The sequence below is a fragment of the Paenibacillus sp. NPDC058174 genome (genome assembly GCF_042883865.1).
Lineage (GTDB): Bacteria > Bacillota > Bacilli > Paenibacillales > Paenibacillaceae > Pristimantibacillus.
This window is the reverse complement of sequence record NZ_JBHVUY010000001.1, coordinates 28591-86261: the sequence shown is the minus strand read 5'-3', so window position 1 is coordinate 86261 and position 57671 is coordinate 28591. Positions and strand designations below refer to the sequence as shown.

36 protein-coding genes and 1 riboswitch (1 of these 37 running past the window's edge) are annotated in these 57671 nt (G+C 50.2%); of the genes, 5 read left to right on the top strand and 31 right to left on the bottom strand.

From position 1 onward, the window contains the following. On the bottom strand, positions 1-652 hold the 5' end (the start) of the coding sequence (locus ACFVVF_RS00300; RefSeq protein WP_387804343.1) for a DUF4214 domain-containing protein. The gene continues 1262 nt to the left of window position 1, outside the view; only the first 652 of its 1914 coding nucleotides appear in the window; its start codon is at positions 650-652; its stop codon lies beyond the left edge, outside the window. A gap of 210 nt (positions 653-862) precedes the next feature. On the opposite strand from ACFVVF_RS00300, the gene ACFVVF_RS00295 reads away from it, so the two are divergent. Continuing rightward, a complete protein-coding gene (locus tag ACFVVF_RS00295) occupies positions 863-1543 on the top strand; it encodes an acetyltransferase (protein ID WP_387804342.1) in 681 nt (226 codons plus the stop codon). A gap of 3 nt (positions 1544-1546) precedes the next feature. Next, positions 1547-2665, top strand: a complete 1119-nt coding sequence (locus tag ACFVVF_RS00290; RefSeq protein ID WP_387804341.1) for a DegT/DnrJ/EryC1/StrS family aminotransferase — start codon at positions 1547-1549, stop codon at positions 2663-2665. A 2216-nt stretch (positions 2666-4881) separates the two neighbouring features. Here ACFVVF_RS00290 and uvrA read toward each other — a convergent pair. The 10 genes from uvrA to ACFVVF_RS00240 form a co-directional block, all read right to left on the bottom strand. Further along, on the bottom strand, positions 4882-7326 hold the full coding sequence (uvrA, locus tag ACFVVF_RS00285) for an excinuclease ABC subunit UvrA (RefSeq protein WP_387804340.1): 2445 nt from the start codon (positions 7324-7326) through the stop codon (positions 4882-4884). Positions 7327-7598: 272 nt separating this feature from the next. After that, positions 7599-8708: a GDP-mannose 4,6-dehydratase gene (gene gmd / locus ACFVVF_RS00280; RefSeq protein ID WP_387804338.1), complete on the bottom strand. Its 1110-nt coding sequence runs from the start codon at positions 8706-8708 to the stop codon at positions 7599-7601. Positions 8709-9092: 384 nt separating this feature from the next. Next, positions 9093-11441 carry a glycoside hydrolase family 31 protein gene (locus tag ACFVVF_RS00275; protein WP_387804336.1) on the bottom strand — a complete coding sequence of 783 codons (2349 nt, stop codon included), beginning with the start codon at positions 11439-11441 and terminating at the stop codon, positions 9093-9095. Positions 11442-11450: 9 nt separating this feature from the next. Then, positions 11451-12293 carry a carbohydrate ABC transporter permease gene (locus ACFVVF_RS00270; protein WP_387804334.1) on the bottom strand — a complete coding sequence of 281 codons (843 nt, stop codon included), beginning with the start codon at positions 12291-12293 and terminating at the stop codon, positions 11451-11453. After that, on the bottom strand, positions 12290-13174 hold the full coding sequence (locus ACFVVF_RS00265) for a carbohydrate ABC transporter permease (protein WP_387804333.1): 885 nt from the start codon (positions 13172-13174) through the stop codon (positions 12290-12292). The genes ACFVVF_RS00270 and ACFVVF_RS00265 overlap by 4 nt, the downstream gene beginning before the upstream one ends. 85 nt (positions 13175-13259) lie before the next feature. After that, positions 13260-14540, bottom strand: a complete 1281-nt coding sequence (locus ACFVVF_RS00260) for a sugar ABC transporter substrate-binding protein (protein WP_387804332.1) — start codon at positions 14538-14540, stop codon at positions 13260-13262. Positions 14541-14652: 112 nt separating this feature from the next. Next, a complete protein-coding gene (locus ACFVVF_RS00255) occupies positions 14653-16203 on the bottom strand; it encodes a response regulator (RefSeq protein ID WP_387804330.1) in 1551 nt (516 codons plus the stop codon). Further along, complete coding sequence (locus ACFVVF_RS00250; protein WP_387804328.1) at positions 16200-17978, bottom strand: sensor histidine kinase; 1779 nt, start codon at positions 17976-17978, stop codon at positions 16200-16202. Before ACFVVF_RS00250 ends, ACFVVF_RS00255 begins: the two co-directional genes overlap by 4 nt. A 239-nt stretch (positions 17979-18217) precedes the next feature. Further along, complete coding sequence (locus ACFVVF_RS00245; RefSeq protein WP_387804326.1) at positions 18218-19174, bottom strand: DMT family transporter; 957 nt, start codon at positions 19172-19174, stop codon at positions 18218-18220. A gap of 163 nt (positions 19175-19337) precedes the next feature. Continuing rightward, positions 19338-19487, bottom strand: a riboswitch (FMN riboswitch). 788 nt (positions 19488-20275) lie between these two features. Further along, on the bottom strand, positions 20276-24211 hold the full coding sequence (locus ACFVVF_RS00240) for a discoidin domain-containing protein (RefSeq protein WP_387804324.1): 3936 nt from the start codon (positions 24209-24211) through the stop codon (positions 20276-20278). 907 nt (positions 24212-25118) lie between these two features. Here ACFVVF_RS00240 and ACFVVF_RS00235 point away from each other — a divergent pair. Beyond that, positions 25119-26462, top strand: a complete 1344-nt coding sequence (locus tag ACFVVF_RS00235) for a lytic polysaccharide monooxygenase (protein ID WP_387804322.1) — start codon at positions 25119-25121, stop codon at positions 26460-26462. 106 nt (positions 26463-26568) lie between these two features. Here ACFVVF_RS00235 and ACFVVF_RS00230 read toward each other — a convergent pair whose 3' ends face one another. From ACFVVF_RS00230 to ACFVVF_RS00190, 9 genes are all read right to left on the bottom strand, one after another. Next, positions 26569-27273: an HD domain-containing protein gene (locus ACFVVF_RS00230; RefSeq protein ID WP_387804320.1), complete on the bottom strand. Its 705-nt coding sequence runs from the start codon at positions 27271-27273 to the stop codon at positions 26569-26571. 43 nt (positions 27274-27316) lie between these two features. Beyond that, the gene (locus ACFVVF_RS00225; protein WP_387804318.1) at positions 27317-28072 is read right to left on the bottom strand and encodes an MBL fold metallo-hydrolase; all 756 of its coding nucleotides are present in this window, start codon (positions 28070-28072) and stop codon (positions 27317-27319) included. Then, positions 28069-29817, bottom strand: coding sequence for an ABC transporter ATP-binding protein (locus tag ACFVVF_RS00220; RefSeq protein WP_387804317.1), 1749 nt, complete (start codon positions 29815-29817; stop codon positions 28069-28071). Before ACFVVF_RS00220 ends, ACFVVF_RS00225 begins: the two co-directional genes overlap by 4 nt. A 16-nt stretch (positions 29818-29833) precedes the next feature. Further along, a complete protein-coding gene (locus ACFVVF_RS00215; protein WP_387804316.1) occupies positions 29834-30613 on the bottom strand; it encodes an energy-coupling factor transporter transmembrane component T family protein in 780 nt (259 codons plus the stop codon). Between the two features lie 16 nt (positions 30614-30629). Next, a complete protein-coding gene (locus ACFVVF_RS00210) occupies positions 30630-31223 on the bottom strand; it encodes a hypothetical protein (RefSeq protein WP_387804314.1) in 594 nt (197 codons plus the stop codon). 16 nt (positions 31224-31239) lie between these two features. Further along, on the bottom strand, positions 31240-31947 hold the full coding sequence (locus ACFVVF_RS00205) for a Crp/Fnr family transcriptional regulator (RefSeq protein ID WP_387804312.1): 708 nt from the start codon (positions 31945-31947) through the stop codon (positions 31240-31242). Positions 31948-32016: 69 nt separating this feature from the next. After that, the gene (locus tag ACFVVF_RS00200) at positions 32017-32493 is read right to left on the bottom strand and encodes an NUDIX hydrolase (protein WP_387804310.1); all 477 of its coding nucleotides are present in this window, start codon (positions 32491-32493) and stop codon (positions 32017-32019) included. 213 nt (positions 32494-32706) lie between these two features. Continuing rightward, the gene (locus ACFVVF_RS00195; RefSeq protein WP_387804308.1) at positions 32707-34206 is read right to left on the bottom strand and encodes an IMP dehydrogenase; all 1500 of its coding nucleotides are present in this window, start codon (positions 34204-34206) and stop codon (positions 32707-32709) included. A gap of 211 nt (positions 34207-34417) precedes the next feature. After that, positions 34418-37168: a glycoside hydrolase family 2 protein gene (locus tag ACFVVF_RS00190; RefSeq protein WP_387804306.1), complete on the bottom strand. Its 2751-nt coding sequence runs from the start codon at positions 37166-37168 to the stop codon at positions 34418-34420. 142 nt (positions 37169-37310) lie between these two features. Between ACFVVF_RS00190 and ACFVVF_RS00185 the strand changes: the two genes are divergently transcribed. Next, complete coding sequence (locus tag ACFVVF_RS00185) at positions 37311-38249, top strand: ArsR/SmtB family transcription factor (RefSeq protein ID WP_387804304.1); 939 nt, start codon at positions 37311-37313, stop codon at positions 38247-38249. A 77-nt stretch (positions 38250-38326) separates the two neighbouring features. On the opposite strand, the gene ACFVVF_RS00180 is transcribed toward ACFVVF_RS00185, so the two are convergent. The 5 genes from ACFVVF_RS00180 to ACFVVF_RS00160 all read right to left on the bottom strand — a co-directional run bounded on the left by ACFVVF_RS00180 (position 38327) and on the right by ACFVVF_RS00160 (position 44455). Then, entirely contained in the window at positions 38327-38959 is a 633-nt protein-coding gene (locus tag ACFVVF_RS00180; protein WP_387804302.1) for an SGNH/GDSL hydrolase family protein, read from the bottom strand. Positions 38960-39189: 230 nt separating this feature from the next. Continuing rightward, positions 39190-40014 (bottom strand): carbohydrate ABC transporter permease, encoded by an 825-nt coding sequence (locus ACFVVF_RS00175; protein ID WP_387808693.1) that lies wholly within the window; start codon positions 40012-40014, stop codon positions 39190-39192. Positions 40015-40032: 18 nt separating this feature from the next. Continuing rightward, positions 40033-40932, bottom strand: a complete 900-nt coding sequence (locus ACFVVF_RS00170; protein ID WP_188891857.1) for a carbohydrate ABC transporter permease — start codon at positions 40930-40932, stop codon at positions 40033-40035. A 75-nt stretch (positions 40933-41007) separates the two neighbouring features. Next, a complete protein-coding gene (locus ACFVVF_RS00165; protein WP_387804300.1) occupies positions 41008-42303 on the bottom strand; it encodes an ABC transporter substrate-binding protein in 1296 nt (431 codons plus the stop codon). Between the two features lie 58 nt (positions 42304-42361). Next, positions 42362-44455, bottom strand: a complete 2094-nt coding sequence (locus ACFVVF_RS00160; RefSeq protein ID WP_387804299.1) for an amylo-alpha-1,6-glucosidase — start codon at positions 44453-44455, stop codon at positions 42362-42364. Between the two features lie 218 nt (positions 44456-44673). Here ACFVVF_RS00160 and ACFVVF_RS00155 point away from each other — a divergent pair, with 218 nt between their 5' ends. Next, the gene (locus ACFVVF_RS00155) at positions 44674-45690 is read left to right on the top strand and encodes a LacI family DNA-binding transcriptional regulator (protein ID WP_387804297.1); all 1017 of its coding nucleotides are present in this window, start codon (positions 44674-44676) and stop codon (positions 45688-45690) included. A gap of 71 nt (positions 45691-45761) precedes the next feature. Here the strand turns inward: ACFVVF_RS00155 and ACFVVF_RS00150 are convergent, their stop codons facing one another. From ACFVVF_RS00150 to ACFVVF_RS00125, 6 genes are all read right to left on the bottom strand, one after another. Further along, positions 45762-48311, bottom strand: a complete 2550-nt coding sequence (locus ACFVVF_RS00150) for a carbohydrate-binding protein (RefSeq protein ID WP_387808691.1) — start codon at positions 48309-48311, stop codon at positions 45762-45764. Between the two features lie 185 nt (positions 48312-48496). Then, entirely contained in the window at positions 48497-49585 is a 1089-nt protein-coding gene (gene rsgA, locus ACFVVF_RS00145; protein WP_387804295.1) for a ribosome small subunit-dependent GTPase A, read from the bottom strand. Between the two features lie 323 nt (positions 49586-49908). Next, complete coding sequence (locus ACFVVF_RS00140) at positions 49909-53031, bottom strand: carbohydrate-binding protein (protein ID WP_387804293.1); 3123 nt, start codon at positions 53029-53031, stop codon at positions 49909-49911. Positions 53032-53730: 699 nt separating this feature from the next. Continuing rightward, positions 53731-54549 carry an SDR family oxidoreductase gene (locus tag ACFVVF_RS00135; protein WP_387804291.1) on the bottom strand — a complete coding sequence of 273 codons (819 nt, stop codon included), beginning with the start codon at positions 54547-54549 and terminating at the stop codon, positions 53731-53733. Positions 54550-54723: 174 nt separating this feature from the next. Further along, complete coding sequence (locus ACFVVF_RS00130; protein ID WP_387804290.1) at positions 54724-55302, bottom strand: TetR/AcrR family transcriptional regulator; 579 nt, start codon at positions 55300-55302, stop codon at positions 54724-54726. Between the two features lie 190 nt (positions 55303-55492). Beyond that, the gene (locus ACFVVF_RS00125) at positions 55493-56578 is read right to left on the bottom strand and encodes an AI-2E family transporter (protein WP_387804288.1); all 1086 of its coding nucleotides are present in this window, start codon (positions 56576-56578) and stop codon (positions 55493-55495) included. Positions 56579-57671 lie beyond the last annotated feature (1093 nt).

The window sequence follows — 57671 nt, the reverse complement described above, 5'->3', positions numbered from 1 at the left end:
GCGTAATCCATATCCTCCGCTGCAGCCCTTGACGCAAGGTGGCAGCATAGCTGGCAACCCGTTCAGCTTCTGGTTCACGCTGCATGATATGAGCATGAGCGGCATGGATAAAATCCAGGTCTGCAGCCGGAAATAAGTGCTGGAAAACATGAGCGGCTGTGTTCGCCTCGCCGGAAGGTCCTCTGCCAAACACGTCTTCCGCTTCCTGGCTCTGAATGATCGATGCCGCGATCCACACTTTTGCCGTTCCGTTCTCCAGCCGCTGTTTATGATCCTGAAAGCCTGCAGCATCGGGTTCTCTCTGAAGAATCTGACGGTAGAGCTCCCATAGAAATTCATCGTGATCCAGCTTGAACATCTCGCGGAACCAATCTATAATGCGACCGCCCACAGGGAGCTGCTTTTTGAAGCTCTCATTACTGGCTCTCAGCCGAACAGCGTCAAAGCCGGTATTCACCGCTCTTTTTCTCGTTCTTGTTCTTGCCAGACGGCGACGGTATCCTTTACGGCCCTTTCGGCCGCGGCGCCCTTTTCGCCTTCCTTTGCCTGATTTTCGCAGCAATCTTCCCGGCCTTGCATGCTTGCGGCGTTTTTTTCGGCTTTGCGAACCGCGCTTGATTGAACCTCTTTTGCGATTACCTTTGCGTTTCATACTCAGCCTCCAATCCGTCTTCTTCTAGTTAGAGTATTGTCACGGCCGGAAAGAGCAACGGCATTCGCCCGAGCGGGCCGGGGTTTGCAACCATATTTGTGAAAATAGACGGCTGTCTATCCCTTTTTGAGACCATTTCAACGGAAATGAATAAATTAGAGTAACTGCTCTTCTCTTGCCATCCTATTAGATGAGAAGGAGTCGAATGCGATGCGCAATCACGCTCTGCCGAACAAGACCGTCATCGTCGGCGCCGGAGGGCACGCCAAGGTCATTATCGATATATTGCGGGCCGATACTCATGTGGAGCTAATCGGCTGTCTGGGACAGCATGCGGACAACAAGCTTCTAGGTCTTGCCGTACTCGGAGGCGACGAGCAGCTCCCCTTGCTTTACGCTCAAGGCGTCCGTCATGCCTTTATAGCCATTGGAAACAATGAGCGCAGGCAGCATCTGGCCCGCTATGCCGAATCGCTTGGCTACGAACTAATCAATGCGATCAGTCCGCGCGCTTATCTTGCTTCAAATGTCACCCTTGGCAGCGGCGTGGCGGTTATGCCCGGCAGTATTATTCAGCCGGATACGATCGTCGGCTCTTATTCCATTATTAATACCGGGGCTACCATAGACCATGACGGGGCAATTGGTGAAGCCTGCCACATCGCTCCCGGCTGTACCCTATCCGGCAACGTTTCCGTGGGCGATTTAAGCTTCCTCGGGACCGGCGCCAAGGTCATTGACGGGATGCGGATCGGGGCAGGGTGCATGATTGGAGCGGGGGCCGTCGTTATCCGGCACATCCCTGATCATGCGCTTGCTGTCGGTGTGCCCGCTGTCGTCAAGCGCATTCAAGCTTCTATAGAACCGAACGTATCACGGAGGGAGACTTAATGAATGGAAGGCAAATTTTATCCGGTTGCCGTTCCCGTTTTAAACGGAAATGAAAAAAAATATGTGATGGACTGTATTGATTCCTCGTGGATTTCATCGACGGGAAAATATATTACGGCTTTCGAGGAAGCCTTCGCCGCTTATTGCGGCGCCCGCTACGCCATTTCCTGCAGCAACGGAACGACTGCACTTCATCTGGCCCTGCTCGCGCATGGGGTGGGTCCTGGCGATGAGGTAATTGTGCCGACTTTGACCTTTATCGCCACCGCCAATGCTGTCGTCTATTGCGGCGCGAAGCCGGTGTTCGCCGATTGCGAGCCGGATACATGGAACCTTAGCATCGAGCATGCGGAATCGCTTATTACACCTAAGACGAAGGGGATTATTCCCGTCCACTTATACGGCCACCCGGTCGATATGGATGCCGTTCACGCGCTGGCCCAGAAGCATGGCCTGTTCGTGATCGAAGACGCCGCCGAAGCGCTTGGAGCGGAATTTAACGGCCGCCGGACCGGCTCATTAAGCGGCTGTGCCACGTTCAGCCTGTTCGGCAACAAGATCATTACGACCGGCGAAGGCGGCATGATTACGACCGACGACGAAAAGCTTGCCAGTACGATGCGGACGCTGAGAGGTCAAGGCATCGACCCGGTGCGCAAATACTGGTTTCCCGTCATGGGCTATAACTACCGGATGACGAATATGCAAGCTGCCGTCGGCTGCGCGCAGCTGGAAAATATCGATTGGCATGTCGGCGAGCGCATTCGCGTCGCTTCGCTGTATGATGCTCACCTCCAAGGCACAAACGGCATTACGCTGCCGGTCCAGAAGCCTTGGGCCAAAAACGTGTACTGGATGTACAGCATCGTGCTGGACGGCGCCGACGAAGAGCGGCGGAACCAGTTCATGGCGCTGCTGAAAGAGGACGGCATCGAGACACGGCCGTTCTTCTATCCGATGCATGTGCTCCCGCCGTACAAAGATCTTCAGCCGCTTGACCAGTTTCCGGTTGCTAACCGGATCGCTGCCCAGGGGCTGAATGTTCCGACCTACGGCGGGCTTAGCGAGTCGGATATACAGTATATAACCGACCGGATTAAGTATCGACTGCTGCATGGGTAGCAGCTGTTGATAGGAGAAAGGCTGCCTTCCTTTTTGGGAGGCAGCCTTATTTTGTGCAGCGGGATTAGGCTAGGGGCCGGGGTCGCTGCGCGTTACGGTTCATTCAGCCTTTCTTGATTCCATTTCTCCCATCGCTGACTCGATGGTAAATGGATTGAATCGACAAAAAGTCTGACTGAACTCGTTACGCTCCCGCTCTCCCTATTACCGCCGTAAACCCTAAAGTACACTGCACGGGATCGCTGCGCGTTACGGTTCATTCAGCCGTTCTTGATTCCATTTCTCCCATCACTGACTCGATGGTAAATGGATTGAATCGGCGAAAAGTCTGACTGAACTCGTTACGCTCCGCTCTCCCTATTACCGTCGTAAACCCTAAAGTACACTGCACGGGGTCGCTGCGCGTTACGGTTCATTCAGCCGTTCTTGATTCCATTTCTCCCATCGCTGGCCCGATGGTAAAATGGATTGAATCGGCGAAAAGTCTGACTGAACTCGTATCGCTCCGCTCTCCCTATTACTGCCGTAAACCGCTAGTAAACTATGCCCTGGTATCACCGGGCGCTACGGTTCTTACTAATATTATTGGTTCCTTTTCCCCAAAAAAATCTGCTAGAAATAACTAGTAACGAAGCCGTTTCGCTATTTTGCGAAGGGAGGTTCGCTAATTTTGCTCCGGATAGGCAGAATTCTGCTGTCTTTCTGCTTTAGCGAAGAGAACTTCGCTTTTGAAGAAGCTAAGTTCCCCAGTAGCGAAATTCTCTTCGCTGTAGCGTTGGCCAGCATCTTTTCGGCACTCGTTCAGCGAATTATGCTTCGTTCTTTTGCGAAGTAGGTTCGTTATAGGTAGACATTAACGAATAACGAAGCGGATTCGCTATTTTGCGAAGGGAGGTTCGCTAATTCTGCACCAGATAGGCGGAATTCTGCTGTCTTTCTGCTTTAGCGAAGAGAACTTCGCTTTTGCAGAAGCTAAGTTCCCCATTAGCGAAATTTGGTTCGCTGTAGCGTTGGCCTGCATCTTTTGACGCTCGTACAGCGAACTTTGCTTCGTTCTTTTGCGAAGCCGGTTCGTTATAGGTGCATGTTAACGAATAGCGAAGCGGGTTCGCTATTTTGCGAAGGGAGGTTCGCTAATTCTGCACCAGATAGGCGGAATTCTGCTGTCTCTCAGCTTTAGCGAAGAGAACTTCGCTTTCGAAGAAGCTAGGTTCTCCAGTAGCGAATTTCTCTTCGCTGTAGCGTGGTAGCCATCTTTTAGCGCTCGTACAGGGAACTTTGCTTCGTTCTTTTGCGAAGCAGGTTCGTTATAGGTGAATGTTAACGAATAGCGAAGCGAATTCGCTATTTTGCGAAGGAAGGTTCGTAAATTTTGCTCCAAATAGGCGGAATGCAGCCGCACTCCAGCATTAGCGAAGAGAACTTCGCTTTTGAAGAAGCTAGGGTCTCCAGTAGCGAAATTCTCTTCGCTGTAGCGTTGGCAAGCAACTTTTCGGCACTCGTACAGCGAACTTTACTTCGTTGTTTTGCGAAGCAGGTTCGTTATAGGTAGACGTTATCGAATAGCGAAGTGAGTTCGCTATTTGGCGAAGAGAGGTTCGCTAATTTCGCCCCAGATAGGCGGAATTCTGCTGTCTTTCTGCTTTAGCGAAGAGAACTTCGCTTTTGAAGAAGCTAGGTTCTCTAGTAGCGAAATTCTCTTCGCTGTAGCGTTGGCAAGCAACTTTTGGCACTCGTACAGCGAACTTTGCTTCGTTCTTTTGCGAAGCGGGTTCGTTATATTCGGACGTTATCGAATAGCGAATCGGGTTCGCTATTTTGCGAAGGGAGGTTCGCTAATTTTACCCCAAATAGGCGAAAATTCGGCTGTCTTTCAGCTTTAGCGAAGAGAACTTCGCTTTTGAAGAAGCTAGGTTCTCCAGTAGCGAAATTCTCTTCGCTGTAGCGTTGGCCAGCAACTTTTGGCGCTCGTACAGCGAACTTTACTTCGTTCTTTTGCGAAACAGGTTCGTTATAGGTAGACGATAACGAATTGCGAAGCCGGTTCGTTATAGGTAGATGATAACGAATAGCCAAGCGGGTTCGCTATTTTGCGAAGCAGGTTCGTTATATTCGGACATTAACGAATAACGAAGTGGATTCGCTATTTACTCCTCAGCCTATGAAATTCTATCAACCAACCAATCCAGCCGTACCCTCCCAATCGAACGAAGCAGCTACACCTTTAAAAACTGGCCGGTGAATGATCCAGGCGCTTGAGCGACTGCCTCTGGTGGTCCGCTGGCAATCAGCTCCCCGCCTGCTGTTCCGCCGCCGGGTCCCATGTCGAGCACCCAGTCCGAAGACGAAATCAGATCGGTATTATGCTCCACCATAATAACCGTATTGCCTGCGTCCACCAATTTATTGAGCAGCACATGCAGCTTTTGGACATCAACTGGATGCAGGCCGGTGGACGGTTCATCCAGCAAATAGAGCGTATGTCCAGAAGCCGGCTTGCTCAGTTCCCGTGCCAGCTTCAACCGCTGGCCTTCTCCGCCGGACAAGGTGGTCACAGACTGACCCCACTGCAGGTAACCCAAGCCAACCTCGCATAGCAGCTCCAGCAATGCCGCCATCTTTTTTTGCTTGGCGAACAGCGGTACGCTTTCTTCTACGCTAAGCCCCAATATATCTGAAATCGAATAGCCTTCATATTGAACCTCCAGCACCTCCGGCTTGAACCGCTTGCCGCGGCAATCCGGGCACTCGATCTGCAAATGGGAGAGGAAATGCATATCCACTACGACCTGACCCAAACCTTCGCAGCGGTCGCACCGGCCGCCAGGTGTATTAAAGGAAAAGCTGTTTTCCTTCAAGCCCCTCTCCTTCGCTTGTGGCAGAGAGGCGTAAATTTTTCGCAGCAGTGTATATAGATCGATATAGGTAGAAACGCTGGAGCGCTGCATGCGGGACAGCGGCGACTGGTCGACGCGAATGATGTTGTCGATACCGTCCAGACCGGTTATTTTGCGGCAGCCCGGTACCGCAGTCTTGCTTTTGTCCGCGTTCGCAAGCAGTTCAAAAACTAAGGTCGATTTTCCCGAACCGGATACACCTGATACCGCGATCAAGCACCCAAGCGGAAAAGATGCCGTAACCTTTTGCAAATTGTGCAGCTCTGCATCATAGATCGTAATGTGCTCACCGCTGCCGCGGCGCTTTTTGGAGATGAGCTTCATATTCTCATTCAAGTAACGACCAGTTACAGAGTCCGGCTGATTCATCAGCTCTGCGACCTTCCCTTGGCCGACGATTTTGCCGCCGAAGCGGCCCGCGCCAGGTCCAACGTCAATGACATGATCAGCCTGTTCGATGACAAGATCATCATGCTCAATCACGAGTACAGTATTGCCGAGATCACGCAGCTGCTTCATTACATGCACCAGTCCGTCCGTATCTTTCGGATGCAGGCCCGACGTCGGCTCATCCAGCAAATACAATACTCCGGTCAAACCAGATCCAAGTATAGATGCAAGTCTCAACCGCTGCGCTTCGCCTCCAGACAACGTAATTGCGTTGCGATCCAGCGACAAATAACCAAGACCGACATCTACAACTCTTCTCACTTTAATGAGCAAGTCATGCAAAACCGTTTCCAGCAGGCTGTCTCCCTCCTGCTCATATTTGGACTGAACACGGCCAAGCCACTCGCAGAGCTCATCAAGCGACATTTTGGAGAGCTGAGGCAGACTGCTGCCTTCCACTGTCGTAAGGCGGCTTTCTTCCTTCAATCGTTCTCCGCCGCAAGCTTCACAGCATTGAGCTGTAAAATAATCGGCTTCCCCCGACTGACCTTCCTTTTCCTTATAGCGCCGCCACATCCCGTTCAGCACGCCTTCGAATTTGCCCTTCGTTACCGTCTTAGGGGGAGCGATGTCCGGGAACCGGCTTGCGAATGCTTCGCTCTCTGCTCCGTACAGCAGCAAGTCCCATTGTGCTTCGCTGTATGAATGCAATGGCTGATCACCGTTCATCGCAATGCCATAATGTTTTCCGGCCGCCTCAAGAATTGCCGTCTGGTACTCGCTTAGCATGCCGTTCCAGAACCTGACACCACCATCCTTGATACCTTTCTCCTTATCAAATACTGTGTCGACGTCAATCTCCACGACTGTCCCCAAACCGCTGCAGGTCGGGCAAGCACCATTGGGGGTATTAAAGGAAAAATCCGACTTCGTCAGCCGCTTGTTCTCGTGACCGCAAGCCGGACAATCTACCGTCTCTGATTCTTCGATCGATGCAGGCAGAATAGCCTCGTTGCATTCTACGCATCTGCGCTCTCCTTTTTTATGAAACACGAGCCTCAAATACGTATACATGTCGGTCACTGTCCCTACCGTCGACCGCGGATTGCGGTTCGTCACATGCTGGCCGACAGCAATCGAAGGAGACAGCCCGATAATCGAATCGACTTTGGGCTTCGCAATGGATTCGGAGGACAAGCCGCTAGACTCCATATACTGCCGCTGGCATTCCCGTTGTAAAATGTCCATCGCAAGCGTTGACTTGCCCGATCCAGAGGGTCCAGTCACAACTACCAGCTGATGCTTCGGAATATCCAGCGAAATATTTTTCAGATTGTTTTCCCTTGCTCCTTTAATACGAATAAAATCGTTCATGCAACACTCTCCTTGATTGCTAATTTTATAGAAGCAACGCATAAACTCTACACACTAACCTTAGTGTACAACATTCATGCAATTGATAAGGTTACGTCTATAAGCACCTTTAATGATAGTAATATCACGTCATAAATCTGTCATGGAGCAAGAAGGTTTTTCTTTAGCCCCACTCCACCCGTCGCTATGTATCTCCCAACGTATATGCACATCTCATGCAACAAAACCCTGACAGCAGAACTGTCAGGGTTTTAATGGGTAGTTACTACAACTTATTCAATATCCAGACTGACGCTGTAGCCCAGCTTGCGAAGCTCGACGACCCGACGCGCTTCCTCTAAATCATTTGCGACCATTTCCTGCACAAGGCCCTTCAAATCCGTCTGCGGCGCCCAGCCCAGCTTCTCAGCCGCTTTGGATGGATCGCCCAGCAGCAAATCCACCTCGGAAGGCCGGTAAAACCGGGGATCGACCTGTACTACTTTTTGTCCGGCTGCCACCTCTGGACGATTGCTTGTCACAACATAGCCGTATTCCTCCGCACCTTCGCCCTCAAATGCGATTTCAATGCCTGCTTCCGCAAAAGCAAGCTGGACAAAGTGCCGCACTTCCGTCGTTTGGCCGGTTGCTATGACATAATCCTCAGGTACGTCCTGCTGCAAAATGCGCCACATCGCGTCAACATAATCACGCGCATGGCCCCAATCCCGCTTGGCCGACAGGTTGCCGAGGCCAAGCGTCTGCTGCAAGCCAGTCGCGATGCGCGCGACAGCTCGCGTAATTTTGCGAGTTACGAACGTTTCGCCGCGTACCGGGCTTTCATGGTTGAACAATATGCCGTTGCATGCATAGATGCCATATGCCTCGCGGTAATTGACCGTAATCCAATAGCCATAAAGCTTCGCTACTGCATACGGGCTGCGCGGATAGAATGGCGTTGACTCACTCTGCGGTACAGCTTGCACAAGTCCGTAAAGCTCAGAGGTCGAAGCCTGATAAATCCGTGTTTTGCCCGACAGACCGAGTATCCGTACGGCTTCCAGCAGACGAAGCGTGCCGATCCCGTCAGCATTAGCCGTATACTCAGGCGTATCAAAGCTGACATGAACATGGCTCATCGCCGCGAGATTGTAAATTTCATCGGGCTGAATCGCTTGAATCAATCGAACGAGATTCGTTGAATCGGTCAAATCGCCGTGATGCAGCGTCAAACGCCGCTCCGTACGGTTCGCTTCCTCTACAATGCGATCGATGCGCCCGGTGTTGGAAAGCGAGCTGCGGCGCCGCAGTCCGTGCACGATATACCCTTTCTTAAGCAGCAGTTCGGCCAAATACATGCCATCCTGCCCTGTAATTCCAGTAATGAAGGCGACCTTGCTCATGGTTCCCTCCGTCGTTGTTCATAGTTGGTTTTGGCCGTTAATGCCTGCCACTCCAATATGGTATGAATCTAGTACGGCTCGGGCATCGGTTAAACAACTATTTCCGGCAGACGAAGGTCAGGTTCACCCGTAAATCAGATCAAACAAATTCGTTCATGTTCACTAGCAGACTGCGTAAGCGAAATTAGGATCGCTGTTGTATACAGATTCTTCAATTAATTTCCTAAAGGTTAGAATCCGTATACAAAGGCGAACGCTAACGCTTCTCCAGAATCATTCGCTTACTCCGTCCGTAGTAAACTTAATTCAGCCAGCCCTTCACCTATCGAACAAAAACCAACCCCAGCGGCCATACGGCTGCCAGGGCTGGCTCTCCCAAATCTATTAAACGGTTAAAACCGTCCATCCCGGTTTTGTATTATCGGCCTCTCTCGTATCACTACTCTTCACCGTTACAGCGCTTCCTTTCACTTCAACAGCATACAGCTTCTGCCCGGAAGGCTCGAACAGCGAGCAGCAGAGCGGCCCCTGATCGGACACATCTGATCCTTCAAAAGCGTGAAACGCAATATTCTCCCAATCCAGAAAAGTCGTCGACAACGCCGGCTTCAACTGCGGAATGACCGAGCCTGCTTTGACCAGCAAAATGATTGGAATGTCGCCAGCCTCTATACGCTGCCAGCTGCAGCCAGTCCAACGCGCGCCAGTCTGAAAATCGATCCATTCACCTGGCGGCAAATAGACGTTGCGCCCGGTCTTCTCCTCAAAGATCGGAGCGATGAGCAAATCCGTACCGAACATATACTGATCTTCCACCAGCCAAGATCCCGGATCATTCGGAAATTCGAAGAACAGGGCGCGAAGCAGCGGATGCCCTTTGTCAGCGCTAAGTTTGGCCTGAGTATAAATATACGGCAGCAACGAATATTTCAGCTCGGTCACACGCCGGAAGTAGGCGGTGAAATCCTCGCCGTATGCCCACGGCTCTGTTGGAGGCGCGCCATGGCAGCGGCTATGGGAGGTCAGCATGCCGAACGGAAGCCACCGGCGGTACAGCGCCTCGAGGCTGCTTTCCACGAAGCCGCCAATGTCATGGCTCCAGAAGGTGAAGCCGCTCAGCCCGAGCGATAAGCCGCCTCTTAACGACGCAGCCATCGCACTGTCGGTATTCTCAGCGTCGCCGCCCCAGTGAATCGGATAGCGCTGGCTTCCCGCCCAAGCGCTGCGAGCCCAGATGATCGCTTCGCCATTCACTTCGCGGGTAATATCCGCCACCGCGCGGTTATAACGAAGCGGATATAAATTATGCTCCGCATATCCGCTTCTGCCAGAGGCATATAAGCCGTTCAATGGAGCAGCCTCGCCGAAATCAACCTTAATCGCGCCTACACCTAACTCTAGCAAACCGGCGATTTTTTCCTTGTACCATTGCTCGGCGTCTGGATTGCTAAAGTCGAGAATAGCATCATCGGTTGGCAGATTGCCCTCGCCGGTCCATACGGCATAGCCCTTCTCAAGCAGTTCGCCATAGAGAGGGTTCGTTGGCGTGAAGTATGGCAGCTGCCACAGCGATACCCGCAGCCCCTGCTCCTTCAAATCTGCAATCATCCGCGCCGGATTCTCGAACCGCTCACCGGAAAACTCGTAGTTGCAGCGCCAGTCCTTATCGAACCATCCCGTATCCAGATGAATGACATCGGCGGGAATGCCATTGGTCCGCAGCTTTTCTGCAACCTCCCGCACTTCCTCTTCCGAGCTGTACGTAATCCGGCTCATCCATAGGCCAAAGGACCAGAGCGGCGGCAGCGGACTTTTACCCGTCAGATTCGTATACTCGGTCAATACGTCCTTCGGCTCGCCGATGAACAGGAACAGATCCAGCTCCTCTTCCCCGGTATACAACGTTTGCGTATCATCATAAGCTGCGCCCAAATCGAAAGTCATTGGCGCCGTAGAGTGAACGAACATGCCGTAGCCCTGGCTGCTCAAATAAAACGGAATCGGCTTGTACATACGCGGCGTTTGCGCGCTGAGCGCATCGGTCGTGAACAAATCGATCCGCTGGCCGCGTTTGTTCAAGCGGGTGAACGACTCTCCCGTACCGAACAGCTTCTCGCCCGGCTGCAGAGAAAAGCTGGCCGCCAGCTGATTGCCCATATCAGCAGAGCTTCTGCGAAAGGCAAATGGCAGCTGATTGGAATTGAGCAGCGATTTGGAATCGGACAGATGCCGTGTCTCGGTCAGGATATCGCCTTGCGAGTTCCGCAGCGTTATTTTCCACGGATTAAAGCCTACCGTCACCGACCCGAAGGGGCTCTCGTAGACGACAGCCGAATCACCTTCTCTCCGTGACTCCCATGGCTGACGGCGGTCTGCCGCTCCCTCCTCCAGCATGAGCGACGGTTCATTGGATGCTTTACGGCTGGAGACAGGTCGCGTCTTCATGCGCAGCCGGATCGTCCTCTCGCTCAAGAAAGCGAGCTGGAAATCCGTAACCGGCTGATCTGCATATTCATCCGGGAACTCCCAGCCCTGGGATGCGGCGAACGGATAATCGATCTGGTTGAACGAAAGTCGGGGCTTGCGCAAGTAGCGCTGCCATTGCATTTGACCTTGATGCGTACCTGGATCGTACGACACTACGGATGATGCAAAGAAGTACGTATCTGAAGGCTCATCGAAGCCCGCTCCCACATCAAATGGACGATTTAATGGATATTTAGCAGTTGTCATATAATTCGATCATCCTTTCACTGCGCCGTTTGTCAGTCCGCTGACGATATACCGCTGTACGAAAATAAAGAGAAGCGCTACCGGAATGATGCTGACCGTACCGAAAGCCATCGTATTATTCCACGAAGTGCTTTGGAAGCCGAGGAAGTTATAAATACCCGCTGTAATCGGCCGCAAGCTTTCCTTGCTGATGAACGTCATGCCGTAAATCAGGTCGCCCCAGGCAAACAGGAATGAGAATACAATTGCAACAACGACGCCCGGAACCGCAATTGGAAGCATGATGCGGAAAAAAGTCGTCAGCGTATTGCAGCCGTCGATCTTTGCCGATTCCTCCAGCTCCTTCGGCAAGGTCACGAAATAGGTGCGCAAAATAATAACGGCAAACGGAATGCCAGCCGTCGCATTTGCCAGTATCGTGCTCCAGTAAGAGGGGCCGATGAGACCCAGCTGCTTAAACAGCAAGAACAGCGGAGTCAGAATAAGCGAAGCGGGCAGCATTTGCGTGACAAGAAACAATAAGACGAACAAATGGCGCCCCGGAAAACGGAAACGGGCTACGCCGTAGGAAGCCGGAATTGCCAATAATGTCGAAATGATCAATGCGCCAACCGAGATGACGAGACTGTTGCGGAAGCCCGCGAATATATCGACGGAGGAGCCGGTAAGCTGCTCCGTGTACGATTCGAACTGAAATTGATGCGGAAACCAGGTTTGCGGCGTCTGGAAGATTTCAGCTTCCGTCTTGAACGAAGTCGCTGCCAGCCAATATAACGGGAAGAGAAAGACTGCTGTGACGATAATTCCGAAGAGCGGCAGCAGCCATTTTGCATTTTTTTTCAACAATGTCATGACCGCTCCTCCCTATTCAGCAGACGCATGTAGATAAAGCCCACCACGAGCAGGACGAGGAACATGACGTTGGCGACGGCCGCCCCTTGGCTGTATTGAAACTGATCAAAGCTCAGCTTGTAGGCGAACGTAGACATCATTTGTGTCGAGTTGACCGGTCCGCCGTTCGTAATGATCAGCACGATGTCGAATACTTTGAAGGTGTAAATAAAGCCTAACACCAGCAGTGACAGGATCGCCGCTTTGAGCTGTGGCAGCGTAATGCGGAAAAACCGCTGCAGCACGTTCGCGCCGTCGATCGCCGCGCTTTCGTAAATGTCTTTGGGAATTGTCGTCAAAGCCGTTGTCAGCAAAATCATATTGAACGGAATGCCAATCCATGTATTGGCAAGGATGACGGTAAACATCGCCGTATGCTGCTCCACGAGCCATTCGATTGGAGCTTGAATCAGATGAAGCCGCAGAAGCACATCGTTGATGATGCCCCCGGAGCCGAACATAAACTTGAACATCATCGCTGTAATCGTCGCCGGCAGCAGCCAACTGATCATGACCAGCCCCCGAAGCCGCTGTGAGAACCGGAACGAAAGCTGAAACAATAGGGCGAAAGCAAGGCCTACAACAAATTGCAGCGCAATGCACATTACCGTAAAAATCAGTGTGTTCTGCAGCACCTTCACCAGCGTGCCCTCACGGAACAGCTTCGTGTAATTGTCTAAGCCGACAAAAGGCTGGTCGCCGTTCACCAGATTCATGACGTTAACGTCCAGCAAACTTAACCGTATGTTGTCAATGATGGGATAGCCTACGAAGAAGAGCATATAGGCCAGCGCCGGAAGCGCGAACAGGTACCCCGCTCTCCATTCTTTAAACTTACTCATGGTGTTCACCGCCCTTAGAAAAAGGGAGCACATGGAAGCTGCACATGTACTCCCTTTATCGATTTTTCAAAGCCGTAATGGCTGCTTATTTTTGCAAAACGCCGTCAATTTTCGCTTGCGCTTCTTGCGCCGCCGCTTCCGGTTCGGAGTACAGCGTCAGCACTTTGCCCAGCGCTTCGGAAATCGCGTTGGAAATTTCCGGCCATTTCGGATGCGGGCCGCGAGGCTGCGCATACTCCATGTTTTGGGCAAACACTTTCAATTTGTCGTTATCCGTCCAGTAAGGATCGCTTGCAACGTCTTTGCGGGCCGGGAAATAGCCGAATTTCTGTGCAAAGTCTTTGCTCACTTCTGGAGAAGCAACATATTTAATGAATTCAACCGCTTCCGGTATATTTTTCCCGTTTACGACGCCAAGGTTTTCTCCGCCAAGCACGGAGGCAAACTTCTTGTCTTTCGGAACGAGCGCCAAGCCGTACTTCAAGTCTGGAGCTGTTTTCTCAATATCTGGGATTTGCCAAGGACCGTTGATCATCATCGCCAGCTTGCCCGCCGCGAACTGCTTCATCACGTCGGATTGCGTCCAGTTGATCACTTCCTTGCTCATTGAGCCGTCTTTAATGAGGTCGGACAGCAGCGAGAAAGCTCTTACGCCGTCTGTCGAAATTTGATCAAAGGTTGCACCAGTCGACAACAGCCAAGGAAGAAACTGGAATGTACCCTCTTCGTTTTGCGGAGCGCTGACGCCAAGCCCTTTAACGCCGTCTTTGGTCAGCTTTTTCGCCGCTTCTCTCAGCTCATCCCAGGTTTGCGGCGGCGTTACGCCGGCATCCTGAAGCATTTGTTCGTTGTAATAGAGCGCCAAGTTGTTGCTGCCGAGCGGAATGCCGTATTGTTTGCCGTCATAGGAGGCGGACTTCCACGGTCCTTCGAAGAACTGATCCTTTTCCGGCCAATCCTTCAACTGCTCCGTAATGTCTGCGAACAGTCCCATTGCCGCGTAAGCTGCATGATCGGGATTATCGATAATGACGATGTCCGGAAGCTCAGATGCGGTCAGGCCAACCGACAGCCGTTTTTTGAAATCCGCGAATGGGATATACACCGGATCTACTGTAATGTTAGGGTTTTTAGCCGTAAAGCCGTCCGTCAACGACTTCACAATGTCAAACTGCGCTTTGCCTTCAAAATAAAACCACAGTGTCAGCTTCTTCGGCTCGCTGGCACCTTTGCCTTCGGCCGTCTCATTGGAACCTTTGCTCTCCTTATTGCCGTTTCCGTTTCCATTGCCTCCGCCGCAAGCTGCCAGCGTCAAGGACAATACGAGCAGCATAGCCAGCATCCATAAACCTGATCTTTTTTTCAACTTTTTCCCCCCTGAAGTGACAATACTTTGTGATCACGTCTTCAGTTTATGGTTTTGAAAGCGTTTCATAAATACGAAATATTTAATAAAGGTGGACGATCTTAAACGAAAATCATCCCCTGTTCAGTTTTTGATATTCAGCCGGCGACAAGCCAGTCATCTCTTTGAACACGCGCGAGAAATATTTCGGATCGGGATAACCTGCCCGCTGTGCAATTTCGAACATTTTCAGACCCGATTCAAGCAGCAGCTCCTTCGCTTTGCGAATGCGATGCTCCTTCAGAAACGCCGTGAAATTGCGGCCCGTTTCCCTTGTGAACAAACTGCTCAAATATTCCGGAGTAATGTGCAGCTCAGCCGCAATCTCCTCCAGCGTCACGCCGTCCGTGTACCTTTCCTGAAGAATGCGAACCGTTTTTTGAACGATCATGCTGTAAGGAACCGGGTTGCTTTCCGGCCGGATTGCCGTTAACTGCCGTGCGATGACAGCGAAAGCAGATTGCAGCTCCTTTCTCGTCTGTGACGACAGGATCGGGTGCAGCCATTCCTGCTGATAATCGAATGCGATACGTTCGCCATACAGATCGCTTACCGTTTGCAGCATCGCCGAGACGAGCCGTACCGATGCATCGATGATGTGCTGGGGATCATAGATGCCGGCATGACAAATATCGAGCCATTGGTTCAGACATTTTACCGCATCATCAGGCGCTTGTGCCGACACCGCCATTTTGAGCTTGTTTTCGATTGTAGACGGATACGAGAGCGCACGGCGTTCAAGCTGCAGCCGCTCCATCAGCCGTTCGTTCAGAATGGCAGTGCTGCCTTCCACAGTGATAAACCATTTCCTCCACTCTGCCAGCTGGTCGAAAGAAGGCTTCAACTGGGATACTTCGTCTAATTCTGAAAAGCTGATAACCGCAGACGAATCGATTTCGCGAACCCCCGGCACTAGTACATCCTCTAGATAACGCTGAAGCTCGCTATTTTCCGGGTCCGGTTGAACGAGCGCTGCCAGCGATTGGTCTTGCACGACCGAACAAACCGCTTGACGGCCATACGGCTTCAGCAAACTGCTGACGAGCGGCAGCATTCTTTCCGCAGCATCGTCAAATCGCTTGCCTAAATAAACGGTCACCAAATAGAGCGGCAAATTCTCCTTCAAGCTCATCCCCTGACCGATATAGGATGAAAGCAGCGGCCTGTCGATGTCCTCCCTGGCGAGGAGATGCTGCAGCAGCTGCTCAGCTTGCGCCGCCGCATTTCCTGCCGGCATACCCGCCGCTGACTGAAAACTGAGCTCCTCCTGCACTTTTTCCAGCGTAATTCTCAAATCCTCTGCTGTAATCGGCTTCTCCAGAAATTCGAACACGCCAAGCTGCAGTGCTTTGCGTGCGTACTCATACTCGGAAAATCCGGTCAAAATAACGGTTTTATGGCGATGCCCCCGCTCTTTGAGCTGCTGAAGCATCTCAATCCCTGTTGCTTGCGGCATTTTGATATCTGCTATAACGAGATCCGGCCGGAGCTCCTCAATGAGGCTGATGCCCGACAAGCCATTATCCGCCTCACCAATAACCTCATAGGCGGAGCCGAGCTTGCCGATTAATCTAATAATGCCGCTTCGTGTATTGTCCTCATCCTCGATTACGACGATTTTCATCCTGCCAGTTCCTCCTTTGATGACATTGCGGGAAGCAGGAGCTTAACGGAAGTACCCTCTCCCAAAACGCTTGTCATTGTGAATTCCGCTTGCTCTCCATAATGCATTCGCATTCTTTCAAAGACGTTGCGGATACCGATTGAATCGCCTCCATTTTCCGTAATGGCAGCACTTTCATGCTGAAGTTTCGTTAGCACAACCTCGTCCATGCCGATACCGTTGTCTTGAATGGTAATTTCCAAGCGGTCATCCGCTATGAACCGGAAACGAATCGACAGCACGCCGCCTTGCTTCACCCCCGAAAAACCGTGAATGATCGCATTCTCGATAATCGGCTGGAGCAGCAATTTCGGAATATAGAAATCTAATGCCGCTTCGTCCTTCTCGACGACACATTCGAAAGAGGAGCGGAAACGGTACTGCTGCAAAAACATATACCGGTCCATCCACATAAGCTCTTCCCTTACAGTGACCGGCTTGTTGCTGTCTTTGATGCTGTAGCGCAAAATTTGCGCCAGTCCCTTCAGCATCTGGCTAATCTGATGCTCGTCCTTTTCAATGGCAAGCCAATTGATTGAATCCAGCGTATTGTACAGAAAATGAGGGTTAATTTGCGCTTCCAAGGCCCGTATTTCCGCCTCCTTCCGCTTCTCGCCCGTGTCCCTTATTTCCTGCATTAAGTCGTTAATCGTCACCATCATCCGGTTAAAATGAAGCGCAATCGTCGAAATTTCGTCCTGCGACCGGTCATCCACCTGCACCGTAAATCCTCCATGCCTGGCAATGCGCATCGCGCCAACAACTTTGCGAATGGAAGCTGTTAATCGTCCTGAAAAATAGAAAATAAGCACTCCTGCCAATATAAGTGCCGCAACGCCGACCAGTACGCTGATACGCTGCATCGCGTACATTTCGTTGAACAGTTCCTTCTGATCGATCAAGTTATATACAGTAAAACCTGTTTTAGAATTGTAATAGGTGTTGCTGATCGTCGCAGCTGTCGTTACATCACCAATCGTTTTGCCGATGCTGCTCTGATCCGGGGAGGATACGATGGTGCCTTTGTTATCCGCGAGAAAATTGCGGCTTTCGAACGGCTGTTTGACATCGCTTTCAGGATCGGTCAAGTTAATCGCACTGGCCAATACAGATTCGTATACGGTAATGACAACGACCCCGATCCCCTCCAGATTTACACCGTTCAAATCGCTAAGCTTCCGTACCAGATGAAAGCCGTATTGCTCATCCCGGTTAATGGAGCTGATCTTCTCGGGAGCCGTCATAATTCCGTTTGTTTTATGAATAGCCGAGACGTATAACGGATGCTGCTGCAAATTGGTGGCTTCCGACCACAAGTTGTCATATGGGGACCCCGTTTGCTGATCATAGCAGATCAGTGAGCCGTTGCTCGTAAAGATCGCGACGCTGCGAATGCCGTATTTTGCATAGGAATAGGACGATAGAAGATTGATCAGCTTGCGTTTGCTCAGCTCGACATCCTCGTTGGGCACGTTGATCGCCTTCACAAGCCGAATCACATCGTCATTCGTTATAATTTGGAACAATAGGTCCTGATACGCCAGCAGCGAGATGTCCAGGTTCTTCGACGTTTGCAGCAAATTCGCCTGTACGAGGGCGTTAGTCTTCGTCTTCATTGCATCGGTGGACACGTAATACGAGATCATCTGTACGATCAATACCGGCAGCAAGCTAACCAGCATGAACGATACGATAAGCTTATTGCGGTAGCTGAAACGCCATTTTCTGGCTGCCAATCTGGACTCCCCCTTCGATTCGACACCTTTCTTTCATTAACATCTAACCTCAACAAACCGATAAAATGCAACCGTTTTCTTTTTATTGTACTTAGGACCTCAGTCCTGAAAAGACTGCACCGCGGGCTGGGAGCTGTGTTCTGTGCGTGCAAAGTTTATGTGATTCGGCATAAAAAAATCGCCGTGCTGGCGCAGCGGCGAGGAGATTTTACAAAATATGAGGCGGTTGCTCTATAACGCTATTTTTGAAGCGGCTGCTCCTTGTCCTGCTGTCTGGAGATGAAGAATAAGGTGACCCAAATGAGCAGGAAGCCTGTCAATTGCGCTGGCGTAATAATTGCTTTGAACGCGATCCAGTTCAGCAGCACGCCGACCATAGGGAAGCTGAGCTCCGCCAAAGTGGCGTAAGATGCTTTGATTTTGCTCAACCCTTTGTAATAAAGCAGCAGGCTTAGCAGACCCGGCAACAACGCTTGAAGCAGCAAATTGATCAGCACCGCGAATTGCTCGCCCGTACCTGCTGGAAACTTCCATATGGCGCCTTCAGACACGGTAATGACGAGCAGCAGCGGCAGCGCCAATACGAAGCGAAGCGAGGTGACAGTCTCATATTTCATCGTGCCAAGCAAGTAACGGCCCATTACGGTAGAGCCGCCCCACAGCAGCGCTGCACCAAGCGACAGCAGACTGCCGATTTGCATCAAATCATTAACATGGGTAAACGGCAGCGAGAAACCGAAGGTTAGCAAATATGTGCCGGCGACTGCCGCAAGGAACAGCGGGCCAATAAATCGAGGCAGTACTTCCTTCAGCAGCACTCTGGCCAAAATAATTGCGAACAGCGGCTGAAGCTTTTGAAGCAGCAGCACCGCATTGGGGTTGCCATGCGCCAGCCCCAGCGTGAAGAGAATGGTCGCCAGTGCCGAGCCGCCCCATGAAATAAAGAGCAGCGCTCCGACTTGGCGAAGCGATGTACCGCGCAGATCGGCGCGGTTTTTCCACAGCACGGGTGCTGCAGCTGCAAACAGAATTAAATGCTCAAGCAATACAATTTGCGTGGAAGTGAGCGACTTCAGCAGCAGGATGCGAAACACCGGATCGATGCCCCACAGGGCAGCTCCGATAACGACTAACCAAAACTCCATACGAACGGGTTTGGTCCGGACAAGCGGTGGTGCAGGAAATGAATGACTCATAATAATTGACCTTTCCGAATCAAGGACCGGGCACAACATACAGCGGCTGCATGTTCGCCAAAAAAGCCCCGATTCACGCGAATACGCGAATCGGGGCTGCCCAAATAAAGCTGCGAAAACAGAAGCTGCGTCAAAATTGAGCGCGCTTGCCCGCATCAGTACTTGTGATCTTCTTCCATCCGGACTATACCGTCGGCCTTGGATTTGCACCAAGTCAGTCCCCTTGCCGTAGTCGGCTCAGAGAGTCGCGGGCTTCGTTCAACGAGGAACGTTTACCGCCGGTCAGGAGTTTCACCCTGCCCCGAAGATCCTTATTCATTTGATGTGTAGTAGTTGTTTTGTACCGTTTACGAACGGAACGTTTGTAAAGCATAGTATCACAGTCGGAAATGAAAAAGCAAGCACAATTTTCATTCCTGCGATCTCGCAGCACGGCGAGTGATGTTCGTCGGTTGCTTATCTAACTGTTGCTTAAAGTAATCTGCGTGTTTGTATGCCGTAACTTCCCAGACTTCCACTGACGATCAGCCGCCAAAGGGGAATCAAAATGCAAATGTGCATTTTGATAAGGCCAAAACTCCCCAAAATCGCTATCAAAATGCAAAAATACATTTGAAATCGCTCAATTTCGGCTTATGTAAGCTTTTCAGCACAATCAACCTGCACTTTTACATTTTGACGCCATAAAACGCCGAAGAAGCCGCCAACAACCTGCACTTTTACATTTTGATTCAACATTTCTATGACAAACCCGGAGAATCAAACTGCGCTGCAGTGTCGCCGTATGCTGCTGATAAAGCTTCATGATGCCTTATAGCGAACCAGCTTCGCAAACTAACGAACTGAACTTCGCTACAGAATGCGAGAATAACTCTGCCATTCCGCACAGCGAACTAAATTTCGCAATTCGCGAACCTAGATTCATGGAAAGCGAAGTTTGGTTCACTGTAGAGACAGATATAACAATCTGCAGGGTCTCCAGCGAAAATAGCTTCGTTAAAAAGCGAACGAGCTTCGCTATTTTTGACTGAAGCCCCAGCTTCCCCTAAAACATCAAAAAGGCGTTCCGAAGAACGCCTTCCTGACTCTGCCACACGCTGCTTAGTTAATCGTCACAATAAATCCGTTCTGAATGTAATTCACATTCGGATTAGCGATATTGCTCGTCGTCAGGTTGTTGAACGTTGCCGAGCCATTTCCGGTATAAGTGTAGATGGCTGCACCTTTATGCGGCGATGTGAAGCGGGACGTCTCGATGCCGTCTAAGCCCGTGCCGTTGATGTTAATGTTGTTGAACACGATATTTTCGAACCCGCCGCCATAGCCGAATTGAATAGCGCTGCGCTGGGTGTTGATGATATCGATGTTAGAGAACGTGACGTTTTTAATGGAGTCGTTGGAAGCCTCCAAGTCGATTGCGCCCCGTTCGCCATTATACAGATCTTTACTCGTGCCGCTGTTGATAATTGTCGTATCCGAGAACAAAATGCCCGTATTATTCTGGAAATGATGTCCTGGGAATACGGTATTCATACGGATGCCGGAGCCTCCAACCGTATCGACAATCAGGTTGTTCGTCGCTTTGTGGCCGCCGCCGCCAAAGAAGGCGATAGCTGCCGCGCGCCAGTTGTTCTCAATTGTGTTGAAGGAGAACGTATTGTTTACGCCAGCAGGCGCTCCGTTGACATTACTCGTCCATACGGCGAGTCCGTCATCACCGTTATTGCGGATGCTGCTGTTGCGTACAGTCGAATTGCTCGTTCCTTGCGCAAAGTTGATGCCGTCTGCAAGGTTATTCCGCACGCGGCTGTTTTCGATCAGAAGATTATCGGCGTAAATCGCAGGCGTATGCGCATAATCGCCGACCCAGAAGCCGCATTCAAAGTGCTCAACCCACACGTTATGCACTTTGGAGTTTTTACCAAAATTGTCCATAAACGCTTTGTAGATAGCCTCCTGATTGTAACGGGATCTCAAGTTGGAATTCATATAAATATGGCTGAAATCCAGCTTCCCTTTAACCCGGAACGATATGCCGCCTGACGCTGCATTTGCATTCGTAAATTGAATGTTTGTATGCCAGATTCCGGCACCAACAATCGTAATATCGTCGATCATATTACTAACCGAACCTATTTTCCACATGTTGCCCAGATGGAATGTTCCTGCCGGAATATACAGCGTTTTGCCGGAGGCGACCGCCGCCGTTACAGCAGCTTCGAAAGCAGCAAGGTCATCATTGCCGTCATTTGCAATTGCACCGTAATCCGTTACAGACACGGAATTGGCAGGACGCGGAACTACGACTGGCACAGGCTCGATTTCGAGGAAATCAACGCCATATTCCAGACTGTCTCCATTCCCCTTCTGGATGCGGATTGTGTCACCGCTTTGGAGCGGAGTATCCAGCTTCCAGTGGACTTCATCAAAGCGGAACAGCGGACGGCCTCCTCCTGGAGCATCGGCAGGATGGTCGCTGTTGAAATATTGCCAGCTATAATAGGAAGTCAGGGATACCGTCTTCACCTTGACGCCATTGACATAGACATCAAGGGAGCCGTTCAATCCCATACCGTTAGCCGAATCAGGCATCGTAAATCTCATCGTGACACCCGCTCCGCCTTCGCCAGGACGAACAGTCCATTGCGCATACGAGCCGTTAGACGGAAGCGCGATATAACGCTGACCGGAAGCTTCTGAGGCAGTTAACGCTTGGTCAAACGTAGGTGCCGACTGCAGAGTAGCACCGCCTCCGCGTGTAGCATCATCTGTATCATATCGGCTGTAAGGCATGCTTGCACCGCGTGCCGAATAGACAACCAGACTTGTCGTGCTGACGTTATTCGTCTGTTTGATTGGAAGTTCATTGGCATCTGCAGCGACCGTTACCGTTACGCTGTAGGTACCCGTTGCCGCAGTCCACGTTCCCAGATTAATGTTAACAGAAGCTCCGGCAGCCAGAGTGCCGGTGTAAGATCCGCTATAGGTCTGAATTGTCGCTCCTGCCCCATTTTTCAAGACCGCTGTAACGCCATGAGCGCCGCCAGCCGAAGCGATATTGCCTTGGTTTTTAAGATTTACTGTAAAAGCCACAGCGTTATTGGCCGCAGGCGTGTTCGGTGTCCATGAAACCGTTCCTACCAGGTCCGAGCTTGCGACCGGAGCAACCGTTAATGGAACGGTATGCGTGTAGCTATTGTTTGTCTTATTTTGCTCGATAATGAGATTGCTCTCATCGACCTTGGCATTGACTGTATAATTCGCAGCTGCCTTCTCTCCCACATTGAGAGATACCGTTGCCTCGGCACCGGCTGCAAGCGCACCTACAGGAGCAGAGCCTGCCAATGTATTATTCAGATAAAAATTAACTGTCGTTGCCGGAGCACCGGCATTGCCGATATTTTTCACAACAGCGTTCAGCGTAATAGCGTTCGTCTCAATCGGCGCAGACGGCGTCCATGAAATGCCGGTTACCGTCAAATCCGGATTGGGAGACGGCGTGCCAAACACTTGAAACTCTGCCACTTGTCCGCCCGGAGCACCGGAGTTGGACGTAAAGCTCAGCTGAAGCCGCTTCACTGTAGCTGTAACCGGAATCGTAACCGTATTTCCGCTTGCCGGATTAAACGTATAGGATTGTGCTGACACCAAATTGCTGAAGCTCGTCGTATTCTGATTATGTCCCAGCACTTGAATCGTCTGTGTACGTGTTGACCATGCCGCGGACGGATTAAGCTTCAGTACAATCGATGTCACGTCATGATTCGCTCCAAGATCAAGCGTGAGCGTGCTTGAGCTGCCGCCGCCCTCCCAGTAAGTATCGGTGCTGTTGTCAATTGCGTTGGCCGCTACAAAAGATTGCGTGCTTGAAGAAGCCGAAATTGCTTTGCCGATCGCAATGTTGCCGCCTGGGTTAGCTGTAGGCGTCACAGTTGGCGTCGGTGTTGGCGTTACTGTTGGTGTTGGTGTTGGTGTTGGTGTTGGTGTTGGTGTTGGTGTTGGTGTTGGTGTCGGTGTCGGTGTCGGTGTCGGTGTCGGTGTTGGTGTTGGTGTTGGTGTTGGTGTTGGTGTTGGCGTTGGCGTCGGTGTCGGCGTCGACGATGCCGCCACTGTAATCTGATCCAAATTAACGTTGCCGGTATCGCCAGCATCGTATTTGTAAGCAATCGTGTTATTGCCGGCATTCAAAGCGACTGTCTCTGCCTTGGTCCCCCAAGTGTCCCAATTAGCTAAGCTGGACAAGGAGGTTTGCCGGAGTTTGTTACCGTTGGTATAAAGGCTGAGCGTCTTAGCGCTTCCGCTGCCGTTGGCGTATTTCAGCGTCACATCATAGTTGCCTGCTGAAGGTACATTGACTGTAAAAGTCGTCGCAGCGCCTTGCGTCCAGTAACCGTCAACAAAACCCGTACCCGAGTAACCGGTATGGTCGGTATTCACTTTCGCTCCTCCGGATAGCGCCGCAGACTCTGCTTGGTACGTGCCCGGTGCAGACGGCGTAGGACTAGGCGTCGGTGTCGTTCCGCCGCTGCCGTAAATTTCAAATTCCGACAGCTGTGCCGCTGGCCATTCCGTATTAGCCGTTACATTCAAACGAACGTAGCGTGTGCTGGCCGCAGTAAAGTTAATGGTGACCGCATTGCCTGAAGCAGCGTTGAACGTATAACCCGCCGATCCGACAATATCTGTAAAAGATGAACCGTTCGTGCTGCCCTGAACGGCCAGCGTTTGCGTTCTGGAGCCCCAGCTTGCAGGCAGCTTCAGGACAATCTGGTCAATGCTTGTACTGGCTCCCAAATCGACTTGAATCCATTGCGGGAACGCATTGTTCGTACTTTCCCAATACGTGTTCTGATCGCTGTCCTTCACATTGTTCGGGCTATACGTCTGAGATTGGCCGCTTGCCGTTATCGTCTTGCCCAGCGTGAGATTGGCACCGCCAGCTGCATGCACTGGCGCCGACGGGCCTGCCGACAGCAGCAGGCTTGAAATCAGCATCGTCACTGCCAGCGACCATGCAACATACTTCTTGTTGCGCATTATATTCCTCCTCAATAAAAATGGGATGCGAGAGCATGCGTAAACCTTCCAAATCAAAAAAAATGATAGCGGTTACAATTCATGATGTCTCACTTCGACGTTTTCCGTCTTTCTTCTTCCTCCGCCTCACCTGCCTTTACCGGATTAACTGCCGGCTGCCCCCCTTTCCATGTCATACATTCCCATTATAGAGACAGAGACGGCCAAGCTATAAGATGCAATATTACGAAAAATGTATGCGCTTCCACTTTGTTTGGAAAATACCCCCATTCCTGACGGCAAAGCCCTTTCAATGCCTTCATTTTTAATGTCGCCGGCCGCTGTCCTTCAGCCGCATTGTTTCGACATATCCAACATTTCCCCAACTTCTGTTAGTTATTTGTACCTATAAAAATTTCAAAAAAAGCCTATCCGCATGCTCGTCCGCTTCCTGCACAACCCTCAAATCGATAAAATCATCACGTCCCAAACTGCAACTAAAACGCCGGAAAAACAAGATTTTCTGCGCATTAGAGACTTATATTTGCAAAAACCAATCATTTTTTTGATTATCCACTCCAAAGGACTCAGGTCTAATTTACAAATTTACCATATAATGAAATCGAACAAAGCAATGATCCTCCCGCTAGTCATGAGTAAGCAGCACCCTGGTTTGCCAAATCTCAGCATACTCCCTCCCTCTCTTCTTCTAACGTTCCTTCTAATCATTGAACACTTTATCTTTGAATACCGCAGCCTGCCGCAAATGAATTCAGTTGACCTTGAGATTCGATATGAACTCTCTTCTTGAGTTTATATATTAATCTTTTGGAAAGGAGCTTGCCTATGAAATGACATAAGCTTGGTCCGATTTATTGCGCTGCCGTCCAGCCAAAGTGGTTCAAAAAAATTTGAAGGAGGTTCATTTATGACGTCATTTCGAATTTATAACGTATCGCTGTCCAAATTGATCGGTATCCTGCTCATTGCCGTAATTTCCATGCTTATGCTTACGGAGAAAGCCGCTTTCTCTCACGGTTATGTGGAAGGGCCGGCAAGCCGGGCCGCGCTTTGCAAATCGGGGCAGAACACCGATTGCGGTTCAATCATCTACGAGCCGCAAAGCTTGGAAGCGCCCAAAGGCTTCCCTGCCGCCGGTCCTGCAGACGGTAAAATCGCAAGCGCAAACGGCGCGTTTCCTAAGCTCGACGAGCAGTCGGCAACCCGCTGGTCCAAAGTCAATATCTCCGCCGGCAATAACACATTCACTTGGAAGCTGACCGCTGCTCACGCTACGGCAAGCTGGAAATACTACATCACGAAGCAAACCTGGAATCCCAATGCCCCTCTTACCCGCGATTCCTTTGACTTAACACCGTTTTGTTCCGTCAGCTACGGCGGAGTACAACCGCCATTCACTTACTCCAATACTTGCAACGTGCCAGCGCGCACCGGCTATCAAGTCATTCTGGCCGTCTGGGAAATCGCTGATACTGCAAACGCTTTCTATAACGTTATCGACGTGAACTTCAGCGGCAGCAACCCGGTTGATACCACTGCGCCATCCGCTCCAGGAACGCTGACTTCTCCATCGAAAACAACAACCAGCGTCTCGCTGTCATGGGGGGCCGCAACCGACAATGTCGGCGTAACTGGCTATCGGATATTTAACGGAGCCAACCAGATCGCTCAAGTCTCGGGATCAACGCTTACTTACACGGCAACCGGCCTTACTGCCAATACCCCTTATACATTCAGCGTCAGAGCGATTGACGCCGCCGGCAACGTTTCGGCAGCAAGCAATGCGATAACAGTAACAACTAATCCTGTTGTCGGCAATGATACGCAGCCGCCAACCGCTCCAGGGGGCTTGCATGTTATGGGGGCGCCAACCTCATCAAGCATTCAGCTCATGTGGAGCCCGTCTACGGACAATGTAGGAGTGACTGGCTACCGGATCTACAACGGCTCGACTCTCGTTACGACGACATCCGGCACTGCTACTTCCTATACCGTAACGGGACTTAGCGCAAGCACAACCTACACATTCAGCGTCTATGCCATCGATGCAGCAGGCAATCAATCGCCTGCAAGCACAGTAAGCGGCACGACCGCCGCAGCCTCTACAGCACCTGCTTGGGCACCAAATACCGCTTATTCGGTTGGCGCTCTTGTAACTTACGGAGGCTCTGTCTATGAGTGTAGACAGTCCCATACCTCCCTCGTTGGCTGGGAGCCATCAAACGTTCCTGCCTTGTGGCTGTTGAAATAATTTATCAGCTGTTTATTCTTAAAAAAGGTTGCGCAGCGAATGGACGAAGCTGCGCAACCTTTTTTAGATTCAATCTTCTGCTTTCTCTGCATTCCTCATCAATAATTTAGCGGCTATCAAGCTTAAGTTCATATTCGAGCTGCTTAACGAAATGAACTAGAAATTGATGCCGTTCGGCCGCCAAACGCTGGCCCGGTGAGGTATGCATCCCGTCGGATAAATTCAGCAATTTTTCATAGAAATGACGATACACGGAACCCTGCGGCTTTTGACCAGGGTCAAATACACCGCCGGACCATTCTTCATCGTCTGCCAGTGGCAAGCCATGCGCACCTCCAAACATAAAGGTTCGTCCAATTCCGATTGCGCCAATGGCATCGATCCGGTCCGCGTCTTGCAATAGTTGTTCATCAACGGACAAAGGCGCCCTTTCCTCACTGCCGGCAAACGGATATTCCTCATGCCGCGATATCGCCTGCAGCACATGTTCAACGCGGTCCTCATTCAAATACGGCACTAGCAATGCTCCAAACTCATTACGCAATTCATCCACCGCTTCCGGTCCATAATGAAGCCGGCCTGTCTGCTTCTCCTCTTTGCGGTAATAATCATGCAGCAGACCGGCTGCCATCGCAATTTCCTGATCCGCCCCAAGCTCAGCTGCAATATCTGCAGCCAGCTCCATGACACGAACCGCGTGCAAAAAATCATGTCCCGTGGAATCGTCATTCATTTTTAGCCAAACCTTTTCCATAACCGGCTCGAACCATGCTGGAAGCTCCAGCCGGACAAAAGGAAATTTACTGCTCATATCAGCCTTGCCTCCTTCCGTGAATTCCAATTCCAAATTCCCGCTACCAAGCGAGCCATTCATGCTGCCGAAGCAGCTTCATGCCGCGCAGCTCCTGCTCCGATTGAATGGCCGGCACCTCGCCATAATGCATTAAGTACAACCGGCTGCGTATTTCTTCCGGGTACTCGCGCAGCTCCTCCAAGCCGGCATGGACCGGATTATAGATGAAGCTTGAATCATGATAAAACGTTTCTATGCCCTGTTCGGCCAAGGTGCGAAGCAGCTCTTCATCTGCCTGCATATCGGAGCTGTAAAACAAGCGTTCATCCATAATCAGCGAGCAGCTAAACTTGGAAGGCACATGACGTGTCTGCAGCCAGCGCGCCGTCAGTCCCGCTGACGAACCGGCAGAGAATGAAAAACGCTCTCCTTCCTCGACCCAATGCACTTCAAAATAGTCGTCCAGTGCTGCTCTGCCTTCTGCTTTGTTCTCCAGCGTTCCGCTCAAATATTTATCCCATATGAGTCCTTTTAAAGGAGCTGGAAGCCACAGCTTCATCTTCCTTCCCGCCGCGTAGGCGCCATAGAGAGCCGCCTCTTCCAAGCCACCGCAATGATCATAATGAAGATGAGTAATGAATATGCCCTCAATATCCTCAAAGCCAAGACCGATTTCATGCAGGCTTTGCCATGCCATCGCTCCGCAATCAATAAGAAACAGCCGTCCTTCTGCATCAATTAATGCATTGTTATGATAAGTCGTTTTGCAGAACCCGTTGCCGACACCCAGCATCATCATCAGAAATGGCTGCTTCATCGGAGCACTCCTTTGGCAGCCGTCTCTATGACTCCCTCTACTCTATGAATGTGAGCGATGAACTCCTCTGAGGTCAGCGACGGTATAGGCCAGCCCAATGAATAGGAAAGCTCGACTACAGGCGGAAGCGTAATCTGATGACGGTGCAGCTCCTCTTTTTTGGCGAAAATATTACGGGTTGGCTCATCCCATTGAATTTGTCCGCCCGACATGACGATCGTTCTCGGCACATAGTCGGCTACCACTCGCATGTCATGAGTAAGCAAAATGATCGTATGGCCCTTCTGCCATAGCTTCCGGATATAGCTCATCATCTCTTGACACCGCAAGGAATCCAGCCCCGTTGTCGGCTCGTCCAATATGATAACCTCCGGCTCCAGCGCCAGAATGGACGCGATCGCCACTCTTCGCCGCTCTCCCCTGCTTAGAAAATGCGGATGCTCATTCAAATAACTGTCAATATTCAACAGCTTCGTGACCTGTCTTACCCGTGCATCGATTTCCTCCGCCTTCAGCCGCTGAATATGCAAGCCGTAGGCCACTTCATCATATACCGTTCGGCGGACAAACTGAAAGTCCGGGTTTTGGAAAACGAAGCCGACATGCTGCACTCTCTGGTCGGCCCCGTAGGAATTCGCCTGCTTCCCATGAATAAGCACTTCGCCGCTGGAAGGCTTCAACAGCCCGGTTATCAGCTTGCATAAGGTTGATTTGCCCGCTCCGTTATGGCCGATGATTGCGGCAAATTCGCCTTGCATAATTCGCAAATCGACCGGCTTGATCGTCAAGTCGGTATCACGCTTCTTATACTTGAACCTGACTTGCTTGAGCTCAATAATTGGTTTCGCGGAACGAACAGGTTCCTCCTGATGTGCTCGCCCGCTGTCCGCCCAATCAGACCCCGGCTTATTTCTTCCATGCCGTTCTCCCAATTCCTCTTCAAGCTCCGCCACCGTCAACGGGTCACCCCCGTCCGATCTGCGGACGCCAAGCTGCCTCGATAGCTGTACAATCTGCGGCATAGGAAGCAGCTCACGAACAGCCTGATGGTCAAATACGCGCGCAGGAGGCGCATCCGCAATGATTCGCCCGTTCGCAACGACGATAACCCGATCTGCATGCGGGAGTGTAACATCCAGGTTATGATCGACAAATACAACTGTATAACCCCACTGGCGATGCAGCTCGCATATCGTCTCCATAACCATCTCTTTTCCCATCGGGTCCAGCTCGGCAGTTGGTTCATCCAGCACGATTACTTTCGGCTGCATCATCAGGCAAGCCGCAATGGCTACCCGCTGCTTCTGCCCGCCGGACAGCTCCAAGGAGGAGCGAAGCAGCAGCGGCTTGATCTGCACCTGTTCAGCTACCTGAGCCAAACGGCGGTCAATTTCCTCTACGGGAACGCCCATATTTTCCAAAGCAAACGTCAGCTCTTCCTTAACCGTTCCTCGAACGAGCTGCCATTCCGGGTCCTGAAGCACCGTTCCGACAACCGATACAAGGTCATACGGGAACGTCTGCTGGACGTTAATGCCGTCCACCTTCACGCTGCCTTCATAGAGCGAGCCTTCCATTTCATTCGGGATCAGCCCGTTAATGGAGAAGCACAACGTCGATTTTCCGCCGCCGCTTGGCCCGGTTACAAACACAAATTCACCTGGATTAATTTGCAGATTTAACGTATGCAGCAGGGGCTCCTTGGACGATTCATAACGGCAGGAGTAATTGTCAAATCGGATCATAGCTCTGCCCCCTTGTCTAAAGTTTGTACAACCATTGCAGCGTCAGCCACGCTGCAGTCAATAGTGCCGCTGTTGATATGGCCCAGCAGTCAATGGCCGATAAGCGCGGATTGTAATAGTACGTTCTTTTATTTTTTCTTCCGACGCCTTTTAACGTGAGTGCAAAGCTGGTCGTACGGAACCGCTTCAAGAATACGAATAATACCGGGATAAGCAGGCTGGCAAACCGCTTGGTTCGCGTCAGTATGCCTCCAGAGCGGAAGTCAACTCCCCGGCAATATTGAGCATCCATGACCGTCTTCACATCGAAGATCATCAAGCTCCAGTAACGCAGCGCGAGCGATACCGCCAAGGTCAGAAATTCAGGCAAACCAAACCTTTTCAACCCGATGACCAAATCTTCCGGTGAGGTCGTGAACAGCAAAATAAAAAATAATAGCGACCAAATCAGCATTCTCAAAATAAACGTTACCGCAAATAAAATATTGCCGGAGGAAATTTGAAACATCCAATAGCCGAACTCCTCGTGCACGTATACCTGTCCGCCCATATCTGCGAAAAAATAAGTCAAGCTCATCGTAAAGGCAAGAAGCCCGACAGGAATCAGCAGCAGCAAATGGGTTTTCGGCGGCCGGATATAGGTGAACAAACCAGAGCAAACCAGCAACAAGACCAATAGACTCGCTGGCTGCTCCATGAACAAAGGAACTAACGTTAACAGAATTCCAAAGATAATAATTTTGGTGAAGCCATGCATGTAATGAATGATGGAGTTCGAAGGATAATACAACTGCATCTTATTTCTCCCCTTATTAGCCCCAGAACCGTTTGAAAAACAACCCTGACTTATTCATATAATCGGACATCCATGCGAACAAAATCGGACTTAGCACCGCTGCTGTCAGTGTATTGCTGACCTGCATCCAAGCCCAGACCGTGGTCCACACCACATTGGCCGGAACCTTTTGAAAGATAATGAGATTAAGCGCCACCAGTACGGTTCCCGCCAGCATGCCCAATATAACAACCAATATAAAATGAACGCGGTCTTTCATGCTTTCCAGCCTTGCTTTGCGGAACATGACGCCAGGAACAAAGCCCATCGCAAATTGCGCCAGCAGAGCGAGCGGATACACGGCAGGGTTCATGCCGACAATCAGCATGGAGAGGACATTGCCGACAACTAATCCGGCTGAGCCCCATAGACCAAACCAGATTCCGAACAACGGGGCAAACACAGCGGCCGGATAAATCGCCTGCACCGTACCGATTTTAATAGGAAAGTACCGGGAGATATAAATCGTCGCTCCATAAATTAATGCGCTAATAACGATGGCAACGATATGGCGGGCGGAAATATTTTTTTGCGCCATACCGCGCTGCATCGGGTTCGATAATTGCGTCATAAGTCAATCACTCCTATTATGATTTGCTTTCAAGCTCCTGCAGCTCTTTCTCTAATAAATAGCGGCTCCACTCATTGCATATAATCTGATTTTTCTGGACAAAAATCATTCTGCGGTCCTTAAGATCCTTCAGCACCCGGTTAATACTGCGTACTGAGACCCCCCACTCTAAGGCGATATTTTCCCGTGAGAAGGCAATCATGCAGGCGACATGCTCATTAAAGTCAAAATGCTCGAGCTGCTTGTACAGGTAGCGGGCCAGCCGGTGACGAAGCGACATAGACATGTGGTCAATTGACTTTTGTCCGGCTTCATAGAGCTTTTTGGACAGCTGTCTATTCAATATGAATACAAATCCGGGATCCGCCGCGATCCATTTGCGGTATATCGCCGTATTCAGGGCAAGTACAGAGCCTTTAGCCGATGCGACAACCGAGCATACGTATGGCCGGTCGAGAGCGATCTCAATATCGCTAATTAATTCCCCGGGGTAGAGGTAAGCCAGAATGACCAAATGCCCGTCGTCCAGCGTATGCTGAACTTTAAACTCGCCTTCGGTGACGATATAGAAGTAATCCGCCATCCTTCCCTGCTCGCAAACCATCTCATGAGGCTGCACACTAGCAATGCTCCAATGTCCCAGCAAGTCAGACGGCATATGGGCAAGCATATCGTTTAACCAGCCATGCTTTTGTCTGAGCTTGTCTATGATTCCGTCCTTCATCCTAATCCCTCGTATCCGTGCATGATTTCTCTCATTATGCCCTGGAAATGAATGAATAGATGCAAGGCATCAATAATCGCGCATCGCTCCGGCTAGGATTCGTTTTGCCGCCATTCGAACCGGCTCCGGCATCGGCTGCTCATCCATCTGTTCAGCAGACAGCCATATCCCTCCCTCTTCATTCTCACTAAGCGCGACTTGCTCTCCTGTTACTTGTCCCAAGTAGATCAAGTCAATATGATCATGCTCCTCATCAATCGGTTCAAGTTGAATCGCAATGGGCACAGCTAGTATCGTCACTCCATCCTCCAGCGGTTCATGACCAGCCGATGTTAAGAGCCTGATCGGATATCCGGTTTCCTCCAACACCTCCCGCAGCGCTGCCTCATCAGGCGTTTCATTCTCATCCAGATGGCCGCCAGGCGGCAAATAACTGCCGACAAATGGCGGTTTCGTCCTCCGGACAAACAGCAGGCGGTCCCCGCTCTCGTTCAGCACATATACGGTTGCACTAAACTCCCGGCGCCGTCTCTTTAAAGGCTCCATACGTTTCCCGTCACTCTCCTGTTGCTGTATTTGTGATGCAGTCTCATTAAACAATGAAAACCGTATTGGCAGAAAGGACATTTGTCCCGATTAACAATACTTTAATAGTCGCGGCGTTTTGCCGGCTTAAATAATCAGCAGTTCAATCAACGCAAAAAAAAGCTGAATCCCTATATAATAGAGATTCAGCTTCCTCAACATTGCTATTATCTTTTACTCAGCGGACAATCCGTTTTCCTTCATAATAACGTCATGGGCTCCGCCTTCAACGAGGCTGGTTGCCGAGACGAGTGTAATACGGGCGTTGTTCTGCAATTCTTCAATCGAAATCGAGCCGCAGTTGCACATCGTCGATTTGATTTTATGAATCGTTTTGTCGAGGTTTTCCTTCAGCGTACCGGCATAAGGAACGTAAGAGTCCACGCCCTCTTCGAAAATAAGTCCTTGCTTGCCGCCTGTGTCATAGCGCTGCCAGTTGCGGGCGCGATTCGAGCCCTCGCCCCAGAACTCTTTTACAAAATTGTTGCCGACCTTAAGCTTCTTAGTCGGGCTCTCGTCAAAGCGGGCAAAATAACGGCCCATCATAACGAAATCCGCGCCCATTGCGAGTGCCAATGTGATGTGGTAATCATGAACAATACCGCCGTCGGAACAGATCGGCACATAGATGCCAGTCTCTTTGTAATATTGCTCTCTCGCTTCAGCGACTTCCATCAGAGCCGAAGCTTGGCCGCGGCCGATGCCTTTTTGTTCACGCGTAATACAGATAGAACCGCCGCCGATGCCGACCTTCACGAAATCCGCACCGGATTCCACCAAGTAAAGGAAGCCTTCACGGTCAACGACATTGCCTGCACCGATCTTCACGTCAAAGTTTTCTTTCACATATTTGACCGTCTCGTACTGCCATTCGCTATAGCCGTCTGAGGAGTCGATAACGAGAATGTCTACGCCCGCTTCGACAAGCGCCGGCACTCTCTCTTTGTAATCCTTCGTGTTAATGCCTGCGCCTACGATATAAGACTTGTTCTTGTCCAGCAATCCATGCGGATTTTCTTTGTCTGCATCATAGTCTTTGCGGAATACAAGATGCTGCAAATGCTGATTCTCGTCTACGATAGGCAGGCAGTTCAATTTCTTTTCCCAGATCAGATCATTTGCTTCTGGAAGCGTAATGCCGGATTGTCCATAGATTAAGGACGAGAACGGCGTCATGAATTGACTGATTGGCTTGTCCAGCGAATCCCGGCTCAATCTGTAGTCCCGGCTTGTTACGATGCCAAGCAGCTTGCCGCTGGAAGTGCCGTCCTCGGTGATTGCAACTGTGGAGTGGCCATTCTCTTCTTTCAAGTTCAGCACGTCCTGCAGCGATTGGTCAGGCTTGAGATTGGAGCGGCTTACGACAAAGCCAGCCTTATATTCCTTAACCTTGCGCACCATCGATGCCTGATCTTCAATCGACTGCGAGCCGAAGATAAAAGAAATACCGCCGCATCGAGCGAGTGCAGTCGCCATATTATGGTCGGAGACAGACTGCATGACCGCTGATGAGAACGGTATATTCAAAGAAATCGCAGGCTCTTCGCCTTTTTTAAACTTCGTGATCGGCGTTTTCAGATCGACGTTGTTCGGCGTACAGTCCTTTGTTGTCAAGTTGGGGATCAACAGAAATTCGCTAAATGTACGGGATGGTTCCAAATAATAGGTTGCCAATGCGCTCACTCCTCAACTTTTTTAATAGTTATAGCGGTAAAGCTGACCTTATAAATTCTAAATAATATAGCAGATTACTTTTTGTTAGTCAAGACCCTATTCAAACCTCTACTCTTATTATACCCTACTTTCATCCCGACAGAGAAAGGAAAAAGCTTCAAGCGCGATGCTTGAAGCCTGTGAAATCGTCTATTGCTTCTATCGTTATGGATCAACGGTATCGGATCAGCAGATCGATCGGATATCGCCCTGCATTGCGCCCATATAGCGCTAAGCCTCCGTCTCCCGCTTGCAGCTCCAACGTAAAGCGCCTGCTTTCGTTAAGCTTCGCCATGAGCCTGGAGGGTACGATCACCTTGCATAAATAACCGTAGGAGCCGCCCTCCTCCAGCTTCCTGTCCGTCGCTTGATAGTGCCAAGACAACATCCCCCGGCTGTCGGCCGGATCATCCTGCAGACGGAATTCGGATGCTGTTACTCCATTAATGACAACTGACAGGTCTGTGCTATGAACCTCTTCATCTGTCATATAATACGTATTCGGGTTGTACTCTACGTTAGCATTGGCACCATGCATGAATTCAATACCATGCTGATGAATTTGCACTCCTTCACGATTGCGCGCCAGCATCCGTTTTGCGCTCGCCTCGAACATAATTTCGATCTCACTCAGCAGCGATTCCTGTTCAAGCTCCGGCAGCACAACCTCGTAGACGAATTTGCCTGCTTCGCCGCCGTTCACTTTATGTCCCCCGAGAGCCTTCCATTCATAGTTGAAGTTGTGCTCCAAATAGCCGGCGACAGGAATGCTCAGCCACTGGCCCTCCAAGCTGTATTGTCCGTCCTTCTGACCGCTTCGTACATCAAAAGTAGTGAAGTTCCGCGTTATTACGTTGCCTTCTGCGTCAACAAGCTGCAGCGCCAAGACGGCTGCAGCGTCTTCCATGGGCATCGACAAGCAAAGCTCTGGAAGAGCGGAGACCCCATAGCCGGACCAAGTGACGCCGAATGAGCCGCGGCCGTCGGTGATTCTCGTCCCCAATCTGTCATGCCACAGCTCCCATAAGATATACAAGGTCTGTCCATGATACCGGTCCGAGTAGCTGGAACGATGCAGCTTAAGCGTTACGGAGTCTCCGGTGCTTACCGTCTGGCATGGCGGCGCGTCGATGACAACAAAGTCAGCCGTATGCAAATCACGCAGCGTCATGTCCGGTACATAAGCTTCGTAGCCGAAATGCTTATCCGTTCCGTCCAGCCGGTAATAGCCGTTGAATTCATTCGTTACATCACGGAATTCGGTAAACACAAATCCGCAAAGCTTGTCATGCCGCCGGAATTCATTAAGCATATAGCGGTAATGCCATGCAAGATCGCTGTCGCCGGCGCCGCCGTCATCGATGCCCCATACATTGCCGCATTCACTGTTCATAAGCGGGGCATCCGTCTGTGTATTGCCTCCAATATAATTGTAGGATGAGCCTGCGAACGACTGGCTAACGACTTCATTCAAATGAGTGCGAACCTGCTCGTATCCATTCATATAGAAATGCCAAGTATTAATGTCCGTCTCCACATGATCATTGTTGCAAGGCGAGTTATCCTCTACGATTCTCGTCGGATCAAGCTGCTTCGCCCAGCGATATTGCTGTCTGCCCCATTCCTGCGTCTCCGGCAAATAGCTGCTTAGCTGCGAGCCGCCTGTCAGTCCAGTCTCGCTGTCTCCTGTCTTCAATCCCCAGGTTTCATTGAACATGACCCAAGCAATGATGCTGGGATGATTATAATCGCGATGAATCGTCTCTGCCGCTTCGCTTTCATATGCCGCTCTAGCCGTTTCATCCGGGTTGCCCCAGAAGCAAGGCATATCCTCCATGACCAGCAGGCCAAGCCGGTCCGCCCAATACAGCTTGCGCGGCTCCTCCGGCTTAATGTGAATACGGACGAAGTTCAGCCCCAGCCGCTTCATCAAATAAATGTCCTCGCGCATCTCTTCATCGGTCGGGTATGTAAAGTAGCCCGTGCGATGATAGGACTGATCTAACGTGCCGTTGAGATAAACCGGCTTGCCGTTCAACGTAATCCACTTGTAATCCCGTTCTCCGAATTTGGCAGTGCCAATCTCACGAATACCGAAATAGGTGCTGATTACATCGGTGCCGAAATTTCCTGCCAGCTTCAGCTCTCCTTCATATAAATACGGATTCTCAGGACTCCAGAGCCGAGGCTCCTCTATCATGAAGCTAGTCTCGATTTCATTGCGCCCGGCTTGGAGCTGAAGCGGCAGCTCATGCTGGACTGCGGTTCCCCCGAACTGGAAAAGAAGCTGGGCCGCTTCGCCTTCGATAGCGGATTCTACGACAGCCGTAACCTTCACGGTTCCGTCTATAGACGTATTGAACTTAGCGCTATCCACATAAGCTTGAGGACGGGCCTCCAGCCATACCGGCTGCCAAATGCCGCGAATCTCGCCATAGCCTTGCTTGCCGCGCGCCTGATGGTCCCGATCGAAATCCTCCACGCGTACGACGATGACATTCTCCTGGCCGGAATTCCAGACGCCGGTGATGTCGAATTCAAAGGTGCCGTAGCCGCCTCGATGGGAGCCGGCTGCAGCACCGTTGATCCATACTTCGCATGCGTAATCGACAGCCCCAAACCGCAGGAATAGCCTGCTGTTTGCCGCAGCAGGACTCCAGCTCAGCGATCGCCGGTACCAGCCGATTCCTTTCTCATCTCTTCCTATTCCGGATAACGGACTTGACCATGAGAACGGTACTGTAATTATCTCCTCGAAATCCGCCTTATGCTGCCAATTGTCCTCCAGCCCTTCATTACCGTTATCGAACTGAAATTGCCAAGCCCCATTCAAATTAAGCCAATCCGTACGCTGCCAATCAGGACGCGGGTACTCCGGGCGCGGAATTGCATGGTCAACCGCTGTTAACAAAGGAGTTGCCAAGCTTACACAACCTTTCATCATTGGAATTAACGTCATCATATCAGCAATATAACAAAAACACAATGTATATTATAAATTTACAATATACAAAAATCGTTGTACACTATTACTAATAAGATTCAAAGGGAAGCAGGCTGCGAAAATGAATGAAACCAAGCAAGAAACGATCCGTTTTCCATCCTCGCGTATCGTCGAGATCGCCAAAGCATTGTCAGGCGACGTGCGCGTACGGATTCTGGAGGCGCTGGGCGACAAGCCAATGAGCGTCGGTCAATTAGCCGATGCACTAGGCGTCGCCCAGCCGACCGTCTCCATCAATGTTCAAATGCTGGAGCAAGCCGATCTGATCCTTTCCTGGCAAGGTGCCAACCGGGAGAAAATCTGCTCCGTCACCTGCCGCTCCATCGTATTGGAGCTGCCGGCGAAGCCGGGTGACGGGCTGCACCGGATTGAAGAAATACATATGCCAATCGGCATGTATGCCACATGCTCCGTGCAGCCGACCTGCGGTATGGCAAATCGCGAAGGGGCTATTATCGGCTCATCCGATGATCCGCGCGTATTCTACATGCCGGAGCGTACAGATGCCGCGCTGTTATGGTTCTCCGGTGCAGGCTACGTGGAATATTATTTCGCCAATCCGATGCCGCCCGGCGTTCAGCTTGACGAGATCGCATTGCGGGCTGAGCTCTGCTCCGAGGCTGCAGGATCATGTGAGGACTGGCCCTCCGACATTTCGCTGACGATCAATGACCTGCCGATCGGCAATTGGACGAGCCCCAGCGACTACGGCGATCGTAAAGGCAAGCTGACTCCTGAGCGATGGAGAAGCGGAACCGAATACGGCATGCTTACCGAATGGCGGGTCAACCGCCAAGGCAGCCTCATCAACGGCTCCAGCTCCTCGCCAACAACAATTGATGAGCTGGCATTATCCTTCAATCAGCCTATCCGTGTCCGGCTGGAAGTTAAGACCGATGCCGTCAACCGCAACGGCATGAATCTGTTTGGCTCGGCCTTTGGCGATCATCCTCAAGATATCGTCCTCTCATTTATCCGTCATACCGAGTCATCCGGCTAGTTTTACCAATGAAGGTATGACAAAAAGAACCGGCCCCTTTGCGTAAAGGAGCCGGTTCTTTGATGTCATTCAATAAATTAACCGTTTGCTTGTACAGCGTTCAGCCAAGCATTAGCGATCAGTTCTTGTCCCAGACGGTCAGGATGAACGCCGTCCGACGCCAGCTCGCTAATTGGCGATTGCGTGCTCGCTGCAGCAAACAGGCCGTCGATCGGCACATACAGCGTGCGGAATTCTCGCGCCAGTTCGCGAACCGCGTAGATTTTCGGATCCAGATCCTCACGCCATGCATGGCGGTCTTCCGTATTCGGCAATACAAACGGCTCGATCAGAATCAGCGAAGCGTCGCTGTTTTCCTTCGTACGCAATATCAGCTTGCGGTAGCCCTCGTAATAGTTCTCAGTTGACGTAGGATCATTATTGTCATATCTGCGCCAGGTATCGTTAATGCCCACGTAAATGGAGAGCCAGTCCGGCTTCAAATCAAGGCAGTCCTCATCCCATCTGCGTGTCAGATCGGGAACACGATCACCGCTTATGCCGCGGTTAAGAAAGGTTACGTTATGATCGGGATAAAGCCGGGCGAACTTCTCCGCAATAATATGTACATACCCGTTGCCCAAATGGGAAGCGTTGTCTCTGTCTCTTCCTGCATCGGTAATGCTGTCCCCTTGAAAAAGCACTTTTGCATTTGTTTGAATCAGCGTCATCGTCGAAATCGCTCCTTCGCTAGCTGTAGGAATATATTGCTATCGTCTATTATGAACGCTGAATTGCTCCCTGAATAGTTCAAAATTTAATTATTTAGGCCGGAATCTGACTGTTTTGAGTACCATTTCATAGGTTTAGGCAGCGTTTTCATTCAAAAGCCCGCCATGCGCAAAAAAAAGACGGTTCTCTTCCATTCCGGAATGAGAGCCGTCTTTTCGTGTTCGTTGTATTACTTGCCGCCCGTAAACGTAATGCCTTTAATAAAGAAACGATTAAAGAAGGCATAGATGAGCAAAGCCGGCAGCGTAAATACCATGGAGGCTGCCATAATATAGTTCCAGTGGCTAATATATTGGCCCTTAAACGTATTAAGACCCAACGTCAGTGTGAACATCGACTTATCCGACATGAACATGAGCGGCTTCAAAAACTCATTCCATGCGCCCATGAAGACGAAGATTGTCTGCGCAGCAAGAGCCGGTACAGCAAGCGGCAACGCGATGCGGAAGAACACCCCGAACCGGTTCAATCCATCCATCGCTGCAGCCTCCTCCAGCTCTTTAGGGAAGCTGAGGAAAAACTGCCGCATCATAAAGATGAACGTCGCATTCGCCATCATTGGCAGTGTCAATGCCGCATAGGTGTTCAGCAAATCAAGCTGCTTCATAATCAAATACGCAGGCACGATAGTCAATTGACCTGGAATCATTTGCACCGCGAGAATGAGCACGAACATAATTTTGTTTCCGGCAAAATCAATCCGGGCCAGCGCATAGCCCGCCATGGAATTGAACAGCGTGTTACACACTGTCGCTACGACGGCAATGAGCGCACTATTATACATCCAGCGCATAAATAGCGGTTCTTTAACGAAAATATCGTAATAGTTCTGCAGCGTAAACTGCTTCGGAATAAAATTGATGCCTCCCGATACGATCTCGCTCAGCGGCTTGAACGAAGAGGACAACGCCCATAGGAAGGGCGCGACCGTAACACAGCCGTAAGCAAACAACAGGAAGTAGAGAATCACTTTGCCCCATTTGGTTTGTTGGATTACCACTTTATCGCCCTCCTAGTTCAGCTTCTCTTCGGCAAACAGCTTGCGCTGAATCAGCGTGACGAGCAAGATGACCGCAGCCAGCATGACTGCCAGCGCTGATGCGTAGCCAAAGTCAAGATTTTTGAATGCATATTGATAGATGAGCAGCGCAACGGTCAAGGTCGAGTTGTTCGGACCGCCGGAGCCTGCCGAGAAAATATACGATTGATCGAATAGCTGGAACGTGCCGATAAAGCCCATGACGACTGTAAAGAAGGTAGCGGGCTTAAGCAGCGGCAGTGTGATGGAAATAAATCTTCTCCATGCGCCTGCCCCGTCGAGCATCGCCGATTCGTAGAGAGCGTCAGGAATATCCTGCAGCGCTGCCAGAAAGACGACCATAAAAAACGGAGCGGTAGACCATATATTCATAAGCATGATCGCCTTCATGGCGACCGCAGGATCTCCAAGCCAGTTGTAGCCGTGCAATCCAATGAATTCAAGCAACCGGTTCAATAAACCGTTCGAATTGTAAATCCACATAAAGATAAGTGATAATACCGCAGAGGATGTAACGGTAGGCATAAAAAAGACGATGCGGAAAAAGTTTTTAAATTTAAGCTTTGCATTTAATATGACTGCCAAAAAGATAGCGCATGCCGTTTGCAGCGGCACAACAAATATTGCAAATGATGCCGTGTTTTTCAGTGCGATCCATGCTCGCTCGTCTCCCGCCATCCGGGAGAAATTGTTGAAGCCGACCCATTTGTAGCTGACATCGCCCAGCAGATTCACTTTATGTCCAGAGAGATAGAGTGAATAAAAGACAGGCAAGAATAAAAAAGTGCCAAGAACTAATATCGTTGGAAGCAGAAACAGATAGCCCGTCGCGTTGTTTCGCAGTTTCTTTTTCCATGAAGAGGCTTGGGACATGCATGCTCTTCTCCTTTCGTTACCAACTCAAAAGTATGGAGGAGGGAGATTTGGCATCTCCCCTCCTCCATCCCCTTATTTCGCTGCTGCGATTTCTTTGTTCGCAGTCGTTTGTGCTTTGTTCATCGCATCCTCAAGCTTCGAGTTGCCCATAAAGGTGTCCACGAATTGATTGTTGAAGTTGCTCATAATTGTCGGAAGCGTCGAACCTGCTTGCCATGGTGTTGCATAGGAAGCACCGGCTACGATTGCTCCGCGTTTCTCATCCTTGTCATAACCAAGCTCTGTTGCGACCGATTTCCGGGTTGGCAGGGCAAAGCCTTTGCTCGTCCAGGTCTTCATGCCTTCTTTGCCTGTCAAGTACGAGATCAGTTCCCAAGCTGCTTCTTTTTTCTTCGATTCTTTGTTCATGACATAAGCAACGGTGAATGCCATCGTTCCTTTTTTGCCATTAATGGTTGGAAGCTCGGCTGTGCCGTAATCCAGGTCCTTGTAGTTCGACTCCAGGAACGGAATCGCCCAGTTTCCTTCGAATACGATGGAAGCTTTGCCTTGGCCGAACATCTCGCCGCCCCATCCAGCGCCTACTTCTTTAGGCTCGCCGGAAGATTTGTCGACATTGTGCATATCCGTAACCAGCTGCAGACCTTTCAGCGCTTCTGGCGAAGCAAACGCCGCGTTTCCTTCCTCGTCTGCCACTTTGCCGCCAAACGCTTGAATCATAAACATTTGACGGGCAAGCTCAGGTGCAACGCCAAAGCCGTAACGAACCGTTTTGTCGCCTTCTTTTTTCGTCAGCTTAACTGCAGCCGCTTGAAGCTCTTCCCATGTAGCTGGCGGAGCCGTAATGCCCGCATCTGCGAAGTCTTTCTTGTTGTAGAACATAGCAAGCGTCGAGGAGTCTTTCGGGAAGCCGTAAGTAACTCCGCCTTGCTTGAACGCATCCAGCATCGGCTGGTCAAAGTCAGCTACGTCAAATTCCGGTGTTACGTAGCTGTCCAGCGGTTCCAGAACGTTGCGCTCGATAAGGCCTGGCGCTTCGAAGGCATCCAGATAGAAGACGTCGGGACCTTCGCCGCCGATAAGTCTCGTCTTGATGACATCCATGTATTGATCGGCGATTACTTCATATTTGACCTTTACGTTCGGGTGCTTGGTCTCAAACTCTTGGATCGTCTGGTTGAGCAGCTCCTGCTCTTCCGGACTTGCGCCCCATCCCGCTAGCGTAACCGTAACGGGCTCTTTTGAACCGTTGCTCCCGGATGTCGATTCCGGTGAGTTAGCGTTTCCTCCGCTTTTGCCGCATGCGGACAATACCAATACTGCAGACAAAATTAAAGCAACAATTGCAAAACCTGATCTTTTCTTCATACCTTAAAACCTCCCTAGTAATGTGAGCTTTATCTATATGAAAAATGTTTCGTGTTGCCTAGGCAATGACCAGCTCATAGCCAGTCGAGTTAGACAGCGTTTCCACGACTGCCCCGTCTTCTCCGCGCGAAATCCGCAAGCTTAACGTACCGTTGCCAATTCGCATATGATCAACCTTCAGCTCGTTCATTCCATCGAGCAGGGACGGCGTGAGTGTGATCCGGCGGTTTAAGCCGTCAGGCTTCAATCCCAGCAGCGATTGCACGAAAGTGAGCGGCGTGCCTGCGGCCCATGCTTGCGGCGAACAAGCTACCGGATAAGGTACCGGCGATCCCAGCGTATCGTCATAACCGCAATAAAGCTCAGGCAATCTGTAATATTCGAAGCCTTCAGCAGCTTTCATCAAGCCCTGCATAACCGTAATCGCTTCTTTCGTGAAGCCGGAGCTGCTTAGTCCAAGCAAGCACATCGAATTGTCATGCGGCCATATGCTTCCGTCGTGATAGCTCATCGGATTATAGCCCGCCGCATCGGTGCTCATTGTCCGGATGCCGTATCCGCCGAACATGTCAGGAGCGACCAGTCTTTCTGCAACTGCCTTAGCCCGCTCCGGCGATGCAATGCCCGACATCAGAATATGTCCCGGGTTGGAAGTAACTGAATCTACACGCTTCTTGTCTTTGTCCAGTGCAATGGCATAGAACTGCTCATCTTCCATCCAGAACTGGCTCTCGAACTTCTCGCGGAGACTCTCTGCTTCTTCTTCCATGCTGTCTGCTTGTGCAGCCAGATCCAGGCTTCTGAATATCGGTGCGAGACGGGTCAATGCCTGATAGACATAACCTTGAACCTCAACGAGCGCGATAGGCGCTTCTGCGTAATCGCCGTTGCTGTGAACGACGGAATCGGCGGAATCCTTCCATCCTTGGTTAGCGATGCCTTTGGAAGACTTCTGATAGTATTCAACAAACGCATCATTGTCATAATCGCCGTATTCTTTAATCCAAGCGAGCGCTTCGTTCAAATGCGGCATTAGCGAGACGATAAAATCGCTGTCACCAGTCCAGTGATAGTATTCGGCTGCCAGCAGCAAAAACAGCGGCGTCGCATCTATCGTTCCGTAATAAGGGGTAAACGGCACTTGGTTCGTTCCGGCCAGCTCGCCGTAACGAATTTCATGCATCACCTTGCCCGGCTCCTCATCCCGCCACTCATCCTCTTTCTTGCCTTGATAAGCCGCCAGCGTCAGCAGCGTACCTTTGGCAATCTCCGGATTAAGCGACAGCATCTGCAGCGCGGCAATCAAGCTGTCACGGCCGAACGGCACGGAATACCAAGGCAAGCCCGCTACCGGAAATGAGCCGTAGCCTATATCGGTAAGCAATACACGCAAATCCTGAACGCCCCGGAAATAAAGCTTGTCAAACAGTGCGTTATCACTGCTCACGACCGTTGTCGAACCGTTCCACTCCGCATAGGATTGTCTAAGCTTTTCCATCGCATACTGCGGCTCATGCTGCTCAGGGGCTGCTCCATCCACAACGGGAGCGACAAAGAAAGTAATAGACGCCGATTCCCGGTGATTCAGCGCTACATCGAAATGCAGCTCGCCGTTTTCGTTCGTGCGGCTTTCCGCTGTATCCCATTTGATTTTCGTTTCTCTGCGGACGCCATCGGCACCGTTATAGCCAATCGTTCTTTGGCGTTCGCCTTGCTCTTCGCCTGATTTGCTGCCCAGGTCTCCGTGCTGGAAGCCGCGAACAACGAACATGTCGGCAAAGTCCGCATCAAGAAGCACCGAGAAATCGAATTGAATCGCTTTGGGAAAATAGCTCGTCAATTTGAACGTTTCATAAAGTCCTCCGTCATAAATAAAACGGGTGCGTTCGATTTCGACCGATTCTCTCCATAGAATCAGTTCGCCGTTCTCCTCCATATGCGGATTGGTCAAACGAATCGTTGAAATATAGTTTTCATCGGCAGCGGAGGACAACAGAATCGGGCTCCGTCCGTTAATCCGGATTTCCATTCTGCTAAGGAAACGCGTGTCCTTCGTGTACAGTCCCAGACCGGAAGTATCACCTTGCGGAATGTCGCCGTTTTTGTCCGTCGTTAGAAACAGGTCGTTCTCTTTGATGACTCGATAATCCAAGCTTTCCCCTCTTTTCTTGCTGTAACAGCTATTTAATCACGAGCATCCGAAACGTTTCGGATCAACGTCAAAAAAATGGGCATCCCGTTATGAAAATGGCGCCAGCAAACTTTCCAAAACGTTTCGGATGCGTTATAATGTGAATTATAGATCATGATGAAAGCATTTACAACCCCGAATTTATATTTTAATTTTTTTAACGATTTTGGAGGTATTCGATGGTCACCATTAAAGACATTGCCAAATCAGCAGGCGTATCCGTTACGACGGTATCCCGCGCCTTGAATGGATATGACGACGTGAACGAAGGTACGCGGCTCAAAATCAAGACGATCGCCGATGAATTAGGCTATAGTCCCAACATGGCTGCAAGGTCGCTCATTTCGAAAAAAACGAAAACGCTCGGCTTGCTGTTATCCAACATTACGCGTGACAGCAGCAAAGACAATATCGCCTATGAGGTGCTGTGCGGCATCAATGACCGCTCCGGTGAGCTGGACTACGATCTCGTCTTATTCAGCACGACGCCGCAGAAGCAGTCCATCAAATCCTACAAAACGTTATGCCAGGAACGCGGTGTCGACGGCGTTATCATTATGGGGATCAGGCTCGACGACCCTTACTTGAAAGAAATCGTATCCTCGGAAATTCCTTGCATTCTTATTGATATTACTCTCCAAGGACCGAACGTAGCATACGTCACATCCGATAATACGAACGGCGCTCTCGCTGCGGTCAACCATTTGCTTGATTATGGACATCGCCAGATTGCGATGATTAATGGGCATGCCCAAGCCGACGTCAGCTTGCTTCGTCTCGAAGGCTACCGCAAAGCGCTAGATCAAGCCGGTATGGTGTTTGACGAAACACTCGTCCTGAACGGTCAGTTTTCTGAGCAAGGCGGCAAGGAAGCGGTCCGCCGGATTATGACAGAACGGCCGGAAGTGACGGCTATCTTTTGCGCAAGCGATCTGATGGCGCTCGGTGCGCTGCAAGGCGTGAAGGAAATGGGCAAAAAAGTGCCGGATGACATCTCCATTATCGGCTTCGACAACATTGATCTGACCGCCTACTGCACGCCGGCGCTTTCCACTGTCCATCAGTTCAAATATGAGCTGGGCACTGCAGCCGCTCAGGTGCTTATCGATCTGCTGGAGGGCAAAGACGTATCGCATCATGTCATGCTGGCTACTGATGTCATTCAACGGGAAAGCGTCCGCAGACTGGAACTATAATTTCGATATCGCTATACAAAAGAAGTCCGGAGCGAATGATTGCTCCGGACTTCCTTTGTTCAACCCCCGCTCTATTGACTAACCTGGATTTGATCCAGATTAATGAGTCCGTTATCGCCGGCATCGAATTTATACATAATCGTGTTGTTGCCTGCTTGCAGATTCAGGCTTTCTGATTTCGTTCCCCAGCTGTCCCAATTCGCCAGAGCCGTCAACGAAGTTTGCTTGATCTTGACGCCGTTGACATAAATACTTACCGTCCTTGTGCTGCCCGAACCATTCGCGTAGCGAAGCACGGTATTATAGTTTCCTGCCGCCGATACGTTAACCGCAAATGCAGTAGAAGCTCCTGCAGATTCATAACCCGCTACAAAACCGCTGCCATAATAACCGGCATGGTCATTCATCACTCTAGCCCCGCCGCCTAAGGTCGCATATTCCGCCTGATAAATAAAGGATACCGGCGCGGATGAGGCCGCGAAATCCATCCAGTTGAAGTTAAAGCCGCCGGTTGGCGCTTGAATCCGGAGAACCTGATAACCGGCCTGCAGACTGACCGTCTGCGTAATCGTCTGATAGTTTTGCCAGCCGCCCGTATTCGGAACCGCAATCGTCGCCAGCACCGAACCGGCGCCGTCAAGCAGCCGGATTTGACCGGTGCTGTTCGGGCTTGCTACCCGCAGCGATACGGTATATGCGCTGCTGTTCTGCACCTGTACGCCATAATCGAGCCAGTCTCCATTATCGATCCAGCCAACGTTCAAGCCGCCCCCGGCATCACTTGTCGGCTCCGTCTGAATGCCGAGCATGCCGATATAGCTCTCCGCTTCGATTTTACCCGGAATCGTTGCTCCGCTGGCAGATGGAGCGCTAACATGAATCCGATCCAGATTAACCGGACCGCTATCCCCTGCATCGTATACATAGGCAATCGTATTGCTGCCAGCCTGCAGCTTCAGCGTCTCTGCTTTGGTCCCCCAGCTGTTCCAATTCGACAAAGCCGCAAGCGCTGTCTGTTTGATTTTAACCCCGTTTACATAGACGCTTAATGATCTGGACGCCCCAGAGCCATTGGCATAACGCAAGGTTACATCATAATTGGCAAGTGCCGGAGCCTGTACCGTAAATTTCGTGGATGCGCCCTGGAACTCATAGCCTGCTACAAAGCCTGTGCCGGTATAGCCTGTATGGTCGGACATTACTTTAGCGCCGCCAGACAATACCGCTTGCTCGGCTTCGTATTCATTGCTTTGCTCACCTGTAGTAGTCGAAGGTGATAGCGTGATCGAATATGCATCCATTGCATAAAGCCATGGAATCGTGATCTGGATGGATTGGCTCGTCACTGCCGCATCGAACACTTGCACAACATCAGGCGCAGTGACAGGATCGACATTATGAATGCGAGAGACGGTTACCCTTACTTTGCCATTCGCGCCAACCAGATAGGATGCCGTATTCAGATTGTTGATGCTGACATCCACATTGCCGATATAACCGCCTCTGTTGCCTAGCAGAATACGACCAGATTGCTGAGCTGCATCCTTGCTTGCAACACCGTCAATTTTCGCCGAAGGTACAGTGGCAACGAGTGTTCCTGTCATATCGGCGTAGCTCTTATACGTCCACCACTGCCCTTTCTTTTGCGAGTCCGGCGTCAGTATATCATCCAGCAGCCCCTGGTCACAGCAATGATCCCAGATAGCATGATTCGCGCCGAGAACTCCAGATTTCTCTAAACGTGCCAAATACCATGCGGTGTAGCCTGCATTTTGCTCCCCAGGCCAAATATATTCACCGATCGTAAAACCATTAATCGACGTGATGTTTTTAGCATTGAGCAAATTTTGCGCCGTTTGAACATCAGCCACAGGGTCAGCGCTGAAATGCCAGTCGAGAATATCCGGCAGCGCATTGTTGTTCTTCGCATAATCCAGCCAATTGCTCAGTTGAGTCGCATTAAAGCCGCCGTATCCGGGGCCAACGATGACTGCATTGGGATCCAGTGAGCGGATAAGCTGGACGCTTCGCTTCCACATCTCGAAATATTGCGCTTCCGATCTAGGCCAGAAATAGGCGCCGTCGGGCTCATTCCAGATGTCATATCTGGCATTCGTCATATTGTTCGCGATTTTATCATTCACAAGCTGGGTGATAAATTGGTTCCATGAGGTCCAGCTGCCATTGTCGCCCGGAAATATCGGATCGTTATTGTTCGGTATCGTCCTTCCGTCAGAGCCCCAAATATCGCTGACAAGAATCTGATAAGTCGCTCCAAGCGCGTTTACCCGGTTGTACTGATTTTTTACCGAATTGAATCTCGGCAAGTAGCCGTTATAGCCGCCTACCGCCCATGCGCCGCCGTTCAGTCCCGCGCCGCCGCCGCGGAACAGCTTCGGCTTGAGATCGGATAGCAGCGCTCCGCTGGGAGCGCTTCCATTTTCGCTTAGGCCATAGAGAAATCCTGTCCCCCGATAGGTAGGCGCGCCTAGGGTCTGGCTCATGTCGATCGATACCGACTCCGCAGCCGCCTGTACAGGCTGGGCAACGAACAGCGACGGAATGAGCATTCCGATCGTAAGAACTGCCGCCACCGCCTTCTTCGTTTTGTTGCGAATCATTGCTTTCAAACTACATCACTCCTTATCGTTTGATTGTAGACAGTTTCAGTGTAGCGAAATGAAAGCGCTTTATATATTCTAATTATTTAAAAAAGGTGGACGAAATTAAGCTTGTTTACATAGAAGGCAGCAATTCGGCATGAGAAAAGCCCCCGCTTTCGCGGGAGCCTAATAACAGCGTGAAGTCAGAACTTTTCTTTTCGCCCTTTTTTCTGCTTCTTTAATTGCTTGGAGAAGGCTTTGGAGGCTTGCCATTTCTCATACAGATAGCGGCTTTTGACCTTATCAAAGGCTGATTCCTTCAACAGCTTTCTATATTTGGCTAGCCGGTCAGGCGTAAGCCTGCCCTCCTCCAGCGCGCGCTTGACGGCGCAGCCCGTCTCCTGCTCATGCCGGCAGTCCTTAAATTTGCACTGCAGCTGCAGCTCTTCCAGATCGGCAAATTGCTCCGATACGGATTCTGCCGCATCCGCGATTCCGACCTCCCGCAGCCCTGGCGTATCCAGATACAAGCCGCCGCCCGGAAGAACGATCATTTGCCGGTGTACGGTCGTATGACGCCCCCTGTCATCGCTTGCCCGGACTTCCGAAGTCTCCATGACTGCCTCGCCGAACAAAGCGTTCACCAGACTGGATTTTCCCACACCGGATGAGCCAAGTGCGATCACTGTTTTTCCCTTCCCAAAGTACGGATGCAATTGCTCCATCCCTATCTTTTCTTGGGCGCTGACGGTATAGACAGGAATACCCGGACACACCGCTTCACAGATTACCGCTTGGCTGCCCGGATCATCGCACAGATCCGCCTTCGTCAGCACAACAGCAATATCCGCCCCGCTTTCCCTTGCCATAATGACATACCGCTCCAAGCGGGTAAGATTGAAATCGCGATTGAGCGCCATGCAAATAAATATCGTATCGAAGTTAGCCGCCAACACCTGCAATTCGCTTTTGTCAAAGTTGTTCCTGCGGTAAAACATCGTCTTGCGGGGCATCAGCTCATGAATAACCGCCCGGTCCTTCTCTTCCGACACTTTCACCCGTACGTAGTCGCCAACTACAGGGAAGCCTCCTGCTGCACCGTTTGCGAAAAGGTATTTTCCGGACAAATGCGAGATTATTTCACCGTGAGCCGTTGCCGCTTGATAGTAGTTTTTATGCTGGGCAATTATTCTTGCCGGCTCCAAATGCAGCTGCCGCTCCGGCAATTCTGTGAGGGCGCTGTTACCTTCATTTTCCGTATATCCGTACTGCTCCAATAAGTTTTCCTTCACTGTTTCGATCAAGCTCCTTCGCCTGTTTGTTTGATGAGTACGACAAAAAGAGCCCGGGACACTCCGCATGCCCGGACTCTACGCGCTGTCAAAACAGACATAGAAAATCCCGGACTATACTGCCCGGGCTCATCGTCGCTCGAAAATTACGTTCAAAAATCCGATCGATGGAATGAGTGGCAGCTGTCTACATTGTCTAACCATCCAAGTGTAAAGTTTGTCATTGTGACCAGCTCCCTTCATTCATTAGTGAAGTTATCATACCATTTTATTCCTAATCTGTCTAGCTGTTGTTTATCCGGTCAACCTGCACTGCGTCTTCCTTAACTAATAACAATATAATCAATATTACAGCATGAATGAGCGCCGTTTACCGTCTTATCCGCACTGTCAATTTGGAATTTCACACTACCGCTGACAGGTACATTTACCGTTAATGTACGATAGTCAGTCCAGCCCGCTGTAGCAGGGAAGGTAACGGTCTGAATTTTGCTGCCATTGACGTACAGACTGGCCTGTTTGGCCGATGAATTGCCATTCGAATAACGGATTGATAATGTGCTTCCTGAGACGACCGGTGTAACATTAACATAATCGCCAATATTGTCAAAGTAGCCGATGTTGTGCCCATTCGATGCGGAGCTAAGATTTTCAATAACGACGCCGTTTAATGCCGCATTTTCTGCCTCGTACCTGGTTGCTTTTTTAAAGGTGAACCAGTCTATACTGCCAAAACCGATTCCGCTGCCCTTGGCGACAAGGAATAGATTATGAACACCGCTAGCACCTGATACGTCTGCAGTCTGCGTCTGGAACGAAGTCCAGCCTCCTGTATCGCTGAATGTGAAGGTGCCGATCAGCGGACCCGTCTTGCTGTCCAATCTCAACTCGATTTGTTTGCCGGCATAACCCGGATCAACAGCAGCACTAGCTTGAAATTGATTCAGCTCTCCGTTGCCAAAATCAATGTTGTTATAACTAATCCAGTCACCCTCATCAATCCAGCCTAAATAGGCTCCTGTACCGCCGTTGCCAGCCTGAACACCATGTGAGGTGCTGTAATATTCAGCTTGGATTGCAGAGGCTGCTGTTGTCGAGAATGTAAACCAATCCACATTGGCAACCCCGCTGCCTTTCGGAACAAGGAACAGATCATGCACACCGCTTGCGCCTGATATGGACGCCGTCTGCGTCGTGAACGTATTCCAGCCTCCCGTATTGCTAATTGTGATTGTACCGATTAATGTTCCTGTTATGCTGTCCAGCCGCAATTCAAGCTGTTTGCCAGCATTGGCAGGGTCTACTGCAGCACTGACATGGATCCCATTAACTGAATTACCCGTACCGAAGTCGATATTGTCGTATCGGAGCCAATCTCCGTTATCAAGTGACCCCACATAGACCCCGGCCCCCACGCTATAGGTGTGAGTTCCCTGTTCAGCACTGTAGCTTTCGGCTTCGATAATCGATGTTGCTGACGTCGGAATGACTACAGGTGTCAAATTTGCACCTAACCACCCGCCGGCAGCATTTCCGGCATTAATGATTGTGTTACGCAGCAGGTCATAGCCGGCCGGCTTATTCGTCGCACTAATCGAATTGTTAATAGAAGCATTGGTCGAATTTCCCGATATATCCAAGAGCAAATCGCCAGGGCTCCAAAAAATGTTATTCGTTGCCGTAAGATAGGCAGTAGCCAGATCGAAATAGAGTGAAACCCCTTTGTTCAAAGGACTCGTTCCTACATTCTGATCCCATAAAATGTCCGCTCCCGCTGCCCAAGTATAGAGGGCGCCCCCATCATGCATCGATTCCATATAATTGTCCAGAATGTTGTACTGAATCAGATTATCGCCTGAGTGCAAGTAAGGGATATTTGAATATTGATCATATGGCCGGTGTGCAGCCACCTCTGTCCATCTCGCTTGATAGATCGCCTGATTGTTCCCATACGAGTCGGTAGTGTCTATCACAGAAGGATCATTCATTTGAAAATGCGGCATGCCGACAATCGAGATGCTGGCATAAGGGCTGTCATGAAAATAATTGTACCGCACCGTATTATGATTACTGCCGTAAATCGATAAAGGTCCAGAATGCATATAGTCTAGCCCCATATCATGAATGTGATTTCGTTCGATAATATGATTTTTATTTACATCTACGTCCCCGGGGCCGTATCCCGTTATCTGGATGCCTCCTGAGGAGGAATACGCGATTTCATTGCGAGTTAGCGTCACATTTTGCGCATAGTGATCGAGTGCAATGCCTTGCGAACCAGAGTATGCAATGAGATTGCTGTCCATGACAATATGGCTTACCCCTTGCATATAGATCATGGCATCCGGATTCTCGGCGTTCCGCACCAGCCAATCCGGATTGTATTGATCCTCTGGCGTACGATCCGAATACATGAAGTGAAGATTCCGGAATTCCACATACTCGACTTGTTTGGCCCAGTTCTGCGCTTCCTCATCCCCTTGCAGACGTACAATTTCGTTTAACTTGGGTGCAAAAACAGTCTTCCCGCTCATTGTGCCGTCAGTTGGCCAGTAGTACACTTTTCCGGCAGCGGAGTCGACAACCCATTCTCCTGCTTGATCAAGTACCGGAAGCGCATTGCGCAAATTATAGTAACCGCCATCCAGCGAGAGCATGTCCGCATATTGCACGGGAGCCTTGCTTTGAAGCTTGGCCGTATGGTTAGCGGGATTAACCGAATCGATCGGTGCTACAATATTCCACCACCATGCTGTAGTCATCGCAATCTCGGCATCTCTGTTGCCCGGTACATGGTTAAGAGCTCCTGCAGGAAAAGTAATGGATCGGCCGGACGAACTTGGGCTGCCCGCTGTAGTAAGACGCGGCCACGCTGTCCAGTCGGGGCTTTGTACCGTCTTTGCTACAGGCTGGCTAACCTCGTTGACAAACATGGAGTGAAACCTCCAGCCCGGCGATATATCCGCCACAAATACATGACCGCGAGCCGAAGCAGGGAGACCCGCTGGATAAGGGCTGCCCAGCAAGCTCCACCCTGTTATTTCCTGCTTGCCTGTAATGACTGCAGTTTCTCCCGGGTATGATTGATAGACAATCGGCGAGCCTGCGCTGCCCGAATCTTCGGGCGTTAATATAAATGTCGCAGACTGATTATACTCCCCGCCTCTTAAATAGACGGTAACCCCTCCCGCCGGAAGACCGCTGGCCGTTTTCAAAGCTCGAATTGCATATTGTGCTCCAGCAAGGGTAGCAAAGGGCTGAGACAATGTGCCAGGATTCGAATCATTTCCGTCGGCCGCCACATAGAACGAGATGCCGGAGCTTGCTTGTGCTTGTCCAGCATAGGAAGCTAATGAGCCTGTAAATGTGAAAACAATTAATAATAATACGAGCGACAACCTCTTTAGCTGGTACGCCAATCCCTGATAAGAGAAGCTTACTGTCATTTCAATTCCTCCTATAATTTTTTCTGACTCCCCTGCCTGAAAAGTAAATATGATTGACGATCACCTCAAGAACTATGGAATTCAGTTTTTGTTAGATTTCACCCCCTTTCATTTGAAAGCGCATTCATAAATGGTTGAAATAAGTCGGCCGAAACTCACCCCCTTCACTGATTTTAAGGGATTCAGATCACTTTGATGGGCCTACCGAGGCGAAAGACTCGCTGACAATGAAAACTTACATTTTATAAAAAAGGCTATAACGCTAGGTAGCGGCTTGAACTTTTTAGATTTAAAAGATGAACAGGAAAGATGCAGAATGCAGCAGCAAGAGTCGTAAGGCATTTATTTAATTGCTGCTCTGCGGGAAAATGTTGGGGTACACACATGATGTAGGGGTTTAAGTTGAGCGGCTGAACTGTGCAGCTGTCTCCTGTTTTCCGAGGCAATTCATATGTTTATGCTACACAATGGAAGTTGCAAAATACATGCACAGAACAATAAAAACATGATCTATTCTTCAGAGTCCTTGCAATATTAAAAGACAGCTTTAGATCGAATTGAACAAAGTTTAGACAAGATGATTTATTCTACACGAGAATTGTAGAGCTCCGGTCAACGACCTGCATTATTGTAAAAGCTGCAAAAAAAAGCCTCCTTTCCTGTAACGGATAGGAGGCAAAATCAAATCATCTATTCGTCTTATTTGTAATTAGCGGCGATCGTCTCCAAATACTCTTCAATCGGCATCGAGTTGCGCATCGCTACCAGTCCATTGCTTGCCTCACCGACAAGCGTCCTGAATTTCCGGCTTTCTCCTGTAGCCAGGGACGCGATCGCATCTACGATGATTTGCGGATCATCCTGCGGTTCGTCCAGCGATTGGCTGAACCTTTCCTTCACCTTATCGGTAATCGCATCGTAATCAGTAATCTCTTCATCTTGACTCCAAATAATGCTGCTGTTGAAGCTGTTGCCGGAAGAGCCGCCTTGCTCCACCAGTCTCAGCTCAATGTTCAGCGGCTTCAGCTCATAATAAAGCCCTTCGATCAAGCCTTCCAGCGCGAACTTCGACATGTTGTACAATGAGCCGGCCGGCACCGCTGTTGTCAGTCCCATTAAGGAGCTAATGTTAATAAACATGCCGCCTTTCCGCGAACGGAAATGAGGCAGGAACGCCCGGATAACATTAATCGGTCCTCTAACATTAACCGCGAACTGCCAGTCAATCGCATCCTCTTCCGCCAGCTCTAATGGTCCATAAGCGCCCATACCGGCATTGTTGACAACCACATCAATCTGGCCAAAAGCTTGAATGGCATCCGCAACGGCTGCTTTCACTTGGGCTTTATCCGTCACATCCAGCTTGAATATTTTAATATTATCGTACTTCAGCAGCTCCTCTTCCTTCTCCGGTGAGCGCATCGTTGCCGCTACATTCCAGCCTTGTTTTGCAAAATGAATCGCCGTCAGTTTGCCCAGTCCGCTGCTTGTGCCTGTAATAAAAATCGTTTTGCTCATTTTCTTTTCCTCCTCGAATGATTGCATAATGATTAAATAAATAAGTGATTCGAATAATAGAGCGGCAAAACTTTAATCGAAATGACCGTGAAGCTGAAATGACGAGTTAGATCGAACGTTCATTCTAATTTTGTGAAAAGAAAAAACCGCATTCATTGCAGTCCTTTCGTCACATTATCGGCTTACTGCTTTCCAGCTGGAATCAATCACGCTCTGAATCGTTTCTTCATTTAAGTTGAAATAGCCTTCGAGATGCCCCTTCACCAAATAAACAATTGAGCCATAATTCATCTGAACCATCTGTTTCGGCTCCATATCCATCATCAGCCCTTGGCCGATTGCATCCGCATAGAGCTTAGCTAACCGTCCGCACCAGCCCCCTGCGTATGCCTCTTGCTTCGAAGAATCATAAATATAGGGCGAGAACGAATATTGCTCAATAAATTGAAAGCCTAGCGGATAGGTCATACAAAGCTCGAATACTTTTTTCCAAGCACGCTCAAAACGTACCCGAACCGGTTCATCCGTATCGAGACCGTTCGTGACAAACTCCCCGTTGAACTTCACGATCCCTTTGTACAGCTCATTAATAATATCTTCCTTGCTGGAAAAATAATGATAAATGCTGCCTGTCGACACGCCGGATTGTTTGGCGATAAGCGCCATGGACGTAGCCTGAAGCTCTTTCTCATTGATGATTTGCAGCGTCGTTTGCAATACCGCTTGCTGTACTTTGTTGTATTTTTCAAACATAGGTGCACCTCCTTGCCTTAGATTCAACAGAAACGAAGATTGTATCGAACGTTCATTCTAATCATAGTGATGATGTTGTCTGTTGTCAAGACTAGCGAGCGACGTGCTGCTCCCTGTGCGTAATGCTGCGGCGGATTCTGCACCGCCAATGAAGTCTGCATAGCACTAGCAGCCTGTCTGGCGACGCTTTTTAGAGCGCCTCCCAGCGCTTTTGAATATACAGGCGATATATTTTTACGGCGATGATCTTGATGATCATATAGACCGGAATGACGAGTAGTATGCCCACCATGCCTGCCAGATCGCCGCCCACCAATACGAGTATTATTGTCGTAAGCGGATGAATGTCCAATTGCTTGCGGTAAACATAAGGTGCAATAAGATTATCCTGTATTTGCTGCGCCACGAAAATGATGACTAGCGACCAGATTGCGATGGATGGCGACTCAATAAAACCAATGATAACGATTGGAATCGTCGATAGAAAGGAACCGATAAACGGGATAAAATTCAAAATAACCGCTACCGCAGTAAGCAGCAGCGCATACGGCAAACCGATCAGCAGAAAGCCGGGATACATGAGTACGCCCAGCGCTAAATTAATGAGCACCTTGCCCACGATAAATCCGCTGAGCGAATGATCGATTTCTGTGACAACCTCCGCGGTATCTTTCTGAAATCGGGCTGGCATGAGTTTAATTATACGACTGCTGAATTTCCCGCTGTCCTTCAGCATATAGAACAAAATAACCGGGAAAATTGCGATAACGATAGCAATACTCGAAATAACAGCTACCGCGTTCGATATATAATTGGTGACGAAAGTAAAGCCCTTATTCAAGTAGTCCGTCATTTGCGACAGCGGATTTCCGCCTTCAGGAAACCATCGGCTCCATTTTCCGTTTTGCTCGATTTCCTGCAGCTGCTTACTTAAGGAGGCGAATAAATCCGGTGCATCTTCAACTAGAGTAAGTAATTGACTGCGCAACGACGGCCATACGATTACAGCAAACCCAGCAAAAATTAGTGCAATCATCGCATAGATGATGATGACGGCAAGCGTCCGCTTCAGATTTTTCCGCTCCATCCAGTTAACGAGCGGCCGCAGTAAGTAATAAAAAAATACCGACAGCATCAAAGGCACGGTCATGATCGCAATCAATGATGCGATGGGTTTGAACAGAAAATCAACTAACGATCCCATATAGATGATCGCCAATACGAGTAATACGGCTACGCTTATTTTTATAAAAGCATTCAGCTTGTCCTTTTCCATATGTTTTCCCCTTTGTCCGCCAATATGTTTAGCATATGTACCCTGTTTTCTCTGGTCTGAATCAGGGGAAGCAGTGCCTTGTACTGCCTAGGCATCTGGCTATAACGAGCGGATTCGGACTAGAGTAAAACTAACTTCAATTCACTGCTGCAACATAACTGGCTTCGCTAAAAGGCTAGGGGACAACTTCAACTGTAACAACTTCAACTTTACTTTTTAAATCAACTGTTCTCACACTGATCTGAGTGAAAATGCTTCGCCGAAATATTACTGGTCGAGGCGCAAACTGGTGCGTTATGCGCGGCAAGTAAGAGGTAACCGGTCACTTTTTGCTGCAACGAAGCTGCTTCGCTATTTTGCGAAGCAAAGTTCACTGTAATGACCTCGATCGCCAGGTAATTTGCAAATAGCGAAGTGATTTTCGCTACTCGAGAACCTAGATTCTCCAACTGCGAAATTTGCTTCGCTCGGCTGCTGAAGCCAGCCTCAACTTACTGCTCCAGCGAAGTTAAGTTCGCAAAATTGCGAACCTGCTTCGCTCTAGACTAAAACCAACCCAACTCCCCTGCTACAGCGAAATTATGTTCGCTATATTGCGAAGCTGCTTCGTTCGGCACTGCCCGCCAGCCTCAACTTGATGCTCTAATGAAGTTAGGTTCGCAAAATTGCGAACCTGCTTCGCCGAAATGTTACTGGTCAAGGCGCAAACTGGTGCGATATGAGCCGAAAGTAAGAGGTAACCGTTCACTTTTTGCTGCAACGAAGCTGCTTCGCTATTTTGCGAAGCAAAGTTCGCTGTAATGACCTCGATCGCCAGGTAATTTGCAAATAACGAAGTGATCTTCGCTACTCGTGAACCTAGGTTCTCCAACTGCGAAATTTGCTTCGCTCGGCTGTTGAGACCAGTCTCAACTTACTGCTACAGCGAAGTTAAGTTCGCTATATTGCGAACCTGCTTCGCTCTAGACTAAAACCAACCTAACTTCCCTACTACAGCGAAGTTAGGTTCGCAAAATTGCGAACCTGCTTCGCCGAAATGTTACTGGTCAAGGCGCAAACTGGTGCGATATGAGCCGAAAGTAAGAGGTAACCG

Coding starts and splice junctions, on each gene's coding strand:
- ACFVVF_RS00265 (WP_387804333.1), bottom strand. CDS start 13,174: ATGAGTAAGTTTAAAGAATGGAGAGCGGGGTACCTGTTCGCGCTTCCG.
- ACFVVF_RS00255 (WP_387804330.1), bottom strand. CDS start 16,203: ATGAAAATCGTCGTAATCGAGGATGAGGACAATACACGAAGCGGCATT.
- ACFVVF_RS00135 (WP_387804291.1), bottom strand. CDS start 54,549: ATGAGCAAAACGATTTTTATTACAGGCACAAGCAGCGGACTGGGCAAA.
- ACFVVF_RS00240 (WP_387804324.1), bottom strand. CDS start 24,211: ATGCGCAACAAGAAGTATGTTGCATGGTCGCTGGCAGTGACGATGCTG.
- ACFVVF_RS00295 (WP_387804342.1), top strand. CDS start 863: ATGCGCAATCACGCTCTGCCGAACAAGACCGTCATCGTCGGCGCCGGA.
- ACFVVF_RS00155 (WP_387804297.1), top strand. CDS start 44,674: ATGGTCACCATTAAAGACATTGCCAAATCAGCAGGCGTATCCGTTACG.
- ACFVVF_RS00185 (WP_387804304.1), top strand. CDS start 37,311: ATGAATGAAACCAAGCAAGAAACGATCCGTTTTCCATCCTCGCGTATC.
- ACFVVF_RS00225 (WP_387804318.1), bottom strand. CDS start 28,072: ATGAAGCAGCCATTTCTGATGATGATGCTGGGTGTCGGCAACGGGTTC.
- ACFVVF_RS00150 (WP_387808691.1), bottom strand. CDS start 48,311: ATGATTCGCAACAAAACGAAGAAGGCGGTGGCGGCAGTTCTTACGATC.
- ACFVVF_RS00235 (WP_387804322.1), top strand. CDS start 25,119: ATGACGTCATTTCGAATTTATAACGTATCGCTGTCCAAATTGATCGGT.
- ACFVVF_RS00140 (WP_387804293.1), bottom strand. CDS start 53,031: ATGACAGTAAGCTTCTCTTATCAGGGATTGGCGTACCAGCTAAAGAGG.
- uvrA (WP_387804340.1), bottom strand. CDS start 7,326: ATGAACGATTTTATTCGTATTAAAGGAGCAAGGGAAAACAATCTGAAA.
- ACFVVF_RS00205 (WP_387804312.1), bottom strand. CDS start 31,947: ATGAAGGACGGAATCATAGACAAGCTCAGACAAAAGCATGGCTGGTTA.
- ACFVVF_RS00230 (WP_387804320.1), bottom strand. CDS start 27,273: ATGAGCAGTAAATTTCCTTTTGTCCGGCTGGAGCTTCCAGCATGGTTC.
- ACFVVF_RS00210 (WP_387804314.1), bottom strand. CDS start 31,223: ATGACGCAATTATCGAACCCGATGCAGCGCGGTATGGCGCAAAAAAAT.
- gmd (WP_387804338.1), bottom strand. CDS start 8,708: ATGAGCAAGGTCGCCTTCATTACTGGAATTACAGGGCAGGATGGCATG.
- ACFVVF_RS00180 (WP_387804302.1), bottom strand. CDS start 38,959: ATGACGCTGATTCAAACAAATGCAAAAGTGCTTTTTCAAGGGGACAGC.
- ACFVVF_RS00170 (WP_188891857.1), bottom strand. CDS start 40,932: ATGTCCCAAGCCTCTTCATGGAAAAAGAAACTGCGAAACAACGCGACG.
- ACFVVF_RS00275 (WP_387804336.1), bottom strand. CDS start 11,441: ATGACAACTGCTAAATATCCATTAAATCGTCCATTTGATGTGGGAGCG.
- ACFVVF_RS00125 (WP_387804288.1), bottom strand. CDS start 56,578: ATGGAAAAGGACAAGCTGAATGCTTTTATAAAAATAAGCGTAGCCGTA.
- ACFVVF_RS00130 (WP_387804290.1), bottom strand. CDS start 55,302: ATGTTTGAAAAATACAACAAAGTACAGCAAGCGGTATTGCAAACGACG.
- ACFVVF_RS00215 (WP_387804316.1), bottom strand. CDS start 30,613: ATGCAGTTGTATTATCCTTCGAACTCCATCATTCATTACATGCATGGC.
- ACFVVF_RS00270 (WP_387804334.1), bottom strand. CDS start 12,293: ATGACATTGTTGAAAAAAAATGCAAAATGGCTGCTGCCGCTCTTCGGA.
- ACFVVF_RS00290 (WP_387804341.1), top strand. CDS start 1,547: ATGGAAGGCAAATTTTATCCGGTTGCCGTTCCCGTTTTAAACGGAAAT.
- ACFVVF_RS00165 (WP_387804300.1), bottom strand. CDS start 42,303: ATGAAGAAAAGATCAGGTTTTGCAATTGTTGCTTTAATTTTGTCTGCA.
- ACFVVF_RS00220 (WP_387804317.1), bottom strand. CDS start 29,817: ATGATCCGATTTGACAATTACTCCTGCCGTTATGAATCGTCCAAGGAG.
- ACFVVF_RS00200 (WP_387804310.1), bottom strand. CDS start 32,493: ATGGAGCCTTTAAAGAGACGGCGCCGGGAGTTTAGTGCAACCGTATAT.
- ACFVVF_RS00245 (WP_387804326.1), bottom strand. CDS start 19,174: ATGAGTCATTCATTTCCTGCACCACCGCTTGTCCGGACCAAACCCGTT.